The 55,819-nt window shown below is 71.0% G+C and carries 52 protein-coding genes (2 of these 52 cut by a window edge); 24 read left to right on the top strand and 28 right to left on the bottom strand.

Features of this window, described 5'->3' with window-relative positions:
• Both ACFSKW_RS42090 and ACFSKW_RS42085 read left to right on the top strand, forming a co-directional pair.
• Positions 1 to 279 carry the 3' end of an excalibur calcium-binding domain-containing protein gene (locus ACFSKW_RS42090; RefSeq protein ID WP_379579845.1) on the top strand. The gene continues 780 nt to the left of window position 1, outside the view, so only the last 279 of its 1,059 coding nucleotides appear in the window; its start codon lies off the left edge, out of view; its stop codon occupies positions 277 to 279.
• Positions 280 to 309: 30 nt separating this feature from the next.
• Positions 310 to 912 (top strand): cadmium resistance transporter, encoded by a 603-nt coding sequence (locus ACFSKW_RS42085; RefSeq protein WP_379579843.1) that lies wholly within the window; start codon positions 310 to 312, stop codon positions 910 to 912.
• A gap of 160 nt (positions 913 to 1,072) precedes the next feature.
• Here ACFSKW_RS42085 and ACFSKW_RS42080 read toward each other — a convergent pair whose 3' ends face one another.
• Genes ACFSKW_RS42080 through ACFSKW_RS42070 form a run of 3 tightly spaced genes read right to left on the bottom strand, consistent with a single transcriptional unit; the run spans position 1,073 to position 4,963 of the window.
• Positions 1,073 to 2,446 (bottom strand): NCS2 family permease, encoded by a 1,374-nt coding sequence (locus ACFSKW_RS42080; RefSeq protein ID WP_379579841.1) that lies wholly within the window; start codon positions 2,444 to 2,446, stop codon positions 1,073 to 1,075.
• 54 nt (positions 2,447 to 2,500) lie between these two features.
• Positions 2,501 to 2,779, bottom strand: a complete 279-nt coding sequence (locus tag ACFSKW_RS42075; RefSeq protein WP_379579839.1) for an EF-hand domain-containing protein — start codon at positions 2,777 to 2,779, stop codon at positions 2,501 to 2,503.
• 21 nt (positions 2,780 to 2,800) lie between these two features.
• Positions 2,801 to 4,963, bottom strand: coding sequence for a xanthine dehydrogenase family protein molybdopterin-binding subunit (locus ACFSKW_RS42070; RefSeq protein WP_379579837.1), 2,163 nt, complete (start codon positions 4,961 to 4,963; stop codon positions 2,801 to 2,803).
• Positions 4,964 to 5,056: 93 nt separating this feature from the next.
• On the opposite strand from ACFSKW_RS42070, the gene ACFSKW_RS42065 reads away from it, so the two are divergent.
• Positions 5,057 to 6,538, top strand: a complete 1,482-nt coding sequence (locus tag ACFSKW_RS42065; RefSeq protein WP_379579835.1) for a helix-turn-helix domain-containing protein — start codon at positions 5,057 to 5,059, stop codon at positions 6,536 to 6,538.
• Between the two features lie 55 nt (positions 6,539 to 6,593).
• On the opposite strand, the gene ACFSKW_RS42060 is transcribed toward ACFSKW_RS42065, so the two are convergent.
• Positions 6,594 to 9,407: an AfsR/SARP family transcriptional regulator gene (locus ACFSKW_RS42060; RefSeq protein ID WP_379579833.1), complete on the bottom strand. Its 2,814-nt coding sequence runs from the start codon at positions 9,405 to 9,407 to the stop codon at positions 6,594 to 6,596.
• A gap of 394 nt (positions 9,408 to 9,801) precedes the next feature.
• Between ACFSKW_RS42060 and ACFSKW_RS42055 the strand changes: the two genes are divergently transcribed.
• The 4 genes from ACFSKW_RS42055 to ACFSKW_RS42040 all read left to right on the top strand — a co-directional run bounded on the left by ACFSKW_RS42055 (position 9,802) and on the right by ACFSKW_RS42040 (position 14,295).
• A complete protein-coding gene (locus ACFSKW_RS42055) occupies positions 9,802 to 11,088 on the top strand; it encodes a helix-turn-helix domain-containing protein (RefSeq protein ID WP_379579831.1) in 1,287 nt (428 codons plus the stop codon).
• Between the two features lie 44 nt (positions 11,089 to 11,132).
• Positions 11,133 to 11,726, top strand: a complete 594-nt coding sequence (locus ACFSKW_RS42050) for a copper resistance CopC family protein (protein WP_379579829.1) — start codon at positions 11,133 to 11,135, stop codon at positions 11,724 to 11,726.
• Positions 11,723 to 13,714, top strand: a complete 1,992-nt coding sequence (locus ACFSKW_RS42045; protein WP_379579827.1) for a bifunctional copper resistance protein CopD/cytochrome c oxidase assembly protein — start codon at positions 11,723 to 11,725, stop codon at positions 13,712 to 13,714. Before ACFSKW_RS42050 ends, ACFSKW_RS42045 begins: the two co-directional genes overlap by 4 nt.
• Before the next feature lie 176 nt (positions 13,715 to 13,890).
• A complete protein-coding gene (locus ACFSKW_RS42040; RefSeq protein WP_379579825.1) occupies positions 13,891 to 14,295 on the top strand; it encodes a sensor histidine kinase in 405 nt (134 codons plus the stop codon).
• 46 nt (positions 14,296 to 14,341) lie between these two features.
• Here the strand turns inward: ACFSKW_RS42040 and map are convergent, their stop codons facing one another.
• Complete coding sequence (gene map / locus ACFSKW_RS42035) at positions 14,342 to 15,190, bottom strand: type I methionyl aminopeptidase (RefSeq protein ID WP_379579823.1); 849 nt, start codon at positions 15,188 to 15,190, stop codon at positions 14,342 to 14,344.
• On the opposite strand from map, the gene ACFSKW_RS42030 reads away from it, so the two are divergent.
• The gene (locus ACFSKW_RS42030; RefSeq protein ID WP_379579821.1) at positions 15,189 to 15,401 is read left to right on the top strand and encodes a hypothetical protein; all 213 of its coding nucleotides are present in this window, start codon (positions 15,189 to 15,191) and stop codon (positions 15,399 to 15,401) included. The two genes, map and ACFSKW_RS42030, sit on opposite strands and share 2 nt — an antisense overlap.
• On the opposite strand, the gene ACFSKW_RS42025 is transcribed toward ACFSKW_RS42030, so the two are convergent.
• Complete coding sequence (locus ACFSKW_RS42025; RefSeq protein WP_379579818.1) at positions 15,398 to 16,045, bottom strand: cyclase family protein; 648 nt, start codon at positions 16,043 to 16,045, stop codon at positions 15,398 to 15,400. The genes ACFSKW_RS42030 and ACFSKW_RS42025 overlap by 4 nt on opposite strands.
• 95 nt (positions 16,046 to 16,140) lie before the next feature.
• Between ACFSKW_RS42025 and ACFSKW_RS42020 the strand changes: the two genes are divergently transcribed.
• Positions 16,141 to 17,094: a LysR family transcriptional regulator gene (locus ACFSKW_RS42020; protein ID WP_379579816.1), complete on the top strand. Its 954-nt coding sequence runs from the start codon at positions 16,141 to 16,143 to the stop codon at positions 17,092 to 17,094.
• Here the strand turns inward: ACFSKW_RS42020 and ACFSKW_RS42015 are convergent.
• Complete coding sequence (locus ACFSKW_RS42015) at positions 17,035 to 17,613, bottom strand: hypothetical protein (protein ID WP_379579814.1); 579 nt, start codon at positions 17,611 to 17,613, stop codon at positions 17,035 to 17,037. The two genes, ACFSKW_RS42020 and ACFSKW_RS42015, sit on opposite strands and share 60 nt — an antisense overlap.
• Before the next feature lie 117 nt (positions 17,614 to 17,730).
• On the opposite strand from ACFSKW_RS42015, the gene npdG reads away from it, so the two are divergent.
• Positions 17,731 to 18,393: an NADPH-dependent F420 reductase gene (gene npdG / locus ACFSKW_RS42010; protein ID WP_379579812.1), complete on the top strand. Its 663-nt coding sequence runs from the start codon at positions 17,731 to 17,733 to the stop codon at positions 18,391 to 18,393.
• A gap of 45 nt (positions 18,394 to 18,438) precedes the next feature.
• On the opposite strand, the gene ACFSKW_RS42005 is transcribed toward npdG, so the two are convergent.
• The 5 genes from ACFSKW_RS42005 to ACFSKW_RS41985 all read right to left on the bottom strand — a co-directional run bounded on the left by ACFSKW_RS42005 (position 18,439) and on the right by ACFSKW_RS41985 (position 23,344).
• Positions 18,439 to 19,044 carry a response regulator transcription factor gene (locus ACFSKW_RS42005; RefSeq protein ID WP_379579810.1) on the bottom strand — a complete coding sequence of 202 codons (606 nt, stop codon included), beginning with the start codon at positions 19,042 to 19,044 and terminating at the stop codon, positions 18,439 to 18,441.
• Complete coding sequence (locus ACFSKW_RS42000; RefSeq protein WP_379579807.1) at positions 19,041 to 20,153, bottom strand: sensor histidine kinase; 1,113 nt, start codon at positions 20,151 to 20,153, stop codon at positions 19,041 to 19,043. The genes ACFSKW_RS42005 and ACFSKW_RS42000 overlap by 4 nt, the downstream gene beginning before the upstream one ends.
• 11 nt (positions 20,154 to 20,164) lie before the next feature.
• A complete protein-coding gene (locus tag ACFSKW_RS41995) occupies positions 20,165 to 20,794 on the bottom strand; it encodes an ABC transporter permease (RefSeq protein ID WP_379579805.1) in 630 nt (209 codons plus the stop codon).
• 105 nt (positions 20,795 to 20,899) lie between these two features.
• Positions 20,900 to 21,778 (bottom strand): ABC transporter ATP-binding protein, encoded by an 879-nt coding sequence (locus tag ACFSKW_RS41990; protein WP_379579803.1) that lies wholly within the window; start codon positions 21,776 to 21,778, stop codon positions 20,900 to 20,902.
• A 165-nt stretch (positions 21,779 to 21,943) separates the two neighbouring features.
• Positions 21,944 to 23,344 (bottom strand): aminotransferase-like domain-containing protein, encoded by a 1,401-nt coding sequence (locus tag ACFSKW_RS41985; protein WP_379579801.1) that lies wholly within the window; start codon positions 23,342 to 23,344, stop codon positions 21,944 to 21,946.
• A gap of 60 nt (positions 23,345 to 23,404) precedes the next feature.
• On the opposite strand from ACFSKW_RS41985, the gene ACFSKW_RS41980 reads away from it, so the two are divergent.
• Positions 23,405 to 24,586: a trans-sulfuration enzyme family protein gene (locus tag ACFSKW_RS41980; protein ID WP_379579799.1), complete on the top strand. Its 1,182-nt coding sequence runs from the start codon at positions 23,405 to 23,407 to the stop codon at positions 24,584 to 24,586.
• 651 nt (positions 24,587 to 25,237) lie between these two features.
• On the opposite strand, the gene ACFSKW_RS41975 is transcribed toward ACFSKW_RS41980, so the two are convergent.
• The gene (locus ACFSKW_RS41975; RefSeq protein WP_379579797.1) at positions 25,238 to 25,546 is read right to left on the bottom strand and encodes a hypothetical protein; all 309 of its coding nucleotides are present in this window, start codon (positions 25,544 to 25,546) and stop codon (positions 25,238 to 25,240) included.
• Positions 25,547 to 25,613: 67 nt separating this feature from the next.
• Between ACFSKW_RS41975 and ACFSKW_RS41970 the strand changes: the two genes are divergently transcribed.
• Positions 25,614 to 25,910, top strand: coding sequence for an ArsR/SmtB family transcription factor (locus ACFSKW_RS41970; protein ID WP_379579795.1), 297 nt, complete (start codon positions 25,614 to 25,616; stop codon positions 25,908 to 25,910).
• Complete coding sequence (locus tag ACFSKW_RS41965) at positions 25,910 to 27,190, top strand: pyridoxal-phosphate dependent enzyme (RefSeq protein WP_379579793.1); 1,281 nt, start codon at positions 25,910 to 25,912, stop codon at positions 27,188 to 27,190. Before ACFSKW_RS41970 ends, ACFSKW_RS41965 begins: the two co-directional genes overlap by 1 nt.
• Before the next feature lie 383 nt (positions 27,191 to 27,573).
• On the opposite strand, the gene panB is transcribed toward ACFSKW_RS41965, so the two are convergent.
• Positions 27,574 to 28,398, bottom strand: a complete 825-nt coding sequence (gene panB, locus ACFSKW_RS41960; RefSeq protein ID WP_379579791.1) for a 3-methyl-2-oxobutanoate hydroxymethyltransferase — start codon at positions 28,396 to 28,398, stop codon at positions 27,574 to 27,576.
• 124 nt (positions 28,399 to 28,522) lie between these two features.
• Here panB and ACFSKW_RS41955 point away from each other — a divergent pair, with 124 nt between their 5' ends.
• From ACFSKW_RS41955 to ACFSKW_RS41945, 3 genes are all read left to right on the top strand, one after another.
• Complete coding sequence (locus tag ACFSKW_RS41955; RefSeq protein ID WP_379579789.1) at positions 28,523 to 29,725, top strand: MFS transporter; 1,203 nt, start codon at positions 28,523 to 28,525, stop codon at positions 29,723 to 29,725.
• A 104-nt stretch (positions 29,726 to 29,829) separates the two neighbouring features.
• Positions 29,830 to 31,368, top strand: coding sequence for an MFS transporter (locus tag ACFSKW_RS41950; RefSeq protein WP_379579787.1), 1,539 nt, complete (start codon positions 29,830 to 29,832; stop codon positions 31,366 to 31,368).
• Positions 31,369 to 31,375: 7 nt separating this feature from the next.
• A complete protein-coding gene (locus ACFSKW_RS41945) occupies positions 31,376 to 31,981 on the top strand; it encodes a TetR/AcrR family transcriptional regulator (protein ID WP_379579785.1) in 606 nt (201 codons plus the stop codon).
• Positions 31,982 to 32,091: 110 nt separating this feature from the next.
• Here ACFSKW_RS41945 and ACFSKW_RS41940 read toward each other — a convergent pair whose 3' ends face one another.
• Positions 32,092 to 33,756, bottom strand: coding sequence for an AfsR/SARP family transcriptional regulator (locus tag ACFSKW_RS41940; protein ID WP_379579783.1), 1,665 nt, complete (start codon positions 33,754 to 33,756; stop codon positions 32,092 to 32,094).
• A gap of 275 nt (positions 33,757 to 34,031) precedes the next feature.
• Here ACFSKW_RS41940 and ACFSKW_RS41935 point away from each other — a divergent pair, with 275 nt between their 5' ends.
• From ACFSKW_RS41935 to ACFSKW_RS41920, 4 genes are read left to right on the top strand one after another with little or no spacing between them, the layout of a single operon-like run.
• Positions 34,032 to 36,014: a hypothetical protein gene (locus tag ACFSKW_RS41935; protein WP_379579781.1), complete on the top strand. Its 1,983-nt coding sequence runs from the start codon at positions 34,032 to 34,034 to the stop codon at positions 36,012 to 36,014.
• Entirely contained in the window at positions 36,011 to 36,406 is a 396-nt protein-coding gene (locus tag ACFSKW_RS41930; protein WP_379579779.1) for a cupredoxin domain-containing protein, read from the top strand. Before ACFSKW_RS41935 ends, ACFSKW_RS41930 begins: the two co-directional genes overlap by 4 nt.
• Entirely contained in the window at positions 36,403 to 37,623 is a 1,221-nt protein-coding gene (locus ACFSKW_RS41925) for a hypothetical protein (protein ID WP_379579777.1), read from the top strand. Before ACFSKW_RS41930 ends, ACFSKW_RS41925 begins: the two co-directional genes overlap by 4 nt.
• Entirely contained in the window at positions 37,620 to 38,150 is a 531-nt protein-coding gene (locus tag ACFSKW_RS41920; protein ID WP_379579775.1) for a TetR/AcrR family transcriptional regulator, read from the top strand. Before ACFSKW_RS41925 ends, ACFSKW_RS41920 begins: the two co-directional genes overlap by 4 nt.
• Here ACFSKW_RS41920 and ACFSKW_RS41915 read toward each other — a convergent pair.
• The 4 genes from ACFSKW_RS41915 to ACFSKW_RS41900 form a co-directional block, all read right to left on the bottom strand.
• Positions 38,112 to 39,884 (bottom strand): NAD+ synthase, encoded by a 1,773-nt coding sequence (locus ACFSKW_RS41915; protein WP_379579773.1) that lies wholly within the window; start codon positions 39,882 to 39,884, stop codon positions 38,112 to 38,114. The two genes, ACFSKW_RS41920 and ACFSKW_RS41915, sit on opposite strands and share 39 nt — an antisense overlap.
• Positions 39,885 to 39,939: 55 nt before the next feature.
• Positions 39,940 to 41,445: a BTAD domain-containing putative transcriptional regulator gene (locus ACFSKW_RS41910; protein ID WP_379579770.1), complete on the bottom strand. Its 1,506-nt coding sequence runs from the start codon at positions 41,443 to 41,445 to the stop codon at positions 39,940 to 39,942.
• A 64-nt stretch (positions 41,446 to 41,509) separates the two neighbouring features.
• Positions 41,510 to 43,477, bottom strand: coding sequence for a sensor histidine kinase (locus ACFSKW_RS41905; protein ID WP_379579768.1), 1,968 nt, complete (start codon positions 43,475 to 43,477; stop codon positions 41,510 to 41,512).
• Between the two features lie 34 nt (positions 43,478 to 43,511).
• Positions 43,512 to 44,723, bottom strand: coding sequence for an MDR family MFS transporter (locus tag ACFSKW_RS41900; RefSeq protein ID WP_379579766.1), 1,212 nt, complete (start codon positions 44,721 to 44,723; stop codon positions 43,512 to 43,514).
• Positions 44,724 to 44,782: 59 nt separating this feature from the next.
• Between ACFSKW_RS41900 and ACFSKW_RS41895 the strand changes: the two genes are divergently transcribed.
• Positions 44,783 to 45,751 carry a DUF5937 family protein gene (locus ACFSKW_RS41895; RefSeq protein ID WP_379579765.1) on the top strand — a complete coding sequence of 323 codons (969 nt, stop codon included), beginning with the start codon at positions 44,783 to 44,785 and terminating at the stop codon, positions 45,749 to 45,751.
• Here the strand turns inward: ACFSKW_RS41895 and ACFSKW_RS41890 are convergent.
• From ACFSKW_RS41890 to ACFSKW_RS41880, 3 genes are read right to left on the bottom strand one after another with little or no spacing between them, the layout of a single operon-like run.
• A complete protein-coding gene (locus tag ACFSKW_RS41890) occupies positions 45,748 to 46,542 on the bottom strand; it encodes an expansin EXLX1 family cellulose-binding protein (RefSeq protein WP_379579763.1) in 795 nt (264 codons plus the stop codon). The genes ACFSKW_RS41895 and ACFSKW_RS41890 overlap by 4 nt on opposite strands.
• 31 nt (positions 46,543 to 46,573) lie before the next feature.
• Positions 46,574 to 47,458: a terpene synthase family protein gene (locus tag ACFSKW_RS41885; protein ID WP_379579760.1), complete on the bottom strand. Its 885-nt coding sequence runs from the start codon at positions 47,456 to 47,458 to the stop codon at positions 46,574 to 46,576.
• 8 nt (positions 47,459 to 47,466) lie between these two features.
• Positions 47,467 to 48,012 (bottom strand): EF-hand domain-containing protein, encoded by a 546-nt coding sequence (locus ACFSKW_RS41880; RefSeq protein ID WP_379579758.1) that lies wholly within the window; start codon positions 48,010 to 48,012, stop codon positions 47,467 to 47,469.
• A gap of 250 nt (positions 48,013 to 48,262) precedes the next feature.
• Here ACFSKW_RS41880 and glnA point away from each other — a divergent pair, with 250 nt between their 5' ends.
• Positions 48,263 to 49,627, top strand: coding sequence for a type I glutamate--ammonia ligase (gene glnA, locus ACFSKW_RS41875; RefSeq protein ID WP_379579756.1), 1,365 nt, complete (start codon positions 48,263 to 48,265; stop codon positions 49,625 to 49,627).
• 443 nt (positions 49,628 to 50,070) lie between these two features.
• Here glnA and ACFSKW_RS41870 read toward each other — a convergent pair whose 3' ends face one another.
• The 4 genes from ACFSKW_RS41870 to ACFSKW_RS41855 form a co-directional block, all read right to left on the bottom strand.
• A complete protein-coding gene (locus ACFSKW_RS41870) occupies positions 50,071 to 50,889 on the bottom strand; it encodes a CPBP family intramembrane glutamic endopeptidase (RefSeq protein WP_379579754.1) in 819 nt (272 codons plus the stop codon).
• Positions 50,886 to 51,248, bottom strand: a complete 363-nt coding sequence (locus tag ACFSKW_RS41865; protein WP_379579752.1) for a serine hydrolase — start codon at positions 51,246 to 51,248, stop codon at positions 50,886 to 50,888. The genes ACFSKW_RS41870 and ACFSKW_RS41865 overlap by 4 nt, the downstream gene beginning before the upstream one ends.
• A 72-nt stretch (positions 51,249 to 51,320) precedes the next feature.
• Positions 51,321 to 51,464 (bottom strand): helix-turn-helix domain-containing protein, encoded by a 144-nt coding sequence (locus tag ACFSKW_RS41860; RefSeq protein ID WP_379579750.1) that lies wholly within the window; start codon positions 51,462 to 51,464, stop codon positions 51,321 to 51,323.
• A gap of 91 nt (positions 51,465 to 51,555) precedes the next feature.
• Complete coding sequence (locus tag ACFSKW_RS41855; protein ID WP_379579749.1) at positions 51,556 to 52,494, bottom strand: CPBP family intramembrane glutamic endopeptidase; 939 nt, start codon at positions 52,492 to 52,494, stop codon at positions 51,556 to 51,558.
• 70 nt (positions 52,495 to 52,564) lie between these two features.
• Here ACFSKW_RS41855 and ACFSKW_RS41850 point away from each other — a divergent pair, with 70 nt between their 5' ends.
• Entirely contained in the window at positions 52,565 to 53,197 is a 633-nt protein-coding gene (locus ACFSKW_RS41850; protein WP_379579747.1) for a LysE family translocator, read from the top strand.
• Between the two features lie 31 nt (positions 53,198 to 53,228).
• Here the strand turns inward: ACFSKW_RS41850 and ACFSKW_RS41845 are convergent, their stop codons facing one another.
• Positions 53,229 to 54,470 (bottom strand): serine hydrolase domain-containing protein, encoded by a 1,242-nt coding sequence (locus ACFSKW_RS41845; RefSeq protein ID WP_379579745.1) that lies wholly within the window; start codon positions 54,468 to 54,470, stop codon positions 53,229 to 53,231.
• Positions 54,471 to 54,686: 216 nt separating this feature from the next.
• On the opposite strand from ACFSKW_RS41845, the gene ACFSKW_RS41840 reads away from it, so the two are divergent.
• Positions 54,687 to 55,403, top strand: a complete 717-nt coding sequence (locus ACFSKW_RS41840; RefSeq protein ID WP_379579743.1) for a hypothetical protein — start codon at positions 54,687 to 54,689, stop codon at positions 55,401 to 55,403.
• A 47-nt stretch (positions 55,404 to 55,450) separates the two neighbouring features.
• Here the strand turns inward: ACFSKW_RS41840 and ACFSKW_RS41835 are convergent, their stop codons facing one another.
• On the bottom strand, positions 55,451 to 55,819 hold the 3' portion of the coding sequence (locus ACFSKW_RS41835) for an alpha/beta fold hydrolase (protein WP_379579742.1). The gene runs 480 nt beyond the window's last position; 369 of the gene's 849 nt are visible here — the last part of the coding sequence; its start codon lies off the right edge, out of view; it ends in the stop codon at positions 55,451 to 55,453.

Below are 55,819 nucleotides of genomic sequence, written 5' to 3'. Positions count from 1 at the left end.
GGCGTCCCTAGCCCGGGAGCCACCCAGCCCGGTGCCACCCAGCCGGGCGCCCGTACGACCGCCACCACGCCGCCAGGCTCGGGCACCGCCGCGACCACCGGCGGCACGCAGAGCACGGGTTCCACGCTCAGCGCCGGCAGCGAGAAGCGCTACCCCAGCTGCAAGGAGGCCAGGGCGGCCGGGTACGGCGGGCCGTACCAGAAGGGCAGGCACCCGCAGTACTACTGGTACACGGACAAGGACGCCGACGGGTTCGCCTGCGACCCCCAGGACGGCTGACGGCAGCTCTCACCCGATAGGTTCACGGCCGTGGAAGGGATCGCGGGGACCGTCGCCACGGCGGTGGGGATGTTCGCCGGCACGAACCTGGACGACATCATCGTGCTGACGGTGTTGTTCCTGTCGTCGAGAGCCGGCGGGGCGCCCAGGGCATGGCAGATCTGGGGCGGGCAGTACGCCGGGATCGCGGTCCTGGTCGCCGTGTCGGTGGTCGCCGCCCTCGGCCTGACGATCGTTCCCGACGACTGGGTCGGCCTCCTCGGCCTGATCCCCTTCGCGCTCGGCGTCCGCGGCCTCGTCTCCGCGATCCGTGCCCGCGGCGACGACGACACTCCGCCGCCCGGCGCCTCGAGCCTTGCCGCCGTCGCGGGAGTGACGATCGCCAACGGCGCCGACAACATCTCGGTCTACACCCCGGTGTTCCGTACCATCGGCGCGGGGCCCACCCTCGTCACGATCGCCGTGTTCGCCGCAGGCGTCGCCGTGTGGTGCCTGGCGGGCTTCTGGCTCGGCTCGCACAAGAAGGTCATCGAGATCGTCGAGCGGTACGGCCGATGGCTCGTCCCCGTCGTGTTCATGATCATCGGTGGTGTCATCGTCGTCGAGTCGGGCGTCCTGGCGCAGCTCTTCTGAGCGCGTCCGGCCAGAGCCACCACGCGTCATGGCCGGTAGGGGCCCGAGGTGACCGCGTAGATGTAGATGACCATGTTGGAGTACCCGGGTGTCTCGATGAGAAGCGCGAACCACGTGCGCGGTCGCGTCGGCACGTAGGGGCCGCTCCCCGGCGTCCGCGTCAGAAGAAGCCGCTGATCGCGAAGTACACCAGGAAGATGAGCGAGACCACCCACAGCAGCCAGGGGATCTCGGCGAACTTCCCCCTGGCCGCCTTGACGACCGTGTAGGCGATCACCCCGGCCCCCACCCCGTTGGTGATGCTGTACGTGAACGGCATCAGCGCGATCGTCAGGAACGCGGGGATCGCCAGCTCCAGATCCTCCCAGGGCACGTTGCGGCTCTGCGTCATCATCAGCGCGCCCACCAGCACGAGCGCGGGAGCGGCCGCCGCGGCGGGCACGACCTCGGCCAGCGGGGTGAACAGCATGGTCAGCCCCAGCAGCGCCCCGGTCGCGACGCTGGCCAGTCCGGTGCGCGCGCCCTCGCCCACGCCCGCCGCCGACTCCACGAACACGGTGTTGGACGAGGCGCTGCAGAAGCCGCCGACCACGCCGGCGACGCCGTCCACGGTCAGGATGGCGCCGAGCCGCGGCACCCTGCCTTGGGCGTCGACCAGTGAAGCCTCGTCGGCGACGCCGATGATGGTGCCCATCGCGTCGAAGAAGCCCGACAGGACCAGCGTGAACAGCACGATGGAGGCGGTGACCACGCCCGCGGTGGCGAATCCGCCGAACAGGTCGACGGCGCCGATCAGCGCGAAGTCGGGCGGTGAGATCACCGCTTCGGGCACGTCGGGTACGACGACGCCCCACTGTTTGGGGTCGATCGTGGCGACGGCGTTCACGATGATCGCGACGATCGCGGTGATCACGATGGAGAGCAGGATGGCGCCCGGCGTCTTGCGGACGAACAGCACGATCATCAGCAGCAGCCCGAAGCAGAACACCGTGACGGGCCAGCCCGCCAGATGACCGGTCGCGCCGAGCTGCAGGGGAGTGGCGCCCGCGCCCGAGACGAAGCCCGCGTCGACCAGGCCGATCAGCGTGATGAACATGCCGATGCCCACGCTGATGGCGTGCTTGAGCGCCAGCGGGATCGAGTCCATGATCAGCCGGCGGACGCCGGAGACCGCCAGCAGGATGATCACCAGGCCCTCGAGCACGACCAGGCCCATCGCCTGGGCCCAGGTCATGTGCGGGGCCGCCTGGTAGGCGACGACCGCGTTCAGCCCGAGCCCCGCGGCCACCCCGAAGGGGGCGTTGCCGATGAACGCCATCAGCAGCGTGCTGACGGCCGCCGCCAGCGCTGTCGCCGTGGTCAGCTGGCCGATGTCGAGCCGCGCCCCGGTGATGTCCGTCGCGCCGGCCAGGATGATCGGGTTGAGCAGGATGATGTAGGCCATCGCCATGAAGGTCGTGACCCCGCCACGCACCTCACGCCCGACCGTCGTGTCGCGTGCGGAAAGCTCGAACAGCCGGTCGAGCACGATCATCCCCCCTACGGTCGAAGGGGGATGATCGTTTTTCTACCCCGGTTTGCCCTGCGGCTACCGCTGCTCGTGCTTCCCGCCGCCGACCAGTGCGACGAACTCGTCCAGCGTGATGCTGCCGTCACCGTCACGGTCGGCCGACGCGACGAACGCCTCGATCTCCTCGTCGGTGACCCCGTGACCGCCCAGCGCCTGATTCACCTGCCGGATCTCGCCCGCCGTGAGCACGCCGTCGTGGTCGGTGTCGAACTTCTCGAACTCGGCCTTGGCCGCCTCGCGCGCTTCGGACATGAGGGCACTTTCCTCCGTGATTAGTCGAGCCTGTCGAGCACCCAACCTAGCGCGGCCACGCGATTCTCATGAAAGGACCCCGACGATGTGCTCGGGCCGTACCGGCACCCTGGTCAGCGCGACGCCGGTGGCGTCGCGGACGGCGGCAACGATGGCGGGCGTCGAGGAGAGCGTGGGCGGCTCGCCCGCGCCCCTCAGCCCGTACGGCGCGGCGGGGTCGGGGTTCTCCAGGATCGACAGCTGCATGGGAGGCATGTCGAGCGCGGTCGGGATGAGGTAGTCGGTGAAGGACGGGTTCAGCACCTGCCCGTCGCGCACCTGGATCTCCTCCATGAGCGCCAGGCCGAGCCCCTGCGCCGAGCCGCCGTGGATCTGCCCCTCCAGCGCGACCGGGTTGAGTATCCTGCCGACGTCCTGCACCGCGGCCAGCTCCACGACCTTGACCAGGCCGAGCTCCACGTCGACGTCCACGACCGCCCTGTGCACGCACAGCGCGAGCTGGGTGTGGGAGTCGGCCTGTCCCGTGACGGGGTCCATGGGGTAGGTGGGCCGGTGCCTGAACTCCCGCGTCTCCTCGATCGGCCCGTGCTTCTCCAGCGCCTCGGCGACCGGCAGCCCCTCGAACCGCTCCCGCACGGCCTCGCAGGCCGCCTTGACCGCGCCGCCCGTGACATAGGACTGGCGGGAGGCGGAGGACGAGCCCGCAGAGCCGACCCGGGTGTCGGCGGTGGCGACCGTGACCCTGTCGACGCCCAGCTCGGTGCGGGCGATCTGGGCCTGGATCGTCACCAGGCCCTGCCCGACCTCGGCGGCCGCGGTGTGCACGGTGGCGTGGGGCTCGCCGCCGATCATCTCCACCCGGACCCTGGCGGTGGAGTAGTCGTCGAAGCCCTCGGAGAAGCAGATGTTCTTGATGCCGACGCCGTAGCCGACGCCTCGCCGTACGCCCTCGCCGTGGGTGGTCTGGGAGACGCCGCCCGGCAGGTCGCGCAGGTCCTGGGTGGCGGGGCCTGGCATGGGCATGGCGGCCAGCTCGCGCAGCATCTCGGCCAGCGGCGCGGGCGAGTCGATGATCTGGCCCGTGGCCAGCGCGGAGCCCTGGGAGACGGCGTTGCGGACGCGGATCTCGACGGGGTCGAGGCCGCAGGCGGCGGCGAGCCTGTCCATCTGCGACTCGTAGGCGTAGCAGGCCTGCACCGCGCCGAACCCACGCATCGCGCCGCACGGCGGATTGTTGGTGTAGACGCCCGTGGCCACGATGTCGACGTTGGGCACCTCGTACGGCCCGACGCCGAGGGAGGCGGCGTTGCCGACGACGGCGGGGGAGGAGGAGCAGTACGCGCCCCCGTCGAGCAGGATCTCCGCCTTGACGTAGACGAGTTCGCCGTCGCGGGTGGCGCCGTGCTCGTAGCGCATCCACGCGGGATGGCGATGCACGTGCCCGTAGAACGACTCCTCCCGGCCGTAGACGATCTTGACGGGCCGGTCGAGCCGGAGCGCGAGCATGCAGGCGTGCACCTGCATCGAGAGATCCTCGCGGGCGCCGAACGCGCCGCCCACGCCCGCCAGCGACAGCCGTACCTTCTCCGGGGGCAGGCCCAGGCAGGGCGCGAGCTGGTCGCGGTCCACGTGCAGCCACTGCGTGGCGATGTAGAGATCGACCCCGCCGTCCTCGGCGGGTACGGCCAGACCGGACTCGGGGCCGAGGAAGGCCTGGTCCTGCATGCCGACCTCGTACTCGCCGGTGACGACGACCTCCGCCTCGAAGGTGTCGCCGACCCTGACGGGCTGCCTCCTGACGAACTCCGTGGCCAGCCGTGGGTCGGTGACCGCCTCCCTGACCTCGTAGTCGACGACGATGGCGGCCGCGGCCCTGCGAGCGGTCTCCGGGTGCTCGGCCGCCACGAGCGCCACCGGTTCGCCCTGGTAGCGGACCTGGTCGATGGCCAGCACGGGCTGGTCCTTGTGCTCCAGGCCGTAGAACTTCTCGCCGGGCACGTCCTCGTGCGTCAGCACGGCCAGCACGCCGGGCATGGCCAGCGCGGGACCGATGTCGATCGACCTGATCCACGCCGAGGCGTGCGGGCTGCGCAGCGTCACGCCCCACACCATGCCGTCGAGCCACAGGTCGGAGGAGTAGGCGAACTCGCCCGTCACCTTGAGGGTGGCGTCAGGTCGCCTGACGCTCTCGCCCACGCCCTGCCGCGTGGTGCTGGCCGTCTCCGTCATCTTCCGAGTACAGCACTCGGCATCGGGACGGCCTATGTCTGTGATGTGAAATCGCGGTAAGCCGTCCTTGGGTCCACTTGTATATTCCTCCAAGTGCGCATCAGGGACCTGCTCGCCGTCTCGGAGCTCGGCCTCATCCTGCTGACAGGGGACGAGGACACCGAGTTCACCGCCGTGCACGTCACCGACCTGCCCGACCCCGGCCGCTACCTCACCGGCGGAGAGCTGGTGCTCAGCGGGCTCATGTGGCGCCACGAGCCGGCCGACTCCGCCCGTTTCGTCGCCGCGCTGCGGGCCGCGGGCGTCGCGGCGCTCGGCGCGGGCCAGGCGTGGCTCGGTCACGTCCCCGACGACCTGGTGACCGCCTGCGCGCAGGCGGGCATGCCGCTGCTGGAGATCCCGACCGCCGTCTCCTTCCGCGCTGTCGGGGAGGTGGCGGCCCCGCGCCTGTCGGGTGAGGTCAGGGCCGCGCTCGGCCGCCAGCGCAGGATCGTCGACGCCGTCGCGGAGGGCGCGGACCTGGCCGAGCTGTTCTCCCTCACCGCCGCCGAGCTGGGTGTCGGAGGGGCTGTGCTTTCCTCCATAGGCGAGGTCGTCGTCGGCTCCTGCGCCGATCCCGAACGGCTCGCCATGGCCTATCTGGCGGCGCCCAGGCTTCCCTGCGTGTCCGAGGGCCACACGCTCTTCGGCGTCGGAAGGGGTCACAGGGCCGCGGGGTGGGTGCTGGCGTGCGAAGGGGACCTGCTCGGCCGTGCCGACCTCGGCTTCGAGCTGGCCGCCTGCGTCGCGCTCGAGCGCACCAGGATGGAGGAGGGCAGGCGGGTCGAGCGCCGCCTCGTCGAACAGCTCGTCGGTGCCGCGCTCGCCGACGAGTCCGATCCCGCCGAGCTCAACGCCCGGCTGCGGACGTGCGGGCTGGAGCCGGGCGAGCCGTACGCGGTGGTGACCGCGTCGGTCCGGCGGCCGGGGGCCGCCCGCGGCCCCGACCCGGCGACGCTGGGAGGGCAGGTGCTGGAGGAACTGCTCGGGCGCGGCGTGGTCGCCGCGGCGGGCACGGACGGAGCGGTGGCCCTGGTCCCGCTGACCGGTCCCGTCTCCTTCCTCGCCGACCGGCTGCGAGCGGGCCTCGGCGTGCTGTCGGCCCTGCGCGACACCAGCGTCTCGATCGGCGTGAGCGGTGCGCTGACCGGCGCCTCCTCGATCAGAGGAGGGATCGAGGAGGCGGGCCACGCCCTCCGCATGGCCGAGGCCCGCTCCGGCGGCGTCGTCACCAGCGACGAGATCTACACCCACGCCCTTCTGCTGGCCACGGTGCCGGGCGATGTGCGGCGCTCGTTCACCCAACGGCTGCTGGAGCCGCTGTTCGACTACGACGCCAAGCACCAGTCGGAGCTGGTGCGGACCCTCGGCGCCTTCCTCGACACCGCCGGGTCGTGGAACGCGTGCGCCGAGCGGATGCACGTGCACGTGAACACGGTGCGCTACCGGATCAGGCGCGTCGAGGAGCTGACGGGCAGGGACCTGTCGACGATGGCCGACCGCGTGGACTTCTTCCTGGCCCTGCGGGCCCGCTGACCCCGGATCCGCGGAGCCGGTGGCCGGGCCCCGCGGTGGCGCGGAGGCCCGCCCGTCAGACCAGTCCGGCCAGGGGTAGCGCGTCGCCCGCCCCCTGGGCCTGCCGCTCCTCGGCCACCTGGCGGCTGAACTCGGCCGACTGCATCGCCCTGGACAGCGACGCGGCCTCGCTCAGGAACGCGCGCGCCTGCCGCGGCCTGCCGAGCAGCCGATGCGCCCTGGCCAGGGTGATGAGGCAGTTCATCTCGGTGTTCAGCGACTTCACCGTGCGGGCGACGGCCAGCCCCGCCGTCAGTGCCTCCACACCGGCGTCGAGGTCACCCTCGTCGATCTTGACCAGGCCCAGCACGCCGAGGATGGCGCCCTCGTGGCCGAGGTCGCCGACCTTCCGCGCCATCGCCAGCGCGCTGGTCAGGCACTCCTCCGCCTCGGCGAACCTGCGCAGGCGGCCGTTGGCGTGCCCCGCCATGAGCAGCGCGTAGCGCTGACCTACCTGGGATCCGATCTCGGTCGCGATCTTCAGCTGCGCCATCGCATGGCGCAGTGTCAGGTCGTGGCGGCCCACGTCGACGTAGGAGTTGGCCAGGTTGCCGAGCGCGCGCTGCTCGGCGAACCTGTCGCCGAGCCGCCTGGCCAGCTTGAGCTCCTCGTTGAGATGGCGGACCGCCGTGTCGACCTGGCCCTGATGACCGAAGCCGCTGGCGATCCCGCCGTGGGCCTCCAGCGCCATGGCGTCGTCGCTGAGCCGTCTGGCCACCGCGAGCGCCCGCTGGCACAGCGAGATCATGTCCACCAGGCTGTAGGAGTGGCGCTGGAACCAGCGCAGGGCGATGCTGAGCGCGGCTCCCAGGCGCGCGATCCGCTCGTCGGGGTCGTCCATCGCCTGGGCGGCCGCGGCCACCAGGTTGGGCTCCTCGGCGTTGAGCCAGTCGTGGGCCTCGTCGCGGTCGGTCACCGGGTGCGGGCGCATCTGGACGGCGGGGCTGTCGGCCTGCACCCTGTGCGGGTCCATCAGGCGGGTGGCGTGCTCGACGGAGACGAGGTAGTAGCCGAGCACCCTGTCGAGGCACGCGACGCGGTCGGCCACGACGTGTTCGCTGGCGAACAGCCTGACCAGGTCGTGCATCTGGTAGTGCCACGCGCGTCCCCGCTCGACGAGGTTGGCGTCGACCAGCCGGTCGAGAGCGCGCTCGGCCTCGGCGGCGGGCGCGTTCAGCAGCGCCGCGGCGACCTCCGTGCTCACGTCGGGCACCCTGATGAGCGCGAGCAGCAGGAGCAGCCTGGCCGCCGTTCTGTCGGTGGGGTGGTCGCTGTCGTGCAGGGCCTGCCAGCTGGCCGTCAGACCCGACCTGACGGCCAGATCACCCGACTCCAGCTCGTGGAGCCTGCGCTGCTCGTCGGCCAGGCGGTCCACCAGCATGCCGACGGTCCAGTCCGGGCGGCTGGCCAGCCGCGCGCCCGCGATGCGCAGGGCGAGAGGCAGCCCGTCGCACAGCCTGACCAGCCTGGTCGTCGCCGCGGGGTCGGCGGAGGTACGGCTGGCCTCTGTCAGCCTGGCCAGCATGGTGACCGCCTCGGCGTCCTGCAGCGTCCCCAGGCGCACCTGCACGCAGTCGTCGGCGGGCGCCAGCGTCTCCCTGCTGGTCACCAGCACCGCGCAGCCGGCGGGAAGCGACAGCAGCGGCCGTACCTGGGCGAGGTTGGCCGCGTCGTCGAGCAGCACGAGGACCCGGCGGTCGCTGAGCAGGTCGCGCCACAGCGCGGCGGCCTCGTCGAGGTCGACGGGCACCCGCTCGGGCACGGTGCCGAGCGCTCGCAGCAGCCTGCCGAGCGCCTGGGCCTGGGTGAGCCGCTTGACGCCCGGGGTGCCGCCGCGCAGGTTCACGTAGAGCTGCCCGTCGGGGAAGCGGCGGGCGACGGCGTGGGCCACGTGGACGGCCAGCGCGGACTTGCCCGCGCCCGGTGGACCCGAGATCGCCACCACGGGCGTGGGCGGCGCCTCGTCCCATGGCGCGAGATGCGAGCGGATCCTGAGCTGCTCGGTGGTGCGCCCGACGAAGCCGAGCAGGTCGCGGGGAAGCTGGCGGGGGACGGTGATGATGGGGGGCGCCGGTGCGGGGGTCTCGCCGCGCAGGATCACGTCGCGGTAGGCGCGCAGCCGTTCGCCGGGGTCGACGCCGAGTTCCTCCGCCAGCAGGTGCTCGCCGTCCCTGAACACCTCGAGCGCCTCCGCCTGACGTCCGCTCAGGTGCAGGGCTCGCATCAGCGACTCGCGCAGCCCCTCGCGCAGCGGCTGCTCGTTCACCAGCTTCATCAGCGAGGGCAGGATCTCCTGGTACCTGCCGAGCTCGACCATGACCTCGGCCCTGCGCTCCATCGCGGTGACGCGCAACTCGTCCAGGTGGAGCCTGCGCGCCTCGGCGAACGGCCCCGGCACCCCTGGGAGCGCGGGTCCCCGCCACAATTCCAACGCCAGATCGAGTTGGTCAAGGCACCCTTCGAGATCGCCTTCCGCGCGCCGGCGCGCGGCGTCCTCGAGGCGGGCGGAGAAGGCGACGCAGTCGACGTGGAGAGGGTCCACGTGTAAGGAATAGCCACCGGGGACACCGACGAGTATCCTCGGCTCTCCACGCGATCCTCTGCCGGGTTCGAGGACGTTTCTCAATCCGGCCACATACGTGTAGACGCTCTGCTCGGCGCTCTTCGGGGGATCTTCGCCCCACAGGCCGTCGATGAGGTGTTCCTTCAGGACCACCTTGCCGGCCGAACAGGCGAGGATCGCCGCGATCGCCTGTTGGCGGGGTGCGCCGAGCGAGACCTCGCGTCCATGGAGCCGTCCGAGCACAGGGCCCAGAAGAGCGATGAACACACAAGCCTCCGGAATTCGCCGCAGAGGGATGGTGAGACGGCAAGCCTAATCATGAACGCAGACGATCGAAGATCAATATCGCCTGTAGTTGAAATATAGACGGGCTGGTTACGCTGTTAATCCCCCGTGGGAATGCCGAAGCCCCCGAATTGTGGCGATTCGAGGGCTTGACAGCGGCATCTTCCAGCAAGCACTGGCGCGCACTAGCAGCAGAGGTAGTCGAAGCTCGGCTGACTAGGAGACACTTCGGCACCGGCAGTCGTAACATGTCCTCCAATCGTGGCAATAGCCGCGATGAGGACAGTGAGTGCGGACATGACAAGTCGCTTGCGCATGGGGGGTTCTCCCTCGCTCAGGTGGTGCTTGAAGTACATCATCCCAGGGAGACGTTGCCGTGACCACATCTGATCTGGTCGGACTCCGTATCAAGACGGTCCGCCGCCAGCGTGGCCTGTCACAGGCCCAGCTCGCTCACCCTGAGTTGTCTGACAGTTATGTCTCGCTCATCGAGAGCGGTAAGCGCACGCCAACCCCTGCGGTGCTTGAGCTCCTGGCCCAGAAGCTCGACTGTTCACTCAGCTACCTCGTCAACGGCGTGACCGCCGAGCAGATGAACGATCTCGAGCTCGGGTTGGGCTACGCGCGGCTCGCGCTGGAGAACGGCGAGGTTCACGAGGCTCGGACCAGGTTCGCCGAGCTGGTTGCGGACAATAACCTGACGGGTCTGACCGCTCTTCGTCAAGAGGCGGAGTACGGCCTGGCGCTCGCGACGGAGGCCACGGGCGACATCGCCGAGGCCATCAGGATCCTCAGGCGGCTCGACGGCGAGGACCTCAGCGCGGAGCGCCACGTGGAGATCGCGCTGGCGCTGTGCAGGTGCTACCGCGACAAGGGCGAGCTGGTCGCCGCCGTGCAGGTCGGCGAGCGGATCCTGTCCGGGGCGGTGCGCCCCGCCTGGACCGACGGCCTGGTCGAGCTGGGCGCGACGCTGCTGTCGGTCTACTGGGTGCGCGGCGACCTGCTGCGCGCCCGCCAGTTCTCCGCCGAGCTGCTGGCCGCCGCCGAGCTGCTCGGCACCCCGCGCTCGGCCGTCGCCGCCAGCTGGAACGCCGCCAGGGTCGCCGAGTCCATCGGACGGGCGGAGGAGGCGCTCAGCCTGGTCGAGCGCGCCTACGCCATCCAGTCGGAGACCGCGACGGCGCCGCGCAACCTGGCCAGGCTCCGCGGCGCCGTGGCAGGGCACCGCGCCAGGCTCCAGCCGCACGACACCGACAAGCTCAGGGAGCTGTTCAGCCAGACGGCCAAGGACATCGCCGAGACCTCGGCCGGCGTGACCGACCAGGCCATCGCGGAGCTTCAGCTCGCCACGGTGGAGCTGACCGCGGGCAACCCCGAGCGCGCGGCCGAGCACGCGAGGTCGGCCGAGGACCTGCTGGCCGACCAGACGCCCGAGATGGACGCGCACATGCGGATGGTCCTCGCCAGGGCGCAGGGCGCCATGGGCGGCAGGGAGGAGGCGCTGGCCAACGCCCGCGACGCGGTGCGGTTCATGGAGCGGGCCTCCACCTCGCGCCAGGCGGCCACCAAGTGGTACGCGTTGGCCGAGACGCTGGAGGGCCTCGGCGACGAGGAGGCCACCGTCGAGGCCTACCACCGGGCGCTCGCCTGCGTGGGCCTGTAGCGACGTCACCACCGGGCGGGGCGGTAGGTAGCCTTGGGGATGCCATGAAGAGATCTCCGCTGGCGGCCTTCACCGCCCTGCTCGCTGTCCTGGTCGCCGCCGTCCTGCCGGCGTCGCCCGCGCTCGCCCACGACGCGCTGAAGGGCAGCACCCCGAAGAAGGACTCCACCGTCTCGACGCTGGAGAAGGTGGAGCTGGAGTTCAACGCCACTCCCAAGCTTCCGTTCGTGATCGTGCGCTCCGCCGACGGGGCGCAGGTGCAGGAGGGCAAGCCGGAGATCGACGGCAAGGTCGTGACGCAGAAGCTCAAGGGCGTCCTGCCCGACGGCGGCTACACGATCGCCTTCAGAGTGGTCTCCTCCGACGGGCATCCCATCGAGGGCGAGATCCCGTTCAAGGTCAAGGGCGCGCCGCAGCCGACGCCTGCCGAGGAGCCCGCCTCCACGGCCGCCGCGAGCGCGCCGCCCGCCGCGACCTCGTCAGCGGCCCCTGCGGCCCCTGCCACGCCCCAGCCGGCCGCGCAGCAGCAGGCGGCCCAGGCGTCCACCGGCTTCCCCGTCTGGTTGGTCATCGTGATCGGCGGGCTCGTCGGCGTCGGCATCGGCTTCCTGCTGAGCGCCAGGAAGAAGAAGCCGTGACCAGGACCGCGCGTCTCGCGCTCGCGCTGGCAGGGGCGGCGCTCGTCGCCCTCGTCATCGGCATGATCGCCGGAGGCGCCGCGTTCCCTCGGATCATCCCCGGACTGCCCGACGAGGGCACGCTGACCCGGTGGGGCCTGCCGATCGCGAAGATGGCGATGGACTTCGCGGGGGTGGCCACCGTCGGCCTCCTGCTGGCCGCCACCGTCTTCCTGCCCAGCGACAAGGGCATGCTCGGCAGGTCGGCGCTGCGCTACGTCACGGCGGCGTCATGGACGGCGCTGGTCTGGGCCGGCGCCGCCGCCCTCACCATGATCTTCTCGCTGTCGGAGCAGCTGGGCCTGCCCGTCGCCGAGGTGCTCGGCGGCAACGAGCTGACCAGTTTCGCCAGCCAGGTCGGCCAGGGCATCGCGCTCACCCTCGTGGTGCTGTTCGGCGTCGCCATCGCGCTGTTCTCCCGCGGAGTGATCACCGCGGGAGCCTCGGCGGGCCTGCTCGCGCTGGCGCTGGTGACGATGCTGCCGCCCGCGCTGACCAGCCATGTCTCCTCCTCGCCCAACCACGGTCTGGCCACCACAGGCGTCGGTGTCCACCTGGTGTCGCTGGCGCTGTGGGTGGGCGGGCTGATCGTGCTGATCATCCACGGGCTGCGCAAGCAGCCGCAGCTGGAGGTGGCGGCCAACCGCTTCTCCAGGATGGCCGTGTGGTGCTACATCGGCGTCGGCCTGTCGGGCTTGTTCAGCGTCCTGGCCAGGCTGACCGCGGTCAGCGACCTGTGGACCTCCGCGTACGGCGTGCTCCTCGTGGCCAAGACCGTCGCGTTCGTCGTGCTCGGCTACATCGGCTGGTGGCACCGCCAGCGCACGATCGGGCAGCTCGACAAGGGCAAGCCCGGCGCCTTCACCCGCCTCGCGGTCGGCGAGCTCGTGCTGATGTCGGCCACCATGGGCCTGGCCGTCGCGCTGTCGCGCACCAAGCCACCGGTCACGGCGCTGCCCGCCGACCGCGCCTTCGAACTGCTCGGCTTCACGATGCCGCCGGAGATCTCGCTCGGCAACGTGGTCTCGCTGTGGTGGCTCGACCTGTTCTTCGCGCTGCTCGCCGCCGGGCTCGCCGGCCTCTACGCCGCCGGTGTCGTGCGGCTGCGCCGCCGCGGCGACGCGTGGCCGTGGGGGCGCACGATCGCCTGGTTCGTCGGCGTCGCGATCCTCGTCATCGCCACGCAGAGCGGCCTGGCCCGCTACGCCAAGGTGCTGTTCAGCGTCCACATGATCGAGCACATGACGCTCGCGATGCTGGTGCCGATCTTCCTGGTCCTCGGCGCGCCCGTCACGCTGGCGCTGCGCGCGCTCAAGCCCGCCGCCCGCCGCGGCGACAGGGGTCCGCGCGAGTGGCTGAACGTCATCCTGCACAGCCGGTTCGTCCGCGTCCTGGCCCACCCGGCGATGGCCACGGCCATCTTCATCGCCTCGACCTACGCGCTCTACTTCACGCCGCTGTTCGCCGCGGCGATGGAGGAGCACCTCGGCCACATCGCGATGACGCTCCACTTCCTGCTGAGCGGGTCGCTGTTCTTCTGGGTGATCATCGGTGTCGACCCGGCGCCGCACAAGCTCCCGCACGTCGGCCGGCTGCTGACGCTGTTCGTCACCATGCCCTTCCACGCCTTCTTCGGCATCGCGCTGATGATGATGGGCACCGTCGTCGCAGCCGAGTGGTACGAACAGCTCGGCCGTACGTGGGGGGTGTCCTCGCTGGTGGACCAGCAGGACGGCGGGGCGATCGCCTGGGGCTTCGGCGAGATCCCGACCCTGATCGTGCTGCTCGCGCTGGCCTTCCAGTGGTACCGCGACGACGACAGGCAGGCCCGCAGGGCCGACAGGAGGGCCGACGCGGTGGCCGCCCGCACCGGCGGCACGGGCGACGCGGAGCTCGATTCCTACAACGACTACCTGGCCAGGCTGAACCGCCGCGACCAGGTCGAGTAGCCCTGCGGCTACGGCCTTCTATCTTCGGCCACGCGCTTCCGAACCGCCCGGTAACCTTGCGGGCGGGGGAGACGGGCATCACATTCATGAGCTGCCGGTCCTGGCCATCGTGGGGGCGCCAGGGAACGGCCTCGGTGATCGCCCGCCATGTGCTCAGGAAGGTGAGTGCAGAGTTGGTGGATGAGACGCGCATGCGCGGGGGGCAGGGCCTGGCCGAGGCCCTCGACGGATGTCTGACGGAGTGGTCGCAGCGCACGGGCATCGCCGTGGAGGTCTGGGCCCTTCCGCAGAGCGACGTCCCCGCGGCGATCGCCGGAGGCGTCCTCGCCGTGGTCGAGGAGGCGCTGCTCAACGTCGAGCTGCACAGCGGCGCCGCCACGGTCTCCGTGGCCGTCACCGTGGGCAGGCGGGGGCTGAGGCTGACGGTGAGCGACGACGGCGACGGGTTCTCGATGCCGCACGAGCGAAGGGGGATCGCTCGCATGCGCGCGCTGATGGCCGAGCTCGGCGGCACCCTGTCGGTCAGCAGCGTTCAGGGCGAGGGCACGACCGTGTCGGGCGCCGTACCGCGCAGGCGTTGATCCGGTACGGCAGGCCCGTGGCCGCGGACGACCTCGCCCGCGGCGCTCACGGGAGTGTGAGGATCTCACTGCCGCCGTCGGTCACCAGGATCGTGTGCTCGAACTGCGCGGTGCGCTTGCGGTCCTTGGTGACGGCGGTCCACTTGTCGGGCCAGATGTCGTAGTCGATCGTGCCGAGCGTCAGCATCGGCTCGATCGTGAACGTCATCCCCGGCACCAGCTCCACCTGGTGCGACGGGTCGTCGTAGTGCGGGACCATCAGCCCGGAGTGGAACGTCGTGCCGATGCCGTGCCCGGTGAAGTCGCGCACGACGCCGTAGCCGAACCGCTTGGCGTACGCCTCGATGACGCGGCCCACGACGTTGAGCTGCCGGCCGGGAGCGACCGCCTTGATCGCGCGCATCATCGCCTCGCGGGTGCGCTCGACCAGCAGGCGCGACTCCTCGTCCACGTCGCCGACCAGGTAGGTGGCGTCGGTGTCGCCGTGGACGCCGCCGATGAAGGCGGTGATGTCGATGTTGACGATGTCGCCGTCGCGCAGGACCGTGTCGTCCGGGATGCCGTGGCAGATCACCTCGTTGATCGAGGTGCACAGCGACTTCGGATAGCCGCGGTAGCCGAGGGTGCTCGGGTAGGCGCCGTGGTCGAGCAGGAACTCGTGGCCGATCCGGTCGAGCTCGTCGGTGGTGACGCCGGGGGCGATGTGCTTGCCGACCTCCTCGAGGGCCTGCGCGGCGATCCTGCCCGCGACGCGCATCCGCTCGATGATCTCCGGGGTCTTGACGTCGGCCTCGCCGGTCTTCGGTTGCTTCTTGCCGACGTACTCCGGCCGCTGGATGTGGGCGGGAACCTTGCGCATGGGCGAGATCCGCCCGGGCTGGAGCAGTGTGGTCATGAAACCGAGTTTACGGGGCACAATTCACCCCGTGAGCGAAGGTCAATGGTGGTTCTGCCTCAAGCACATGCGCGTCGAGCCCGACCAGGGCTGCCCGAACAAGGACCGCATGGGCCCTTACGCCTCCGAGGAGGAGGCGGCAGGCGCGTTGCAGCGCGCCGCCGACCGCAACAAGGCATGGGACGAGCAGGATCAGGATGACGACGACTAGAGCACCGCGTACGCCCTGACGGGGAAGGTGCCGAGACCGGCGACCATCGGCGGCGCGGCGTGGAAGCGGAACCCGCTGTCGGGCAGCCCGGCCAGCCCGGTCAGGTGCTCGACCAGCGGGATGCCCGCGGCGAGGAGCAGGGTGTGGGCGGGGCGCTCGCCTCGCGGCGGGGTCGCGTCGATGTTCAGCGAGTCGATGCCGACGAGCGCCGCGCCCTGTTCGGCCAGCCACGCCGCGGCCTCGGCCTCCAGGTAGGGGTGTGCGTGCCGGTACTCGTCCGTGCCGAAGTGCCTGTCCCACCCGGTGTGCAGGAGGACGGCCATGCCGCGCACGTCGAGGCCGTCCAGCAGGTCCATGCCGACGCTCGGGCGGCCCTCGGCGCGCACGACCATGCCCGGCAGGTCGGCCAGCCGCTCCACCGGCACCTGTGACAGGTCGGGGCCGTCGGCGTAGCGGTGGTGCGGCGTGTCCACGTACGTTCCCGTGTTGCAGGCCATGGAGATGGTCCCGAGGTGGAACTCGGTGCCGGGCGCGTAGACCTCGCGGGAGTCCTCTCTGGTCAGGTGGGATCCGAGGACGGGCCCCGGGACGCCGGGATAGGTCACCATGCCTTCGGTGATCCGGTGACTCAGTTCGACGATCAACGGGCGGCCTCCCTGTGGTTCATGCCGCTCATTGTCGTGAACGCCTTTGGTGCAGAGCAAATAACGAAATCTTCAGCTCCGGTTAAGCTGAGCTAATGGAGATCGATCCCAGGCGGCTGCGGGTCCTGCACGAGGTCGCCAGGCGCGGCGGGGTCATGCGGGCGGCCGAGGCCCTGCATCTCACCGCCTCGGCGGTCTCCCAGCAACTGGCCCAGCTCGAACGCGAGGTCGGGCTGGCGCTGATCGACCGTTCGCAGCGCAGGGTGTCCCTCACTCCCGCCGGGCGCGTGCTGGCCGGATACGCCGACCGGATCGAGGACGAGCTCGCCGAGGCCAGGCGGGAGCTGACGCTCTTCACCGAACGGCTCGCGGGGCCCGTGACCATCGCCGCCTTCCCCACGGTGATCACCCACCTGCTGGTGCCCGCGCTGCGGGCGCTGGCCGTACGGCATCCGCGGATCACGCCGGTGATCCGCGAGCTGGTCGGGCCGCCCGCGCTGGAGGAGTTGCGGTTGGGCGGGGCCGACCTGGTGATCACGGAGCGGGACGCGAGCCTCCCGGCGCCGGTCCAGCCCTCGCTGGTCTCGCGAACGCTCCACGTGGACGAGTTTCGCGTCGTGGTGCCGCCCGGCTGGCCCTCGGCGCCCACGACCGTCGCCGAGCTCGCCGCGGCGCCATGGGTGGCGGGGCCGCGCGACCAGGCCTGCGGGCAGGCGCTCGAACGGCTGGCGTCGCTGCACGGGTTCGCGCCCAGGAGGGTGCACGTCATCGAGGAGTTCCCGCCGACGCTCGCGCTGGTGGCGGCGGGACACGGGGTGGCCATCGTGCCCGAGCTCGCGCTCCTCGACGTGCCCGAGGGGTTCGTCAGGGTCAGCGAGATCGCCGACGTGGGCGCCCGCAGGCTCGACGCGGTCACCCGCCTGAGCCGCACCAGGTCGGGCGAGCCCGACCCCGTGCACGCCGTGGTGATCGCGGCGATCGAGGAGGCGCTAGTCGACCACCTGAGGGCCGCTGACGCGCTCCAGGAGCCTGGCGAGCCGGTCTCGTAGCCCCGGACGCTGCGGCAGTTCGCCCGCCGCGGCGCTCACCAGATGCTGCGCGCCGTCGAAGCTGACGGGCCCGCCGGCGGGGATCGCCAGCGCGTCGTGCGCCAGGCCCGCCAGGTCGGGATCGCCGCCTTCCAACGCCAGGATCGTCGCGCCGGTGCGCCTGGCGTCGTCGACCCGCTCCAGCAGCGGCGTCGGCGCCTGCCGTTCGGCGACCACGAACAGCGTCTCACCCTTGCCCGCCCGCTCGATGCGCTCAAGGCCCACCCGCAGGTGGGCGGGAGCCTGCCGCGGCGGACGCCATCGCACCAGGGTGGGCGCCAGCTGCGGCAACCCGGCCAGCCGCGCCTCGTCGCCGAGGTGCGCGGTGAGGTGCCACGGCTCGTCGTCGGGTGTGCCGACCAGGAGCAGGCCGCCGGGGGAACGGGTGGCTCTCAGCGCCATGCCCAGCTCGCGCGTGCGTTCCAGCCAGCCGGTCTCGGCCAGAACCTCGCGAAGGAAAGCCACCGAGCCTGCGTCCATCCGTCTATGGTGCCTGACCTGTGACACTGCCGCCGCCGCTTTCCGCCGTTACGGCGTTCGGGTCCATGGGGGACCTGGGTTCGGGACGCGAACTCCGGTGCTGGCATGATCTGCCCTATGACTGACCTTCCTGAAGTGAGCGGGTTGACGATCGGCATCCTGGGCGGCACCGGCGACCAGGGGAAGGGTCTCGCCCGCCGGTTCGCCCTGGCCGGACACCCCGTGCTCATCGGCTCGCGCAACGCGGGCCGCGCCCACGAGGCGGCCGAGTCCATCGGCGACGGCGCCAGGGGAGCGGAGAACGCCGAGGTGGCCGCCGAGGCCGACATCGTGATCGTCGCCGTCCCGTGGGACGGGCACAAGGCGACGCTGGAATCCCTCCGCACCCCCTTGTCCGGAAAGATCGTGATCGACTGCGTCAACCCGCTGGGCTTCGACAAGCAGGGCGCCTACGCGCTGCCGGTCGAGGAGGGCTCGGCCGCCCAGCAGGCCGCCGCCGTCCTGCCCGACAGCCGGGTCGTCGCCGCCTTCCACCACGTGTCGGCCGTGCTCCTGCTCGACCCGGCGGTGGACAAGATCGACCTCGACGTGCTGGTGCTCGGCGACGACCGCGAGGCCACCGACGTCGTGCGGGCCCTCGCGTTCCAGATCCCCGGGGCACGCGGCGTGTACGGCGGGCGGCTGCGCAACGCCCACCAGGTCGAGGCGCTCACGGCGAACCTGATCTCGATCAACCGCCGGTACAAGGCGCACGCCGGCATCCGCATCACCGACGTCTGACGTCGTGCTCTCCCGGGCGGCCGCCGGATGGCCGCGCCGCCCGGATCAGAGCCAGCCGGCGTCCTCCGCGATCCTGATGGCGTCGATCTTGTTCCTGGCGCCCGTCTTGGTGATCGCCCCCGTGAGGTAGTTGCGCACGGTGCCCGCCGACAGGTGCAGCCGGGAGGCGATCTCCTCCGCCGTCGCCCCCCGGGCCGACTCCGCCAGCACCGTGCGCTCGCGCTGCGTGAGCGGGCTCTCGCCGTACTCCATCGCCGAGGCCACCAGGTCGGTGTCGAGCACCCTGAGCCCCGCCGCCGTCCTGCGGATGGCGTCTGCGAGCCGATCCCCCGGGGCGTCCTTCACCAGGAACGCCTCGATGCCCGACTCCAGCGCCCGCCGTACCTGGCCGGGCTGGCCCATCGCGGTCAGCACCAGGATCCGGCAGGACGGCAGCAGCGTGCGCAGGCCGGCGGCGGCGGTGATGCCGTCGACCACCGGCAGGTCGATGTCGACGATCGCGACGTCGGGCCGCACGTCCAGCGCCGCAGGGACGATCTCGTCGCCCCTGGTCACCTCCGCGACGACCTCGATGTCGGGTTCGAGGCGGAGAAGCGCGGTCAGCGCCGCTCTGATCATGTGCATGTCCTCGGCGAGCAGCACTCTGATCACGTGGGGACCTCCATCGTGAGGCGGAACCCGTTCGCTCCGGAGGGCTCGGCGGTGACGGCGCCGCCCGCCTGGCTCGCGCGCTCTTCGAGGCCGGTCAGGCCGTTGCCCGCGGACACCGGCGAGACGGCGGAGGCGCCGTCGTTGACGATCTCCAGGCGCGCCCTGCCCGCTCTGACCGAGGTGCTGATGGAGCAGGTCGTCGCGCGGCTGTGGCGCAGGACGTTCGTGACGGCCTCGCGCACGCCCCACGCCATCGCCTCCTCGGACAGTCGCGGCAGCGTGGCCGCGGCCAGGTTGACCTGGCAGGCCACGCCTGAGGCCTCCAGCAGGGACACCGCCCTGTCGACCTCTCCGGCCAGCGACATCTGCCGGTAGCCGCGCGCGACCTGCCGTACGTCCTGGACGGCCTCGCGGGCGACCTGCACCAGCTCGCCGACCTCGGTCTTGGCGGAGACGGGGTCGCGCTCGACGAGCCTGGCGGCCAGATCGCCCTTCAGCGCGATGGCGGTGAGGCTGCGGCCCAGCCCGTCGTGCAGGTCGCGGGAGATCCTCAGGCGCTCCTTGAGCACCGCCGCCTCCGCCAGCTCCGCCTTCGCCTGGTCCAGTTCCTTGGCCATCAGGGCGCTCCTGACCAGCGCGTAGATCATCACGCCGGTGCTGAACACGGTGACGGCGTAGAAGAGCGTGAGCGCCATGTGCCCGCCGGTCGCCCCGTAGATCTGCCAGCCCTGGTACACCGTGGCCAGCCCCACCAGCGGCCACGCGAGACGTGCCGGCAGCAGGATCAGCAGCGACCCGGCGAAGAGGGGCGAGACGACGGCGGACCAGCCGTACGGGAGGACGAGGTTGGTCAGGTAGGTGGCCACCGCCTGCACGATGAGGGTCGTCGGGAACAGCGGAGGCCGCTCGCCCCGCAGGCCCGCCCGCACGTGCAGGTAGTGGGGGACGCCGGTGCAGACGCCGGCCGCGATCGCCCAGAGGCTCATCGAGAACGGGACGTAGACCAGGTAGGTGGAGATGAGATAGAGCACGACGGCCATCACCGTGTAGCAGGCGGAGATGGTCGCGATCACCGTGATCGCGAGGCGGCGGGCGGCATCGGAGGTCATAGTGCGACCAATTATGACTTTCGAGGTTCCCAGCGGAACCTGAGGCGGATCGCGGCGAGCGCGACGGCCGCCCAGACCGCCAGGTTCAGCAGCGGGACGAGCAGATCACCCTGCCCCGTGTAGGCCGCGCGCGCGCCCGCCACGAAGCCGCTGGTGGGCAGCAGGTTCAGCAGGGTCCCCACCCACGAAGGGAGCAACTGGACGACGGGTCCGAAACCACCCGCCCCCACACCCGCCAGGAGGAACCACGGCATGGTCATGACCGCGGCCACCTCGGCCCTGGAGATCGCCGCCGTCCACGCCGCGCCGAGCAGCGACAACACGCCCGCGGCCGCCACCACGAACAGCACCAGCACCACAGGGTCGCGCGGGATCCGCAGGCCCGCGGCGGCGTAGAGGACCACACACACGGTCAGGGCCAGCAGCACGGCCTGCGCGGCGACGTTGAGCAGCTCGCCGCCGATGATCTCGCGATCGTGCAGGCCGGTGGCCCGCATCCGCTTGAGGATCAGCTGGTCCCTGCGCGCCGTCAACGTCACCGCCGTCTGCATGAGCGCGGCGACCGTCAGGCCCATGGCGAGCACGCCGAGGTGGGTGTCCAGCAGCACCCCGGCCTCCGCCGGCCGTACCTTCGCCATCATGAACGGCAGGCCGAGCCGAGCCCGAGCGACAACGCCACCGAGGTCGACAGAGCGACCTTGTCCCGCCAGTACAGCCGCCCGCCGAACCTGGCCACGGCCACGAACTCACGCATGGTCGACCCCTTCCAGAAACAGGTCTTCGAGCGAGGCCGTCCGCACCTCGAGGCCGCGCAGCCGCAGGCCCTTCTCCGCCGCCCAGCTCAGCAACTCCTGCGCGGCCAGGTCGGGATCCTCCGTCCTGCACGTGGCCACGCGCCCCGCCACGGTCACCGCCAGAGGCACGTCCCCGGGCGAGAGGCCGGTGGGCAACTCGAACGACACCCTGCCTGCCTGCGCGGCGAGCGTGTCCGCCATGCCGCCACCGGCGACGATCTCCCCGTGGTCCATGATCGCCATACGGTCCGCGAGGCGCTGCGCCTCGTCCAGATAGTGCGTGGTCAGCAGGATGGTGGCGCCCGAGGCGGCGATCCCGCGGACGACGTCCCAGGTGTTGCGCCGCGCCTCCGGATCCATCCCGGTGGTCGGCTCGTCAAGGAACAGCACCTCGGGACGGCCGAGCAGGGCCAGCGCCAGGTCGAGCCTGCGCTTCTCGCCGCCCGACAGCTGCCGCACCTTCGTCGGCGCCCTGTCCAGCAGGCCCGCAAGCTCCAGCGCCTCACCCGTCGGCCTGGCCGCGGAGGTGAAGTCCCGCCACGAGTCGACGGTCTGGGCCACCGTGAGATCGGGGAAGAATCCCGCCTCCTGCAGCATGATGCCGGTGCGCCGCCGTACGCCTCTGCGGTCCCTGGCCGGGTCGAGGCCGAGCACGCGCACCTCGCCCGCGTCGGCGCGCTGGAACCCGGCCAGCACCTCGATCGTGGTCGTCTTCCCCGCGCCGTTCCTGCCGAGGAGCGCGAAGACCTCCCCTGGGGCGGCCTCGAACGAGATGCCCTTCACCGCCGGGAAATCCCCGTAGCTCTTGGTGAGTCCGTTCACCTGGATCATGTGTCTGATTCTTCGGGGTGCCACTCGCGGTGGGCAGTGAAGAATTCATGACTTGCCGCGCTTTCCCCGGATCGATGAGGTGATGGGGTCGCAGCGGGTAGCCACGTGAACGCCCGTCGGGCGTCGCATCGGGCAGGCCACGCGCGGGTGCGGGGTGCCGGCGCGTCAGACGATCAGGGTGTGCCGGGTGGCGGTGTGGTGGGCGCCGTCGTAGGCGTCCCACGCGGCCGCCAGCGCGTCGACCGCCGCCGTCAGCTCCGCCGGCGGGAAGAGGAAGTGCAACCGCATGTGGTCGGCGTGGCCTCCCGCAGGGTCGAACGAACGGCCCGGCGGAATCGCCACCCCGTGCCGCAGCGCCACCTGCGCGAAGGCGTCGGCCTCGCCGCGAGGCAGCCGGACCCAGATCGTCTGACCGCCGAGCGCCGGAGCGAACTCCCACGACGGCAGCTTGGCCCGCAGCTCGCCCAGCAAATGGTCGTGGCCGGCGCGAAGCACCTTGAGCCGTGCCCGCCGTACGTCGTCGAGTCTGGACAGCACCGAGACCGCCGCCAGCTGGGACAGCACATCGCCCCCGAGGTCGTGGATGGCGCGCAGCCTGGCCAGCCGGGCGGTCAGCGGGGCGGCGGCGCGGATCCAGCCCACGCGCAGGCCACCCCACACGAGCTTGCTCAGCGAGGCGATGGTGATGACCTGCTCGCCGGAGGTGAAGGAGGCCAGCGGCGGCGGGGTGTCGCCCGAGAAGCACAGCTCGGCGCAGACCTCGTCGTCGATGAGCGGCACGTCGTGCGCGACCGCCGAAGCGGCCAGCCGCCTGCGCTCGGCCGTATCCATGATCGCGCCTGTGGGGTTGCTCGCCGTGGGCGTGACGTAGATCAGGGCAGGCCGCTGGGCGGCGTCGACGCCGGACCGCACCACCGCCGCGGCGTGGCGGAAGACCTCCAGCGCGCCGGGGTAGGTGGGCGTCTCGGTCTGGACGGTGTCGCCAGGGCTGACCAGCAGGCCGGTGAGCAGGGTGAGCGCCTGTTGCGCGCCGGTGGTGACGATGATCTCGGCGGCGTGGGTCGCCAGCCCGCGCCGCGTGTAGTAGTCGGCGATCGCCGAGCGGAGCGCGGGATGACCGGCCGGGTGGTAGCCGAGATCGCGGCGGGGCAGCAGCGTGACCGCCTCGCTGAAGGCGTCGGCCAGCAGCGGCGGCGGCTCGTCGGGCGCGGCGCAGGTGAGGAGCGTGACCCCGTCGGGTGGGTGCAGGATGTGCGACAGCAGCGGGTTGCTGCTCACCTCGTTCGTCGTACGGGTGGCCGGCAGGTCGGCGGAGGAGACGCGGGTGCCGCTGCCCCTGCGCCTGACCACGCGCCCCTCCTGCTGGAGCAGGTCGTAGGCGGCCACGACGGTGCCCCTCGCCACCGCCAGCCGCCTGGCGAGAACCCGATCGGGCGGCAGGGAGGCGCCCGGCGACAGCAGCCCGTCGTCGATCAGGTCGCGCAGCCGGGCGGCGAGCAGCAGGTAGAGCGGGCCGCGTCCGGACGCCCACCGGCCGAGAAGATCCGCAAGATTGGCCTCATCCATGGACCAATTATCGGCGATTGGATCTGACATCCAACCGTCAAACGGGACATCCTTATCGGTATGACCGAACTGCGTCCCGAGACCCGCGCCGTCCACATCCCCAAGCCCGTGATCAGCGGAAGCGTGCCGATCTCTGTGCCGATCTACCAGACCTCCGGCTTCGTCTTCGACGACCCCGAGGTCTTCGCGGACGGCATGGGCAGGCCCGACGGGGCCTTCGTGTACGGCAGGCTCTCGAACCCCACGGTGCGCTCGCTCGAGGAGGCCGTGGCCGGCCTGGAGGGCGGCGTCGCGGCCGTCGCGACCGCCTCCGGAATGGGTGCGATCAACTCGGTCCTGCTCGGCCTGCTCAAGCCAGGCGACCACCTGATCGCCCAGAAGGCGCTGTACGGCGGGACCGCCGCGATGATCAACGACCTCGTGTCGCGCTTCGGCATCACCGTCAGCCACGTCCCGGAGGACGATCCCGCCGCCCTGCGCGCGGCTGTCCGCCCCGAGACGAAGCTCGTCTACCTCGAGACCATCGCCAACCCCGTGTGCCAGGTCGCCGACCTGCCCGCGATGTGCGCGGCCGCCAAGGACCTCGGCCTGCTGTCGGTCGTCGACAACACCTTCGCCTCGCCCCTGCTCTGCCGCCCGCTCGAACACGGCGCGGACATCGTCGTCCACTCGACCACGAAGTATCTGTCGGGGCACACCGACGTGCTCGGCGGCATCGCGGTCTTCGCCGACGAGGAGCTCTATCGCAAGGTGTGGCACTTCGCGATCGAGCTCGGCTCGACCCCCGACCCCTTCGCCGCGTGGCTGACCCTGCGAGGGATGCAGACGCTGCCGCTCAGGATGGAGCGCCACTGCGCGAACACCCGCGTGCTGGCCACCAGGCTCGCCGAGCACCCCGCGGTCAGCGCCGTGCACTGGCCCGGACTGCCTTCGCATCCCTCGCACGACGTGGCGGTCAAGCTGCTGCCGGAGTTCGGTGGCGTGTTCTCCTTCGACCTCATCGGTGGCCGCGCGGCAGGCGAGAAGTTCATGGCCTCGTTGAAGCTCGCGCTCCTCGCCCCCTCGCTGGGCGGGGTGGAGACGCTGGTGTTGCACCCCGCCACGACCTCGCACAGGTCGCTGAGCGCCGAGGAGCTGGGACGGCATGGCATCTCCGAGGGGACGGTGCGGGTGGCGGTCGGCATCGAGCACGCGGAGGACCTGTGGGCCGACTTCACCCAGGCCCTGGAAGGAACCCTCTAGAACCCTGGCCCTGAACGGCGCCGCCCAAGCTCCTTGGCCCTGGGCATGACCCACCACAGAACGCGGCCGGCCAACCACCCGGGTCCTGGGCGGGGGCAGGCCGGCCAGGTCCTGGGCACTGCCTGACAAGGTCTCCAGATCCCGGGCGAACCGGCTCTTGTGCGGTTGGCAGGCCGAACCCTGCCGGCTGCCAGGCACAGCTCCGGATCCCGGACGGGCCCGCTCGTACACGGCGCGCAGGCCAAGCCCTGGCCGCAACCGGGGACAGCTCCGGACCCTGGGCCCGCAGGACAGACCCACCGCACCCCGGCAAGGTCGCGGATCCTGGACGGACCCGCTCGCGTACGGTCGCACCGGCCCGGCCTTGGTCGCAGCCGGGTGCAGTTCCGAACTTTGGGTGGGCCTGTAGAGCGGCGCCACCCCCGCCGGGTGCAGCTCCGCGCTTTGGGCGGGGTGGGGCGGCGGCCTCACCTCAGCCGGGCGCGGCTGCGACTCCGGGCGGACCCGCAGGGCAGGGTTGCGGGCGAGGTAGGGCACGACTCCGGCTCTTGCGCGGGCCGGACCTCGAGGCTCTGGGCGCAGCCGGGCACGGCTCCGGACCTTGGGCGGACCCGGAGGCCGGGCTCTGGCGGATCGGGGTATGGCCAGGCCTTAGGAGGAGCCCACTAAGTAGGCCTCGCGGACCCATCCCGCGAACTCCTCGTCGAGTTCCTCGCACCCCCGCAGGTGGAAGCGGTGCACGAACAGCCGGTCGGTGTAGCGTGTGGCCCCGCCGAAGCGGTGGTCGTGGACGACGCGGCGCAGGCCGAGGTAGCCGGTCAGCCCGAGAGGGGTACGGCGGGCTCCGGCGAAGTCGCGGCGGGGCCCGCGGAAGGTCATCGAGGTGGCGGACCTGACACAGGTCACGGGACCACAGGACTCCACCAGTTCGACGAAGCGTTCGCACAGGTTCGATTCCATGTTCGGAAAGCTACTCGACGGCACCGACGGTTTGACGTGACGCTTAGTTATTTAGGAAACTTCCTAAGTGCTAGCGATTCTCCGCGCGCTCGCGAGCGAGCCGAGGCTGCTGATCCTCGACTGGCTCAAGGATCCCGTGGCCCACTTCCCTCCGCAGGTCGACGGCGACCTGGTGGAGGACGGAGTCTGTTCGATCTTCATCGCGACCAAGCTCGGCATGACCCAGCCGAGCGCCACGGCGCACCTGAAAATCCTGGAAAGAGCCGGGCTGATCCACGGTACGAAGATCAAGCAGTGGGTCTTCTACCGGCGGGACGAGGCGCGGATAGCCGACCTGAAGCAGACGATCGAGCGGGAGCTGTGATGACGGTTTCGTATGACGACGTGCTGGCGGCGGCGCGCAGGATCGAGGGCCGCGTGCTGCGGACACCGGTCATCGAGATCGCCGAAGGGCTGTTCCTCAAGCTGGAGGGTCTGCAGCATTCAGGCTCGTTCAAGGTGCGCGGGGCGTTCAACAGGATGCTGTCGGCCGCCGTGCCCGCCGCGGGCGTGATCGCCGCCAGCGGGGGCAACCACGGGCTCGCTGTCGCCTACGCGGCGCGGGCGCTCGGGCTGCGGGCCGAGATCTTCGTGCCCGTGGTCTCCAGCCCCGTGAAGGTGGCGGGGCTGCGGGCGCTCGGCGCCGAGGTCACCCAGACCGGGGCGATCTACTCCGAGGCCGCGGAGGCGGCGGCCAAGCGCGCGGCCGAGACGGGTGCGCTGGAGGTGCACGCCTACAACCATCCCGACGTGGTGGCGGGGCAGGGCACGCTCGGGCTCGAGCTGGTGGACCAGACGGGCGGCGTCGACACGATCCTGATCGCGGTCGGTGGCGGCGGCTTCGTGGCCGGCGTCACCGTGGGCGCCGGCGCCGGTGCCGGTGCTGGAGTTGGAGCTGGGGTGAGATCTGATGCCGGTGTCGGAGCTGGAGCCGGGATGGGATCTGATACCGGCGCCGGAGCTGGAGCCGGGATGGGATCTGAAGCCAGTGCTGGGGTGGGATCTGATACCGGTGCCGGAGTTGGAGCCGGGATGGGATCTGAAGCCGGTGCTGGAGCGGGAGCCGGAGCTGCGGTGGGATCTGAAGCCGGTGCCGGAACTGGCGGCGCGCGTGAAGGCGGCCGCCGTGGAGTGCGTGAAGCGGAGCGGGATGGCGGGCGCGATGGCGCGTATGAAGGTGAGCGGGACGGCGGGCCTAACGGTGGGCAACGAGGCTGGCGCGATGGCGTGCGTGAGGACGGGCGGAGGCCGACGATCGTCGCGGTCGAGCCCGAGCTGATCCCCACGCTCCACGAGGCGCTGAAGGCGGGCGGGCCGGTCCCGGTGGCCGTGAGCGGGGTCGCCGCCGACGCGCTCGGGGCCACCCGGCTCGGAGACGTGGCCTACGACATCGTCTCCAAGGCGGGTGTCAGGAGCCTGCTGGTGTCCGATGACGCGATCGAGGCGGCACGCCGTACCCTCTGGGCCGAGTACAGGATCGCCGCCGAGCACGCCGGTGCGACCGCCTACGCGGCGCTGCTGTCGGGCGGCTACGTCCCGGCCCGCGGCGAGCGGGTCGCGGTGGTGGTGTGCGGCTCCAACACCGACCCCGCCACGCTGCTCTGAGCCGCGCCCCCCGTCGTCGACGGTCGCCCCGCTCTGAGCCGCCGGTGCACCGATCCGCCGCCTCTCATGTGAGCTGCTGCGTGGGTGCGAACCTTCCCGCTGTGGTGCGGATCGCGGGTGGGGCTGGTCGGCTGCTCCGGTGTGAGCCGGGGGGTGACGCCGGCGTGATGACCCCTGGCTCGCCGCCCGCCGCGAGGGGTGTGCCTGCCGCTCGGGTGTGGCCGACCCCACCACCTTCGTGGAGTCGCGGGTTCGGCGGGTCTGGGATGAGGTGCCAGGGCCGCCGAACACTCAGGTGCCGCGGGACTCGGGGTGCCGCGGGGCCGGAGCCGGCCCCGCGGCGGGTGTCAGCCGGCAGTGGGGTGTCAGCCGACGGCGGCGTGTCAGCTGTAGGCGTGCTCCGGCGCGGGGAAGGCGCCGGAGGTGACCTCGGCGGCGAAGGAGCGGACCGCCCTGCCCATCTCCGCCCCCAGGTCCGAGTACGCCTTGACGAACTTGGCGGGCTTCGGCGTGAGGCCCATCAGGTCCTGCCAGACGAGTACCTGGGCATCGGTGCCCGCGCCCGCCCCGATGCCGATCGTCGGGATGGCCAGCGACGTGGTGACCCGCTCGGCCAGGTCGGCGGGCACGCACTCCAGCACGACCGCGAAGGCCCCGGCCTGCTGCAGGTCCTTGGCGTCGGCCATGAGCTCGTCGCCGGCCTGGCCACGCCCCTGTACCCGATACCCGCCGAAGGCGTTGACCGACTGCGGTGTGAGGCCGAGGTGCGCCATGACCGGCACACCCGCCGAGACCAGTGCTTCGACCTGGGGCAGGACCCTGCGGCCTCCTTCCAGCTTGACCGCGTGCGCTCCCGCCTCCTTCATGAACCTCGCGGCCGACTCCAGCGCCTGCGCGGGGGAGGCCTGGTAGGAGCCGAACGGCAGGTCGGCCACCACCAGTGCCCGTGAGGAGCCGCGCACCACGGCCGCGGTCAGCGGCAGCAGGTCGTCGACGGAGACGGGGAGCGTGGAGTCGTAGCCGTAGACGACCATCGCCGCCGAGTCACCGACGAGCAGGACGGGGATGCCCGCCTCGTCGAACACGCGGGCCGTCATCGCGTCGTAGGCGGTCAGCATCGGCCACTTCTCGCCGCGCTCCTTGGCCGCCGCGAGGTCGCGGACGGTGACCCTGCGCCCGGAGGCGCCGCCGTACAGGGAAGAGGACATGGGTGTAACCCTCCAGAGGCGTCTCGAGTCGCCCCAGTGGCGTACCCGGACCCCTCCGATGATGACATGCGGCGAAAAGTGTCGGTGCCTAACGAGACAATGGTGGCGGAGGTAAGCAATAAAAATGGGTATCGAACCTTACCGTCGTCTGCTCAAACTCCCCGGTGTCCGCACGTTGCTGCTGGTCGGGCTACTCGCCAGGATTCCCGCCACGGCAACGGCCATGGCCTTGACGCTGCATGTCGTGAACGGCCTGAAACTGGGCTTCGCCGAAGCGGGCGTGGTCGCCATGGCCAGCACCATCGGCATGGCCGTCGGCTCGCCGCTGTCGGGAAGGTTCGTTGACAAGCACGGCCTTCGCCCCGTGCTGGCCGTCACGACGGTCGCGCAGGCGGTGTTCTGGGCGACGGCGTGGCTGCTGCCGTTCGCCGTACTGGTGCCGGCGGCGGGCGTGGCGGGGCTGCTGGCGCTGCCGATCTTCAGCGTGATCCGCCAGTGTCTGGCCGCGATGGTGCCGGTCGAGCAGCGCAGGATGGGCTTCTCGCTCGACTCGATGATGGTCGAGCTGTCCTACATGGCGGGTCCCGCGCTGGCCGTCGCGGGGATCACCACGCTGGGAAGCGCCTGGACGATGACCGTGATCGCGATCGGGCTCGCGGGGTCGGGGTCGGCGCTTCTGATCCTCAACCCGCCGATCAGGTCCGAGGCGGAGATGGAGGAGAAGGCGGAGAAGGTCTCACGCCGCCAGTGGCTCACCCCCTCGCTCATCGCGCTGTTCGGCACGGTGACGGCGGCCACGTTCGTCCTGACCGCCACCGAGCTGTCGCTGGTGGCCACGCTCGAGCACGCCGGTCAGACCGAGTGGATCGGCCTGGCCGTCGGCATCTGGTGCGTCTACTCGCTCGTCGGCGGATTCGTGTACGGCGGGCTGCCGCGCGGCTTCCCCACCCTCCTGCTGACCGGACTGATGGGCGCGCTCACGATCCCCGTGGGCCTGGTCGGCGGCGACTGGCGGTGGCTGGTGGTGGCGCTGGTGCCCGCCGGGGTGCTGTGCGCGCCCGCCCTGTCGTCCTCCATCGACACCCTCAGCAGGTGGACGCCGGCGGCCGCGCGCGGCGAGGCCATGGGCCTGCACGGCACCGCCCTGCTGATCGGCGGAGCCATGTCGGCGCCGATCGCGGGAGCGGTGATCGACGCGCACGGGCCCAGCTGGGCTTTCGCCGTCGCGGGGCTGGTGGCCGTCGTGATGGTGCTGCTCGCGCTGCCGTTCTGGAAGCGGACGCCGCGGCAGGAGGTCGCGCCAGAGCCGGAGACCGTGAACGCCTGAGTTCGCAGGGGATTCCATTTATGAAACGACACCGTTGCGTATCGTATTAAGTTGCGCTACGGTGTCGTTGCGAAACTAAGTCGTATCGAAATTTGGAGTCCCTGATGGAACCACAGACGGGCCATCCCCGCCGCTGGGCGATCCTCGGCGTCCTCGTCTTCAGCCTTCTGGCAGTCGTGCTGGACAACACCATCCTGAACGTCGCGATGAAGACCATCGCCGACCCGGTCCACGGTCTGGGGGCGACGCAGAGCGAGCTGGAGTGGGCGATCAACTCCTACACGCTCGTCTTCGCGGGACTGCTCTTCACCTTCGGCGTGATCGGTGACCGTACCGGCCGCAAGAGGATGTTGTTCATCGGCATGTTGCTGTTCGGCCTGGCCTCGCTGGCCAGTGCCTACTCACAGGATCCGATGCAGCTCATCATGGCGCGCGCCGCGATGGGCATCGGCGGCGCGGCGATCATGCCCGCCACCCTGGCGATCATCTCCAACGTCTTCCCGCCGCAGGAGCGTGGCAAGGCCATCGGCATCTGGGCCGGCGGCGTCGGCCTGGCGGTGGCGATCGGCCCCATCACCGGCGGCTTCCTGATCGAGCACTTCTGGTGGGGTTCGGTCTTCCTGATCAACGTGCCGATCGTGCTGATCAGCATGGTCCTCATCGGCACCGTCGTCCCCGAGTCGCGCGACCCCAGGCCGTCCAGGCTCGACCCCGTCGGCGTGGTGCTGTCGATCATCGGGCTGGTCGCCGTCGTCTACGGCATCATCCGCATGGGCGAACTGGCCACCGTCGCCAGCGCGGAGGTGCTCATCCCGACCGTCTTCGGCGTGCTGGTGCTGGCCGCGTTCGTCTGGTGGGAGCGGCGCATCGACCACCCCGCCTTCGACGTGCGCAACTTCTCCAACGTCCGCTTCAGCTCGGCCATCGGCATGATGGGCATCACGTTCTTCGCGATGATGGGCGGGATGTTCTTCCTGACGTTCTACATCCAGATCGTCAAGGGCTACAGCCCGATCGTGGCGGGCGCGCTGATGATCCCCTTCGCGGCCGCCCAGCTGATCTTCGCCCCGCTCAGCCAGCGGGTGAACCAGCGCTTCGGCGCGAAGGCCGCCTCCACGGCCAGCATGCTCGTGGTCACCGCCGCCCTCGCCGGCTACGCCCTGTTCGACAGGAACACCCCGATCTGGCTGATGGAGGCCGTCTTCTTCATCCAGGGCGCCGCGATGGCCAACATCATGCCGCCCGCGACAACCGCGATCATGGAGGCGCTGCCCAGGGAGAAGGCGGGCGTCGGCTCGGCCATGAGCAACACCGTCCGTCAGGTGGCGGGCGCGCTGGGCGTGGCCGTCCTCGGCTCGGTGCTGTCGTCGTCCTACCGGGGGGAGATCGCCCCCGCGCTGACCGCCCTGCCCGAGGGCATACGGCACGCGGCCGGCGAGTCCATCATGGCGACGGTCGGCGTGGCGCAGGGCAACCCCGCCATCCTCAACCCCGCCTTCGACGCCTTCATCGACGGCATGCACACCACGGCCCTGGTCTCCGCGGTCATCGCCCTGGTCGGCGTGGTCGTCGTGGCGATCTGGATGCCGGGTAAGGCACGGGCCGTCGTCAATGTCGAAGAGAAGGAACCAGCGGTAGTCTGAGGCGGCGATGACGACGACAGAGACCGGCACGGCCCGCCCCGCGGGCCGTCCGCGCAGCGAGAAGGCCGAGAAGGCGATCATCGAGGCGACGCTCGATCTGATCGGCGAGGGGATGGGGATCTCCGAGCTGTCCATCGAGGCGATCGCCTCACGGGCCGGGGTCGGCAAGACGACCATCTACCGGCGCTGGTCGAACAAAGAGGACCTGGTCGCCGACGCGCTCGCCTCGCTGAAGGCGCCGGTGCCCCCGCTCGCGGGGGTCTCGGCGCGCGACGACTTGGTCGCCCTGCTCGACACGATGATGCGCGAGTCGGGTCACGCCCGCACGCGCTGCGTCATGAACATCGCGATGAGCGAGTCCGACCGCTACCCGGAGCTGTTCGCGAAGTTCATGAAGGTGGCCGTCGAGCCGCGCACGGCTGCGATGACGGCGGTCATCGAACGGGGCGTGCGGACCGGCGAACTGCGGGCCGACCTGGACACCCGGCTGGCGCTCGGCACGCTGTCCGGCGCCATGATGTGGCACATCAAGCGGGCCAGGGGCGACGACGACCTGCCCGACGACCTGCCCGCCCGCATCGTCGACAGCGTCCTGCGCGGCCTGGCGGGCTGAGCCCGCCTGTTCAGGTGGGGCTGCCGGCCTGGGAGTCTGAGCCGGTCGGACTGCTGCCCGGCGGTCTGCGCCTATTCAGGCCGGACTGCGGCCTGGCGGTTTGAGCCTGTCTAGGCCGGGCGCAGGCCGCTCGATCGCGGCATGCGGTCGAGCAGTCTGGACAGCGGCCAGCGGGGATGGGCCGCCGCTCTCGCCGCCACCAGCCGTACGGCGAGCGGCAGCCCGCCGCAGCGCCGGACGATCTCTCGCGCGACGGCGGGCTCGGCGGCCGCGCGGGAGTCGCCGATGGCGCTCTCCAGCAGGCTGATCGCCTCGTCCTCGGCCATGGGCTCCAAACGCACGTGCGCCGCGCCGTCGAGCAGGGTGAGCGGCCGCCGCGAGGTCACGACGACCATGCACCCGGCCCCCGAAGGCAGCAGCGGTGTCACCTGTGCCGCGTTCGCCGCGTCGTCGAGCAGGACGAGGATCCGCCTGCGCGCGGTCACCGACCTGAACCTGCCCGTCGCCTCGTCCGCCCCGGCGGGCACGTCGGGTCTGCCGAGCGAGCGCAGGAACCTGCCGAGGACCTCCGCTGGTTCCAACGGGTGGGGGGTGGAGCCCCGCAGGTCGGCGTAGAGCTGGCCGTCGTCGAACCGGCCCACCAGCCGGCGCGCCGCCTCCACCGCCAGCACCGACTTGCCCACGCCCGCGCGGCCGCTGATCGCGGCGATCGGCAGATCCTCCCCGGCCAGCTTGTGCACGTGCCTGAGCTCCGCCGCGCGGCCGACGAACGCCGACGCGGCTCCACGCGGCAGCTCGGCGGGCCGTTCCGCGGGACCTGTCTCCCCGGGCGCCGGTCCGGGCCGTCCGGCGGGTGCCGCCTCTGGCGTCGAGCCAGGTCGTTCGGTGGGTGCCGTCACTTCTGGTGCCGGGCCGGGCCGTTCGCTGGGCGCCGCCGTCCCGGGCGTCGCGGGTCGTTGGGCGGGGGCCGCCTCGGGTATCGCGACAGGCCGCGCGAGCGTTGCCGGGGCGGGCTCCAAGAACAGCGAGGGATCGTCGGCCAGGACGGCGCGCTCCATCCGCCGCAGCTCGGGCCCCGGTGTGAGGCCGAGCTCGACATCGAGCAGTTCGCGGCCCTCCCTGTACGTCTCCAGCGCCTCGGCTCTGCGCCCCATCCGATAGAGCGCGAGCATGAGCTGCGCGCGGGAGCGCTCGCGCAACGGATGCTCGGCCACGAAGGCCGCCACGCTCGCCACCAGCTCCCCGTGCCTGCCCAGGGCCAGCTCCAGCTCCACGCACTCCTCGGTGACGGCCAGGCGCAGTTCGTCCCAAAGACCGACGCCCTGGACCTGCCTTCCCATCCCGACCAGCGTGGGGCCGCGCCACAGTGCCAGCGCCCTCCGCATGCCGGCGGCCGCTTCCGTGGATCGCCCGGCCGCCGCTGCCGCCCGGGCTGCGGCGATCCCGTTCTTCGCCTCCGCCGCGTCCAGCGGTACGGCGGGCCGTACCCGGTAGCCCGCGCCGACCGTCTCGATCACGTGGGGATCGCCTCCCGCCTCGCGCAGGACCCGGCGCAGCCTGGAGATCGCGATGGCCACCTGGGACCGTGCCGAGCCGGGCGGGTTCTCGCCCCACACCAGGTCGACCAGCCGGTCGACGGCCACGACACGGCCCAGCCCGAGCAGCAGGGCGGCCAGCGCGGCCTGCGGTTTCGGGCCGCCCACGTGGACGGGCACGCCGCCCACGAGGACCTCGAGGGGGCCCAGGATCCTGAACTGAACCTCGGCGAACGACATGGCAGGCCACCGTACGCGCGGGGCGTTGGGCCCGCGTTGGGTCGCTCCGGTCGGTCGGGTGTGACCCCGCGCGAGCCGGCGAACGTTCCGGTCGGGTGTGACTCCGCGCGAGCCGGCGAACGTTTCGGTCGGGTGTGACTCCGCGCGAGCCGGCGAACGTTTCGGTCGGGTGTGACCCCGCGCGAGCCGGCGAACACGGTGCGACCGCCTGCCGCCACGAAAGGGCGGAGAGAAGGCCCTAGGCAGAACGTGAGCAATGTTCTAGTCTCGCCGCCATGCCCCTCATCGCCCGAAGGACACTGACGCTCTTAGGCGTGGTCCTCGCCCTGCTCCTGCCCGCCGGCGCCGCACTGGCCCACGAGGAGCGGGAGGTGAAGCTGCCGGACGGCTCGGGAAGCGTCCCCGTCTACCGGCAGGGGGAGCCCGACCTCCTGGTCTGCAAGACGGATAAATCCGATTTCGAGCGGCGAATCTCGAAATTTCCGGAGGATCTCAAGCGGCGGAACCTCGCCCTCTTCGCCCGCTGCCAGAAGGAGGGCGTGCGCCACCTCCAGGACGCGGTCGACCGTGTCGACAAGCCTGGCATGAACATCGCCATCCTGCCGGGCCTCTACCACGAGGAACCCGGCCAGCCGCAGCCCGAGGGCGCGTGTTCCAAGCTCGAGGCCCGCTGGTCGAGCTGGGGCTACCAGATCCTCTCGTACGAGCAGCAGGTCCAGTGCCCGCACAACCAGAACCTGGTGGCCATCCTCGGCAAGAAGGACCTCCAGATCGAGGGCACCGGCGCCGGCCCCCTCGACGTCGTCATCGACGCGCAGTACCGCAAGCTCAACGCCATCCGCGCCGACATGACCGACGGCGTCTACTTCAGGAACTTCACCGCCCAGCGCACCACCTTCAACTCCCTCTACATCCTCGCCACCGACGGCTTCGTCATCGACAACATGCTGACCAGGTGGAACGACGAGTACGGCTTCCTGACCTTCGCCAGCGACCACGGCCTGTACACCGACTGCGAGTCCTACGGGAACGGCGACTCAGGCCTCTACCCCGGCAGTGCCTCCAACATCAACGACGGCCGCGGCCACGAGGTCCCGCGCTACTCCATCGAGATCAGGCGCTGCAAGAGCCACCACAACATGGTCGGCTACTCGGGTACGGCGGGCGACTCCGTGTACGTGCACGACAGCGAGTTCTGGGGCAACCTCGCGGGCGCCACGATGGACAGCGCCTTCCCCGGGCACCCCGGGCTCCCGCAGAACCACGCCAGGTTCGAGAACAACAAGATCTACGACAACAACGCCACCTACTACGAGTACGTCAGGGACGGCACCTGCGCCAAGCCGCCCGCCGAACGCGGCTACGAGAAGGGCGTGGTCTGCCCGCAGATCGGCCTGCCACCCGGCAGCGGCATCATCACCGGCGGCGGCAACTGGAACGTCTTCAAGGACAACTGGATCTGGGGCCACGACAACGCCGCCTTCAACCTGCTGGCGGTGCCGGCCTTCATCCGGGGCGAGGAGTCGTGGGACAAGCAGTTCGACACCTCGCACAACAACCTCTACACCGGCAACCACCTGGGCGTCTCCCCTTCGGGTGAGAACAGGCCCAACGGCGCCGACGTCTACTGGGACGGCCAGGGCGGCGGCAACTGCTGGGAGGGTGTGCGCGTCAGCAGCCCAGGAGCGCTTCCCTCCTGCGGAGGGAGCGGTCCCGCGAGAGTGGTGGCCGAGCCGGTGAAGCTCGTGCAGATGTACCTCTGCAACGACTACAGCATCGGCGACCGCCGCCTGCCCGGCGGGTGCTGGTGGTTCGGCTCCAGCGGCCTTTCCAGGGTGGAGGTGCAGCTCGCGCTGGGCGGCTCGCTCGTGCTGGCGCTGATGGCCGTCCTGCTGTGGCGGCGCCGCCTGCGCTCGCGCTGGGCGCTGCCGCTGACGCTCGTCGGCCTGGCAGGGCTGGCGCTGGACGTGTTCGGGGCGCTCGACTCCTACACGGTGCTGCCCGCCGTCGCGCTGGCGCTGACGGGAGTGTGGCTGATCGGGTCAGGGCTGATCATGCGAGGGGCCTTCGGCTGGTTCGGTGTCGTGCTCGGCGCGCTCTACCTGGTCGACGCCTTCGACAAGGCGGTGTGGATGCTGCCCGTCCTGCCGATCGGGCCCGGCTGGATCCGGGGGCTGCTCACAGGGGTGTGGGTGCTGTGCGCGGTGGTCGCGGTCGCGCCACGCCGTACGGCGAGGGCCGCGGAGGTGCCGGCGTGAGGCGGGTGGCGGCGCTGGCCGCGTTCGTGCTGGTCGCGGTCGTCCCGGTCACGGGGTGCGCTTCGCTGCCGGAGACGCACCACAGGCCGGGAACGGGACACGAGGTCGCGACGGGGGCGCCCGCGGCGGGCGCCCCGCACGCGGAGATCACGATCGCGGGAGGGAAGGTGACGCCGCCCTCCGGCTGGCTGGAGGTGAAGCGCGGCCAGACCGTGACCCTCACCGTGACCAGCGACGTCGCCGACGAGCTGCATGTGCACGGATACGACCTCGCCAAGGAGCTCCTTCCTGGCAAGCCCGCCGGCGTCAGCTTCGTGGCGGACATGACAGGCGTGTTCGAGGTGGAGACGCACGAGAGCAAGCTGGTGCTCATCCAGCTGGCGGTCACGTGACGGGCGTGCTCGCGCACGGGATCGGCAGCCGCAGCGACCTGCCGATCCCGCTCTTCTACGCCTACGCCGGGGCGTTCGCGGCGCTTGTCGTGTCCTTCCTCGCGCTGGGGCTGCTGTGGGCGGACTCCCGCTTCAGCGGTGACAGGGCGGGCAGAGTGCTGCCGTGGCGGCCGGCCGGCAGGACGCCACGCGTCATCACCGCGCTCATGGCGCTGTACACGCTGGGATGGCTGGTCCTGGGCCCGGCCGAGGACAACGCCGCGCCGTACCTGATCTATGTGGTCTTCTGGGTGGGGCTGGTGCCCGCCTCGCTGCTGTTCGGGCCGGTGTGGCGGCTGGTCAACCCGTTCAGGCTGCTGCCCGACAGGCCGCGCCGCCCGCTTCCAGGGCGGCTCGGCTACTGGCCCGCCGCCGCGGGCCTGACCGCCTTCACCTGGATGGAGCTGGTCTCGCCCGAGCCCGCGGCGACGGCGACCCTGCTGGTCTTCCTCCTTCTGTACGGCACGGCGACGGTCGCGGGCACCCTCACGTACGGCCACGCGTGGCTCGACAGGGGCGACCCGTTCGAGGTCTACTCCACGCTCGTCGGCCACCTGTCACCGCTGGGCAGGAGGGCCGACGGGACGCTGGTCGTGCGCAGCCCCTTCAACGGCCTGGACGCGATCGTCCCCGCGCCCGGCCTCGTCGCGACCGTGTGCGTGCTGCTCGGCAGCACCGGTTACGACGGGTTCGCCGGCGCGCCCTTCTGGGTCGACGCGTTGCAGACCGGCCCGCTCGGCAGGGTGGGGCTCGGCACGGTCGGCCTGCTGACGGCCATCGGGGGAGTGGCGCTGCTCTACGTCGCCTGCCTGGGCGCGGCGGGACTGATCGGCGGGACCCGCGGGCTGGCGCCCCGCTTCGCGCACTCGCTGGTGCCGATCGCGATCGGCTACCTGGTGGCGCACTACTTCTCGCTCTTCGTGATCGAGGGGCAGCGCGCGGTCGTCCTCGCCCTCGGCCTGGACGCCGAGGTGAACGCGGACGTGGTCGGCGCGGGCACCATCGCCACGGTCCAGGTGCTGGCCATCGTGCTCGGCCACGTGCTCGGCGTGGTCGCCGCCCACGACAGGTCGGTACGGCTGCTCGAACCCGCCAGGGCCGTCGCGGGGCAGATCCCGCTGTTCGTGCTCATGGTCTGCTACACCATCGGCGGGCTGACCCTACTCTTTGCGGCATGAGACGCATCCCGGTCCAGAGGCGCAGCGCGGAGAAGGTCGACCGGATGCTCGACGCGGCGGCCGCCCTGCTGGACGAGGGCGGCTACGACGCGCTGAGCACCAGGACGGTGGCCGCCCGCACCGGGATGCCGATCGGCTCCATCTACCGTTTCTTCAGTGACAAGCGATCGCTGGCGGCCGCGCTCACCAGGCGCAACCTGGAGCAGTTCGTCGCCCGCATCGAGCCGAAGCTGGTCGGGGCCCGCGCGTGGGACCCCGTCATCGACATCGTCGTGGACGAGTACCTCGACATGAAGTCGTCGGTCCCCGGCTTCGCCGTCCTCGACTTCGGCGACAACTCCGAGGTCGCGCGGGCCCTCGCCGACCTGCTCGGCATCGAGGGGCTCAACCCGATGCTGGTGGCCGTCGAGGCGGCCGACACCCTGCTCAGGGCCCACCACGGCGACCCCGAGCTGGTCGAGGAAACCAAGCGGCTGCTGCGCGCCTACCTAGGCCGTCGGCTCCCTCCACCTGTTGGTGATCGGTAGCCTGCGGTCCCTGCCGAAGTTCTTCGGCGTGATCTTCGGGCCAGGCGGGTACTGCCTGCGCTTGTACTCCGCCAGGTCGACCAGCCTGATGATCCTGGCCACCAGCTCCGGATCGTGTCCAGCAGCGATCAGCTCGGCCGAGCCCATGTCCTTCTCGACGTAGTCGTCCAGCAGCCGGTCGAGCACCTCGTACGGCGGCAGCGAGTCGGTGTCGCGCTGGTCGGGCCGCAGTTCCGCGCTGGGCTCCTTGGTGATGGAGTTCTCGGGGATCGGCCGCTCGGCGGACAGCAGGAACGAGGAGTCGGTGTGCTCGTTGCGCCACCTGGACAGCGCCCACACCATCGTCTTCGGCACGTCCTTGATCGGCGCGAATCCGCCGGCGGAGTCGCCGTACAGGGTGGAGTAGCCCGTCGCGAGCTCGCTCTTGTTGCCGGTGGTCAGCACCAGGTGGCCGTGCTGGTTCGACAGCCCCATGAGGATCATGCCGCGCACCCTGGCCTGCAGGTTCTCCGCGGCCAGCCCGGAGAGGTCGATCTCCTTCTCGAAGGCGGTGACGATGTCGGCGATCGGCACGACCTGGCTGTTGACGCCCTGCCTGCGCACCAGCTCGTCGGCGTCGCCGAGGGAGTGGTCGGAGGAGTAGCGCGAGGGCATCATCACGACGTGCACGCGCTCGGGACCGATCGCGTCGGAGGCGATGGTGGCCGTCAGCGCCGAGTCGATGCCGCCGGACAGGCCGAGGATCACCGAGCGGAAGCCGTTCTTGGCGACGTAGTCGCGCACCGCGAGCACCAGCGCCTCGTAGACCTCGCCGGTGTCGTCGAGCCTGGGTGCCACCTCGGGCTCCTGCTTGGCGTACGGCGCGACCGGCTCGTCCGACAGCACCAGCCGTTCCACCGTGATCGTCGTGCCGTCGCCCGCGTCGAAGGGGAAGACGCCAGGCTCGGCGTCGGACACCGGCAGGTCGAGGTCGACGACGAGCAGTTCCTCCTTGAACTGCTCCGCCCGTGCCACGAGCTCGCCGGACGCGTCGACGACGATCGAGTCGCCGTCGAAGACCAGCTCGTCCTGGCCGCCGACCTGGTTGGCGTAGGCGAGCGCGCACCCGGCCTCGCGCGCCCTGCGCGCGACCAGCTCCAGGCGGACGTCGTCCTTCTCCTTCTCGTACGGCGAGGCGTTCGGCACCACGAGCAGGCCCGCCCCCGCCCGGCCGACGACGGCGACAGGGCCGCCGTCCTGCCACAGGTCCTCGCAGACGGCGATGGCCACGTCGACCCCGTGCAGGCGGAAGATCGGCAACCGGTCACCGCGGACGAAGTAGCGGTACTCGTCGAACACGCCGTAGTTGGGCAGGTGGTGCTTGGCCGTACGGGTGACGACCCTGCCCTGGTGGAGCAGCGCGGCCGCGTCGAGGGGCGCGCCCTTGGGCTGGCCGACGCGCGGAGCGAGCCCCGCCCTGTCGACGTAGCCGACCACGACGGGCAGGTCGCCGAGGCCTTCGTCGGCCAGTCGGACGGCGACGTCCTCGAGCGCCTCGATGCTGGCGTTGAGGAAGGAGGTCCGCAGGACGAGATCTTCGACCGGGTAGCCGGTCAGGAACATCTCCGTGAAAAGGACGAGGTGAGAGCCGCGGTCGGCGGCCTCACGCGTCCATCGGACCAGCGCGTCGGCGTTGCCGGTGATGTCGCCGACGACCGGGTTTGTCTGAGCGAGGGCGATGCGCAATTGAGCCACGGGCCCAGCCTAGTACCCCCGATTTTTTATCGTCAAAGCGACGATAAGTGACGTCTCATCGTCCCGGGGTGACCAGGCCCGACTCGTAGGCCGCGACCACGAGCTGGGCCCTGTCGAACAGGCCCAGATGATCGAGCAGGCCGGCCACGGCGGTCGCCACCTGGCGATCGGGGACGGCGAGCGTGTGCGCGATCTGCCGGTTCGTCAGGCCACGGGCGATCAGCTTGAGCACGTCGAGCTGCGTGTCGGGGAGCCCGGCCAGGGCAGGGGGCGCGGCGGGATCGGTCCTGCCGGCGAAGGCGGAGATGATCCTCGTCGTCAGGGCGGGGTCGATCAGGGCGTCACCCGCCGCGGCCGCGCGGATGGCGGCCACGAGCTGCTCGGGCGGCGAGGTCTTCAGCACGAAGCCGCTGACTCCCGCGCGCAGAGCGGCGTAGAGGTTCTCGTCGGTGCCGAAGGTGGTCATCATGATCACCTTCGGCGGGTTGCGGTCGGCGAGGATCCTGCGCGCGGCGGTCAGGCCGTCGAGCCTCGGCATCTGGATGTCCAGCAGGACCAGATCCGGGCGGGTGTCCCTGACGACCGCGATGGCCTGCTCGCCGTCGGAGGCCTCCCCGGCCAGCTCCAGGCCGGGTTCGGTGTCGATCACGACCCGCAGCCCCGTCCTGACGAGCGCCTGGTCGTCGGCGACCACCACCCGCAGTTCCTTCGCCGGATCCCCGTCTTCGGCAGGGGCGGGGCCAGCCGTCCTTCCGGCGGCCGGCTGGCCGGAACCCGGCTGGACGGAGACGGGCGCAGCTGCGACGGGGTCGGCGTCCAGGTGGGGCGACTGGGCGAGCATGTCCGCCTCCAGCCGCTGCAACACGGCGGAGGGGTCCAGGCCCAGCTCGTCGCGCCAGATCGCCCGCGCCCTCCTGAGGGTCGCCAGCGCGTCGCCCTGGCGACCGCTCCGGTAGAGGGCCGTGGCCAGCAGCCGCCACGCCTCCTCCCGCAGCGGACACGCGCTCGCGTGCGCCTCCAGGTCGGGGACGAGCGAGGTCGACCGGCCCAGGCGCAGCCCCGCGTCGGCCCGCCGTTCGAGAGCGACGAGCCGCAGCTCCTCGAGACGCCCGCCCTCGGTCGACGCCCAGGTCAGGTCGGCGAACTCGGCCAGCGCCGGCCCACGCCACAGCCCCAGCGCCTCCTCCATGGAGGCCCATACCTCGGGGGCGGGTCCCTCCATCCGCACGAGCCGCTCGAAGTGCCAGCAGTCCACCTGCTCGGGCGTCGCGCGTAGCGCGTATCCGGGAGGCGCCGACACCAGCACCTCGGCCTCGGAGCGCGGGGCCCTGTTCGGCTCGAGGGCGCGGCGCAGCCTGGAGACGTATCCCTGGATGGTGGACAGGGCCTGCGCGGGCGGCCGGCCAGGCCACAACTCGTCGATGAGCGTGGTCACGGGCACCGCGCGGCCCCTCGCGACCAGCAGCCTGGCCAGCACCGCCATCTGGCGCTGGCCGCCGAGGTCGAGGGGAAGCCCGTCGAGGAGGACCTGGAACGGTCCCAATGCACTGAAGGTCACCATTGCAGGCGTAAGCGTAGAGCCCTCCGCGAGTGCGCGAAATGGCGACATATTCCAAAATCTCCAATCACTGGGATAGCTCGACACGATCGGGCTCGGCTCGGGCCGCTCCGGCCCCCGGCTGCCGGGCTTTCCGGAACCCGGCCTCCTGCTGTCCGGCCTGCTGGCCGGTCTCCTGTCCGGGGCAGGGCAGGTCGGCGACGACCTCGGTGCCGCCGCCCCGTGCGGGCCGTACCGTGCAGGTGCCGCCGAGTTCGGCCGCTCGCTCGCGCATCGAGGCCAGCCCGACGCCCGCAGGCGCGCCCGGACGGATCCCGAGGCCGTCGTCGACCACGGTGACCCGTAGCGAGGCCGCCCTGTCGATGCGGACGCTCACCTTGGAGGCGCACGCGTGCCTGCGCGCGTTGGTCAGCGCCTCCTGCACGATCCGGTACGCGGCGACCTCCACGGCGGCCGGCAGCCCCGACAGATCGCCCGACACGGTCACGGGCTCGCCCGCCAGCCCGGCCACCGCGCCGGCGAGGCCCAGCTCGTCGAGGGCGGGAGGGCGCAGGCCGTACACGAGCTCCCTGATGTCGGCGCCGACCGCGTCCATCCCTGCGCGTACCTCGGCCAGCAGCAGCTCGGCCCGGTCGGGCGCGGCGCGCATGGTGAGCATCGCGGCGTTGACGGCCATAGCCATGCCGCCGAGCGACTGCCCGAGCCCGTCGTGCAGGTCGCGGCGGAGCCTGCGCCGCTCCTCCTCCCGCGCACCGAGGATGCGCTCGCGCGAGGCCTGCAGCGCGGCCGTGAGGTGGACGGCGTGCGCGGCCTCCGCGACGTACGGCGTGAGCGTCGCGATCACCCGCTCGTCGTGCGCGGCGGGGAAGCCGCGCCGCTCCGGTGGCCCGATGAGCAGGGTGCCGACCGTCGCGCCGTGCCAGACCAGCGCCATCTCGCGGCCGACCGAACCCGGCAGCCCGGAGGAGACGACCGTGTCGCCTGCCGTCACCGACACGCCCGTCACCGCGAGGCCCTCGCGCAGCACGTCCAGCGCGGCCTGCAGCCCGTGTCCTGGATCCGCCTCGCGCAGCCGGCGCCTCAGCCTGGCCGCCAGCGTGGCGGGGTCGCCCGTGCTGCCGTACAGCAACCGGTCCACGCCGCGCTGCACCCACCGCCTGGCCGGGAAGAAGAACAGCCCGGCCAGCAGCGCCGTGAGCAGGCCCGCGAACCTGTCGACCGCCGACAGGAAGACGCTGGACGCCGCCGTCACGGCGACGTAGACCCCCCCGACCGCGATGGCGAGCCCGATGCCGACCAGTGCCCTGCTGATCAGGGTCTCGATGCCGAACAGCCGGTGGCGCAGCACCGACACCGCGATCGCGGCCGGGATCAACGGGATCGTGAACGAGGCCAGCCACCAGACGGGGTCGCCTACCACCCACGGCACGATCAGCCCAGGGAGCGTGACCAGCAGCCACCGCAGCTGCCGCCGCTCGACCGGCCCCGACCGGGCGAAGCGCACGGCGAGCGAGACGAGAGCCGCCGTCATCGCGGCCGAACCCGCCGCCTGCGCCCACTCGCGGATCGCCTGGTCGCCCATGAGCCTGCCCGTCCAGTCGGCCGCGACGGAGGCCGGCGCGAGCACGACGACCCAGGCCCACCGCCGCGAGGGCAGCGTGCCTGTCGGGTACAGCAAGGGCAGAAGGACCCCGAGGGCGAGCGTGCAGGCGTTCCATGACGCGCCGACGACGGGCCAGGCGCCCGGATGGTCGCCGAGCAGCCGAGCGGTGTTGGCCGACAGGATGTTGACCGCCGCGGCCAGCCCTCCCGCGCACAGCAGCCACCCGATGACCAGCCGCGGCCTGCTGAACACGAGGATCGCGCCGAACACGGGGAACGCGGTCCCCGCGACGTCCTCTGGCGCGAAGGGCAGCGGCGTGTAAGGCGAAGGCGGCAGCCTGGCCGTCACCCAGATGTCGGCCAGCTCCAGCACGACCGCGACGGTGGCCGTACCGATGGCGAGGGACACCAGTCCGCGCGAGGTCGAGGGCACGCGGGGACACTATCCACGCCGTGCCAACGTCGGATCAACGCTCGTTCAACGCCGCCCTGCGCTTGATGGCGGGGGAGAGCGCCGCGCCGGCGGCCGCGGTGACCAGGCCGATGACGCCGACCGTGAACCACAGCGCGGACGCGCTGATCTTCAGCAGCGGGGTCATCAGCGGAGCGGCCATGCCCGCCGCCGCCCACGCGAGGCCGAACAGGCCCGCGTACCTGCCGCGCAGGTGCGCGGGGGCCAGCGACGCCACGATCGCGCCCGCGATGCCGGCGGTGACGATCTCGCCGAGCGTCCACACCACGATGGTCACCACGAGGGCCGTTGTGGAGGTGACGAAGGCGGTCATCGCGAAGCCGACACCCATGACGGCGATGCCGAGCGCGAAGGTCCTGGCGGGGTCCCAGCGGCCGAGCCAGTCGGACACGAGCGGCTGCAGCACCACGATGAGCACGCCGTTGGCGGCCATCGCCAGGCCGAACTCGGCGGTGCTCAGCCCGACGAGCTTCATGGCGACGGGCAAGGTGGTGAAGGTCTGGCTGTAGACGAGGGCGTTGCCGAGCACGACGGCGGTGAAGGCGAGCATCAGCCGGTCGCGCAGCACCTCCCGCATCTCACCTCCGCGCGCGCCGTCCCCCGGCTCCGGCCTGGTCTCGGGGATGGCCCGCCACACCAGCACCGCGAAGATCACGCTGCTGACGGCGTCGAACCAGAACAGCCACATGAACCCCGACTGGGCCAGCCAGCCGCCTGCCGTCATGCCGACCGCGTAGCCGAGGTTGATGGCCCAGAACAGCAGGCCGTACGCCCTGGGCCGCTCGGCCGGCGCGATCAGGTCGGCCACCAGGGCGCTGGAGGCGGGCCGGTAGGCGTCGATCACCAGGCCGAGCACGAACATCGAGACCAGGATCGCCGGCAGCGTGGTGCTGTAGCCGAGCGCCAGCATCGCCACCGCCGTGGCCAGCATGCCGCCCGCCAACGTCGCCCTGCGCCCGATCCGGTCGGCGAGCGATCCCGCGATCAGCTGCGAGACCAGCTGGCCCGCGCCGAAGATCGCCATCACCATGCCCGCGGCGGCCAAGGACAGCCCGCGGGACTGGGTCAGGTACACGCCGGTGAACGGCATCACCATGGTGCCCAGCCTGTTGACCAGGGTGCCGCTCCACAGCGCCCAGAACGGGCGTGGAAGCCCGCCGATCTTCGACTTCAGGAATGACGGCTTTTCAACGGTTGCGGTAGTCACGCGGACAGATTGTCCGGGTTTGCCCCGCGTCGCGAACCATTTAGGGCAGACTAAAAGGTATGTCCGTCGTGTGGACCCTCAAGCCCGAGGACGTGGCCCGCATCAGGTTCGCCTTCTCTCCCGTCTGGGAGCTGGTGGCCAGCCTGCGGACGCTGCGCGACCCCGCTCGCCAGTCCGTCCACCTGCCGTGGATCAAGGCGGTGCGCCCGCGCCTCGCCGCGCTCGACATGGGCGAGCTGCTCGCGCTGGTGCCGCCCAGCGGATACATCGCCGACTTCATCACCCCTCCGCCCGACACGCCGCTGCCCGAGTTCGCCACCGAGATCAGGCGGATCAGGATGACGCCGCCCGAGCGCGCGGCCGAGGAGGCGGGCATCGTGACCGGCTCCGACCCCGCGATCATCGAACGGTTCAGGTCCGACCCCGCCGCGGGGATCGCCCGCGTGGCCGACGCGCTGGAGGCCTACTGGGACACGTGCTTCGCCGAGTACTGGCCGCGCGTGTACGGCCTGCTCGAAAGGGACGTCATGCGCCGCTCCCGCGAGCTGGCCTCGGGCGGGGCGCGCCAGCTGTTCGCCGGGCTCGACCCGTCCATCGTGTGGACGGGCGAGCGGCTGCTCATCGACCGGCCGTGGTGCACGGACGGAGGGTTGCACGGCGACGGGCTCGTGCTGTTGCCTTCGGCCTTCTACTGGCCGAGCGTGGCCGTGATGACCGACCCCTACCAGTCGATGCTCATCTATCCCGTGCAGGGGGTGGGCACGCTGTGGGAGCAGGGGCCGCCGCCCGCGCCAGGGGCGCTGGCCGCCCTCATCGGCCGCAGCAGGGCGCAGATCCTCACCGCGCTGGCCGAACCCGCCACCACGTCGGCGCTGGCCAGGCGGATGTCGCTGAGCGCGGGCGCGGTCAGCCAGCACCTCGGCGTGCTGTCGGCGGGCGGGCTCACGGTGGGCAACAGGCTGGGCAAGGAGGTCGTCTACCGCCGCACGCCCACGGGAGACGTCCTGGCCGCCGGCGCCGCCTGCTAGCAACGTCCTCTGACATGCTCGGCGGCCGGCGGGGCGGGGGAGCCGCTCGGTGCAGGCGCTACGCCCGCGGGCGCCGCGCCGTACAGCCTGGCGGTGGTCCGCTGGATCTCCTCAGGGGCGAGATCGACGCCCCTGACGGTCGCGTGCTGCCCGTGCACGTCGGTCACCTGCAGGTCGAACGGGCCCGCGCCCGCGCCGCCCTCGGCCACCCAGTAGCTGTCGGAGCCGCGTTCCAGGGCGCGCCACCGGTCCTTCTCCCTGACCTCGACCTTGCGCAGCGGATTGCCGTGGTCGAGCACCTGGAGCGCCAGCCAGGCGGTCGTCGATCCCTTCCGCACCCTGACAGCCAGCCCGTGGCCGAGCTCGGGGTCGCGCACGGAGTGGTAGGCCACCCGGGCCACGCCGGAGCGAGGGTCGGCGATCCTGGAGAAGGCCGCCATGCTCAGGTCCAGCTCGCCCGGCCTGCAGGTGGCGCAGCTGTCGACGACCTGCACGCGGACCGTGCCGCGCGGCCCCTTCACGTCGAGGTAGCCGCCGCACGCCTCGGATCCCGCGTACTCCTCGGCCGACACCGAGGCGTACATCTCGCCACCCGTGATCGAGCAGTTGCCGGCCGAGCCCTGGTAGTGCAGCGCCGTGCCCGTCCTGGCCGGCTCCACGTCGGCGGCCGCGCAGCCGTCCGCGCGCAGCAGGTCCATCGCCCACAGCGCGACGGCGAGGACGACGAGCACGATCGCGCCCGCCGTTCCTCGCCGCCGCCATGTCCGCTGTCTCGCGTGTCTGCCCACCATGATGAATACATAGGGGAAGCGCGTGGTGACGTTACGTGTAGCGCTCGCTCTCCGTGGCCCAGTCCAGGTGCGCCCTCGGCGCGGTCAGGTAGGCGCACGCCACCTTGCTGACGTCCCTGGCGATCTTGGGAGGCAGCGTGTCGAGCGGCAGCCGCCTGGCCGCCGCGCGCATGTCGGCGCAGCGGGCCGCGATCCTGTCGAGCACCCACTCGGCCGCCTCGGGCTCGCTCACTCCCAGCTCGTGGGTCACGACCACCACGAAGTTGTGCGCGTCGCCCCGCTCCTTCGACAGAGAGACCAGGTCGTTGCACCAGGCCGCCACGTCGGCGCAGGCCTCGACCAGTGCCAGCCACGGCTCGTCGGCGGCCAGCTCCGGCGGGACCTCCACCCCCAGGCACGGCTCCACCAGGTCGTAGAGGAAGGGACCCGCCGTGCCCCTGCGCAGCACCGGGTACTCCTCGATGGTCGGCACCTTGCCGCCGGCCCTGTTGTCCGCCTCCACCCCGCACGCGTCTGCCTGCCGCTGCAGGTTCGTCGCGAACCGCAGCCGCCAGTCGTCGCTCATGGTCGCGCTCGTGGCCCGCCACAGGTCGGTGAACGCCGCCTCCAGCGGATGCGCGCCGTTCCCTTCGAAGAGCCTCGGGTACGGCTGGCCGGCCTCGTCCACCAGGTCGTCCAGGTGGAACAGCCACGTCAGCCACTGTGCGAACAGCGCCGCCGCCCTCGCGTCGAACTCGGCGAAGGCGCGCGCGGCCAGGCGGTGACAGGCCGAGCTGCGGTCGACGCACAAGCCCGTGCGCCTGGTCCAGTCGATGACCGCCGCCTCGATCGCGTACACCGAGCGGTGCATCCTGCACGGCGCGGCCAGCGCGGGAACCCGGGAGACGAGCGGCGTGAGCAGGCTCGCGGGCGTCATGGTCAGCACTACAGCGGTCCGAACAGCCAGTTGCCCACCGCGTGGGGGTCGTCGCCGGTGTAGTACTGCCGGACGGCCTCGACCAGCTCCTTCACGCCCAGCACGCCGTCACGGTCGCGGTCGAGGCGGTCGAAGGCCTCGTCCACGTCGTCGTAGGCGGTGCCGAACGCGGTCAGCAGCACGCGGAACTCCGGCACCGCGATCCTGCCGTCGCCGTCCCCGTCGCACAGCTCGGCCGCCGCCGTCGCCGCGGGCTCGAAGACCGGGTCGTACAGGTCGCCGTCGATGAAGGCGGAGGTCATCCCCGCGTGGAACTCGGGATTGGAGATCCACGCGTCGTTGTCCCTGCCGAGTCCGGCCGACAGCGTGGACCAGATGCCGTCGAAGCTCCGCACGAGACGATCGCCGACGACCGAGGTGGGGGACTCTCCGAATCCCACCAGCAGCCGCGCGCCGAGCCCCAGCAGGTCGTCGCGCTCGATCTGGCCCCTGTTGTTGACGTCGATGTGCGTGAAAGCTCGATCGAGCTTGTGTTTGCGCAGCTCCGCGCCCATACGTGCCTCCCCCGAGACGGCAGTGCGTGATCACCCTAGGAGGGCGGGGCGGCATTTGTCAGCGAGGCACGCGCTTGGTTCGCTCCCAGGCGTTCTGCCTGACCCTTGGCCGTTTCTTGGGCGACGGCGCCGCCGGCCCGCGGAGCGGCCGCCCTGGTGACGCCGCCGCGCGACGTTCCGTAACGTGCTCGAAACACGAAACAGGCAGACTGTAGGGGACCAGACATGTCTTTTCAGTCAAGGGGACGCTTTGGACCGTCAGCAGGAGTTCGTTCTCCGCACACTCGAGGAGCGCGACATCCGGTTCATCCGGCTCTGGTTCACTGACGTGCTCGGTTTCCTCAAGTCCGTCGCCATCGCGCCGGCCGAGCTGGAAGGCGCCTTCGCCGAGGGCATCGGGTTCGACGGCTCGGCGATCGAGGGCTTCGCGCGCGTCTACGAGAGTGACATGCTCGCCAAGCCCGACCCCGGCACCTTCCAGATCCTGCCGTGGCGCAGCGAGGTGCCGGGCGCGGCCCGCATCTTCTGCGACATCCTCATGCCGGACGGCTCGCCCTCCCACGCCGACCCCCGGTGGGTGCTCAAGCGCGCCCTCGCCAAGTGCGCGGACATGGGCTTCACCTTCTACACCCACCCGGAGATCGAGTTCTTCCTGCTGAAGAACCGGCCCGAGGCGGACGGCCCCAGGCCCGAACCGATCGACTCGGGCGGCTACTTCGACCACACCCCGCACAGCGCCGGGCACGACTTCCGCCGCCAGGCGATCATGATGCTGGAGTCGATGGGCATCTCGGTGGAGTTCAGCCACCACGAGGGCGCCCCCGGCCAGCAGGAGATCGACCTGCGTTACGCCGACGCCCTCACCACCGCCGACAACATCATGACCTTCCGCCTGGTCATGAAGGAGGTCGCGCTGGAGCAGGGCATCTGGGCCTCGTTCATGCCCAAGCCGTTCACCGAGCACCCCGGTTCCGGCATGCACACCCACATGTCGCTGTTCGAGGGCGACCGCAACGCCTTCTACGAGGCCGGTGCCGACTACCAGCTCTCCAAGATCGGCCGGTCGTTCATCGCGGGGCTGCTCAAGCACGCCGCCGAGATCACCGCGGTCACCAACCAGTGGGTCAACTCCTACAAGCGCCTCTGGGGCGGGGCCGAGGCCATCGCCGGTCAGGGCGGCGAGGCGCCCTCCTACATCTGCTGGGGCCACAACAACCGGTCGGCGCTGGTGCGCGTGCCGATGTACAAGCCGCACAAGGGCGGCTCCACCCGCATCGAATTCCGCTCGCTCGACTCGGCCTGCAACCCGTACCTCGCCTTCGCGCTCATCCTGGCGGCAGGGCTGAAGGGCATCGAGGAGGGATACGAGCTCCCCGCGCCGGCCGAGGACAACGTCTGGGCGCTGACCAGCGCCGAACGGCGCGCGCTCGGCATCCAGCCGCTACCGCAGTCGCTCGACGAGGCCATCTCGGTGATGGAGCGGAGCGAGCTGGTCGCCGAGACGCTGGGCGAGCACGTCTTCGACTACTTCCTGCGCAACAAGCGCTCCGAGTGGCGCGACTTCCGCCGCCAGGTCACCGAGTTCGAGCTGGGCCGCTACCTGCCCGTCCTCTGACCAGCCAAGATGCCCTGCTGCTGAGAGCCCCATGGTGATCGGGAGTCGCTCAGTGGCAGGGCATCTTGCGGTTCTGATCATGATCAGGGCACATCCAGGGCACTCACGCCCCCGTGCTGTACGAGCTGCCGCCCGCACCTGCCGATGGCATCAAGCGGCGGGGCAGGCCCCGGACCAAAGGGGACCGGCTGGGGCAGGTCGCCGAACTGGCCGCCATCCGCTCGCCGCCGACGTCGTCGCCGAGCACCGCCGACGCGCTCCCTGGTATCGCACCAAGAGCCGGCCCAGCTTCGACGACATGCTGCCCTGCTCCGCCGCCAGGTCATCGCCTCACGATTTTCCGCGACCCGGCACGCGCAGCCCGACCTCGCGAAAATCGAGGACGAGGCTCTGGCTTGTGCTTACGCAACGGGATAACGGCCGAACTCGAGCAAGGAATCAACCTAACCTTCAATAGACCCGCGGACGAGCTGCGCCCGGCTCGGGCGCATCAGCCACACGGCAGCGGCGAGCGTGAGCACCCAGCCGATCACTTCGATGAGCAGGTGATCCGTTGCGTTGGGGACGGATTGCAGCAGGTACACCCGGACGCTGTTGATCGCTCCGTGCGTCAGAACCGCGGGCCAGACACTCCCCGACTGCCAGCGAAGTGCGAGCAACAGCGGCGCCCATGGCAGCATGCCCGCGTAGTAGACAACGATGTCCCAGGATGGTCGATCACCGATGACGGCGAGGACCGGTAGGTGCCAGACGATCCAGACCAGACCGCTGACAAGGGCCAGCGGCCAGAATCCCCATGACGCGGCGCGCGTCGCCAGCCAGCCGCGCCAGCCGAACTCTTCGCCGATGGCGAAGACCGACTGCATGAGGAAGACCGGAACGATCCACATGGTCGCCGTGAAGATCTGGTCAAGCGGGTTGAGCTGCCAGATCCCCAATGCCAGTGCGATGGCGGTTTGGATCGCGGCGATCGCGGCGATGAGGCCGATGCCGATGCCGGCCCACTTGGGTGTGCCGCGCCATCTGGTGGCGAACGTCTCTCGGAACGTTCCGGGTCGTCGGGCGAGCCACATGATGATCGCTGCGAGCAGCGGGGTCAGTTGCAGGATCGGAGTGATCAGGTTGTAGAAGTCCGTCGGGACGAGCCGGAAGACCATCGGAACGGACAGCGCGAAACACAGCAGGACGGCGATCGCGAAAAACCACGTGACATCGCTGATAGTTGATCTGGCAGAACTGGAGCGCGTGGGGGACGCAGTCATGATGACCTCGTTTCGTGCGGGCGCGAGGATCTAGCTCGATGAGCGGACGGTGATCTTGGTGTACGCGGATCGGCCATCTTGAACTCGGGGAGAACCTTGACGACCGGGTCGTCCACGGAGAATCGGTCCGTCAGCAGCATGATCGCCGTCGCCGTCATCGACTTGCTCAAGGACGCGATACGGAACGGCGTCCGGGGCGTCACCGCGTTGTCGTCCCCATCCCGGCCGTGGACGATCGTCTCGACGGACGACCCGTCGATCACGGCAGCTGCGACGCCCGGCGTGCCGTAGACGGAGCGGTAGTCGTCGATCAGCTCCTGGTCACCGGCATAGGCCGGGGCTGTCCAGCCGACGAGCATGACGACGCTGAGAAGTATGAGACGTAGGAAACGCACAATCTCGAACCTAGGCCGGGCGGAATCGGTCCGGCCTCACCCGAAGGGGTGAACCCGGTACCGCCCGTCAGGATGGAATTCGTGGCGAGCGACGAGCCCGTTCTCGTAGGCGTAGATCACCACGTGCACGCGGTCACGCAGGTCCCGCTTCTGCAGGCTGGCCCGGACGTGCGACCTCACCGTGTTCTCGCCCAGCACCAGTTCCGCTTAGATCTCGCTGTTGGACCTGCCGCGGGCGAGCAAGCCGCCACCCTCTCCACGAGCATCGTGCTCATCTCCGCACTGCTGGGCGGGTGGCCGCCATGCCGGCTGTGGACCGGCCGGGCGAGCTTCTGGCGAGCAGCAGGGCGATGGCGCCGAACACCAGCCAGCCGACGACGCCGAACACTCCGCCGAGGACCGGGTCGGCGGGATGGCGGGCGTCGGAGGCCACGAGGTAGAGCGCGGGCATCGTGCCGTTGATCGCGGCGTGCCCGATCACGGCGGGCCAGACGCTGGCCGTACGGAGGCGGAGCAGGCCCAGCACGGACCCGGTGGCCACGCAGGCGGCGGTGAACAGCGGCACGCCCCACCAGCCGAGGCCTGGGTAGTGGTAGCCGGCCAGGGTGAGCGGGGCGTGCCACACGCCCCAGATCACGCCGGACAGCAGCAGCGCCTTGGTCCGGCCGAGCGGCATCAGGCGGGGCAGGAGCCAGCCGCGCCATCCCCATTCCTCGCCGAACGCGCCGATGGCGTACAGGACGGGGTAGACGACGATCGCGATGGCCAGCCCGGTGGCGGCGAAGGCGTGCGTGGCCCCGGGGAAGACCTGGCGGTAGCCCGACAGGCCCGCCAGGTCGACGGGGAAGAGGCCGGCCGCCGCGCTGATCGCGATCGTGACCGCCACGGCCACGGGGACGGCGAGCCAGGTGAGCGCGGTGACGCCGAGCGCGCGCCCCGGCCTGCCACCGAACGTCAGGCCGGTGTCGCGGGCCCACGCCCTGGCGTTGTCCCTGCGCAGCAGCCAGACGGCGAGGACCCCGAGGGCGGGCGAGAGTTGCATGCCCGCCAGCGTGGTCTGGAGGGCGGAGCCAGGGGCGTTCGGGAGCGCGCTCCAGAGGGGGATCGCGGCCAGCCAGGCGCCGCCGAAGGCGATCGCGAGGAACACGAGGAGGTCGGCGGGGCGGGCGGGGATGACCTGGCGTGGCGGCGGGCTTTCGAGGTTCGTCATGTCCTCGATCGTCGGAGGGGGAAGGGGGCGCGGCCAGTGAAGAATTCACGACCTGTGGCACTATCGCGTCATGCCCATCGACCATCAGTTGCTCGTGGTGTTCACCCTGACCACGATCGTCGCCATGATCACCCCAGGGCCTGACATGCTGTTCGTGCTGGGTTGCGGGATGCGGGGCGGGCCGCGCGCCGGCCTGCTCGCCACGGCGGGCGTCGCGACCAGCGAGGCGGTCCACGTCGCCGTGGCGGCCGCGGGTCTGGCCGCGCTGTTCGCCGCCGTGCCGGTCGCCTTCACCGTCGTGCGGATCGTGGGCGCCGCCTACCTGATCTACCTCGGCGTGCAGGCCATCAGGCAGAGCAGGAAGAACCAGGACGAGTCACCGCTCATCGGCGTGGGCATGTCGGGGCGCAGGGCCTTCCTCAACGGCCTGGTGACCAACCTGCTGAACCCGAAGATGGTCACCTTCACGATCGCCTTCCTGCCGCAGTTCATCAACCCGCAGCTGGGTCAGGTGTGGCTGCAGTTCGCGATCCTCGGTGCCATCATGATCGCGCTGGAGTTCCTCGTCGACGGCACGGTCGGCGTGATGGCCGGGCGGATCGGCGCGTGGCTGCGCCGCAGGCAGGCCGTACGGCGGCGCCTCGACCTCGCCACCGGAGGCGTCTTCATCGGGCTGGGTGTGAAACTGGCCGCCGAGCGTTGAGCCCAGGGCGTGAGCCCGGCGGCCAGGCGGGTCAGAGGTACTTCGGGTAGAGGTCGGTGGTCGGCCACGAGGTGACCGCGTCGTGCGCCTGCCACATCAGCCGGTCGATCACGTCGAAGTCGGGGGAGCCCTCCTCCTCCCGCCTGTTGAACTGCACGCACCACGTCACCCCTGCCGAGGTGCGCACGAGCAGCGTGAACGTGCCCGGCATCGAACCCGTGTGCCAGGTGTTGAGGCCGCTGCCCGCGGTCCTGACGTACCAGCCGCAGCCGTACCACCAGCCGTCGCCGCTCACGCCGATCTCCGGCTTGGCGAACGCGCGGGAGATGGAGGTGGCGTTCAGGACGGTGCCCGCCTTGTCGAAGGCGCCGGCCCACCGGACGGTGTCGACGGCCGAGGCCAGCCAGCCCCCGTTGGCGTCCTGGTTGGGCATGTTGAACCCGCCGTACGGGTACGGCACGACCTCACCCGAGGTGTCGACCACGCTCTTGTTGGTGTACTTGGAGCTGTACTCGACCTCGCTGGGCGACATGTCCGCGCGCAGGCTCTCGCCGAGCCCCATCCTGTCGATGCCGAGCGGCGCCAGCAGCTTCGACTTCACGTAGGACTCGTAGCTCTGCCCCGAGACCTTCTCGACGACCCGGCCCAGCAGCATGTAGCCGTAGTTGCTGTAGGACATCTTGCTGCCCGGTTCGAAGTCGAGCGGCTTGGCCGTGACGTATTTCACGATGTCGGCGTGGCTGACCGGCAGCGGCGCGTCGAGCGAGGCGGAGATCGTGGCGTCGAGCCACAGCGGGTCCTTGCTGACGTTCCTGTCCCAGCCGCCCGTGTGCTGCATGAGCCGCCACAGGGTGACCTTCTCGAGGCGGGGGTCGGCGGTGGCCGAAAGGCCGAGAAGCGTGGTGATGGGGGAGGTCAGGCTGAGCTTGCCGTCCTGGGCCAGGCGCAGGATCGCCGCCGAGGTGATGCTCTTGCTCAGGCTCGCGATGCGGAACAGCGAGGTCGGCTGCACGCGGGCGAGCGTGGTGGTGGTGGTGTTCGGGCGGTAGACGCCGTAGCCGCGGGCGACCAGCAGCTTGCCGTTCCTGGCGACGGCGAGCTGGCCGCAGCTGATGTTCCGCTCGGTCATGTACTTCTGCACGGTCTTGTCGAAGCTGGCCAGCTGAGTCGGGACGACCCCGCTGGCCAGCAGGGCCGCCTCGGCTCTCGCGGGCTGCAGCCCCAACGCTACGGTGGCGGCGCCCGCCTTGAGCAGGTTCCGACGGCTCAGCACAGTCACTTCTGACCCCCAAGTCACATCCGTGTCAAGGGGCAGCATCTTACGGACAAGTCAGTGCTTTTGCCGATTCCATGGGAAGCTTGACGGACATTGGCGCGTTACACGTGCTTAGCGACCCCGACATCACCCCCTGGTTCTCTTGGTTATGGGACATTCGGGTAAAATCGGTCCGTTCTAAATCGCGTTTCCAGACATATTGGAGGGTGTGGCATGACGACGGCTGCCCTGCAGACCGTGCTGACCGTCCCCGAGCGCTTCCGCGGCCCGGCGGAGATCGCCAACGGCGGCTGGATCTCCGGCACCGTGGCCGAGGCGCTCAACGGTCTCGAATCGGCCGTGGAGGTCACCCTTCATGCACCCACCCCGCTCGAGACCGAGCTCCGGCTGGAGCACGTGGCCAACTCCGCGTCCCTCTCCCAGGACGGCAAGCTGCTCGTCGAGGCCATCCCGGTCGCCGAGCACCTCACCGGGCCCGGCTTCGTGCCGTTCAACGAGGCCGCCCGCGCCGAGGCCGGATTCCCCGGCTGGAAGGGCCACGCCTTCCCCGAGTGCTTCGCCTGCGGCCTGCGCGAGCCGGGCGACGGCCTGCGGGTCTTCCCCGGTCCTGTCGACGGCGCCGACGTCGTCGCGGCGGGGTGGCGCGTGCCGTTCACGGTGACCGACGAGGACGGCGCCGTGCCCGTCGCCGTCGTCGGCGCGGTGCTCGACTGCGTGACCGGCTGGGCCCACTTCGCGCCCGGCGAGTCCGCCCTGCTCGGCCGGCTGACCCTGCAGGTCGACCGCCGCGTCTACCCGGGCGGCACGTACTCGGTCGTGGCCAAGGCCACCGGCCGCGAGGGCCGCAAGCTCTTCGGCGAGAGCGCCATCTACGAGGTGGACGGGACGCTGGTGGCCGCGGCCAGGGCGACCTGGATCGCTCCACGCTAGGAACGCATGACGTCAGGGGTGGCCCGGCCGGGCCACCCCTGACGCGTCTACCGGGTCAGACGGTCGGCGACCAGGGACGCGCACCGGTCGTCGAACAGGATCGTGTAGTGGTTGCAGTCGGGCACCAGCTCGTCGCGCAGCCCCGGCACCCGCGCCGTCCATGTCGCGGCCAGCTCGTCGGGCAGCATCCCCACGTCCTGGTTGAGCAGGCCGCGCGGCGCCCGCAGCACGGTCGTCGGCGCCTCGATGGCGGCCAGCGACGCCCCGACGCTCTCGCCGTTGACCCACAACCACCTGCCGTCCTCGCGCACCGCCTCGCCCACCGCCCGCGAGCGAAGCGCGCCCGAGGGCCCCATGAGGTCGTACCTGACGTACTCCTCCACCTCGGCCGTCCACTGCCCCACGAAGGCGGGGTG

It is taken from the genome of Nonomuraea mangrovi (assembly GCF_042681425.1).
Lineage (GTDB): Bacteria > Actinomycetota > Actinomycetes > Streptosporangiales > Streptosporangiaceae > Nonomuraea > Nonomuraea mangrovi.
Note: the sequence above shows the minus strand (reverse complement) of the source record. Positions and strands in the feature narration are given on the sequence as shown.

Coding starts and splice junctions, on each gene's coding strand:
- ACFSKW_RS42080 (WP_379579841.1), bottom strand. CDS start 2,446: ATGATCGTGCTCGACCGGCTGTTCGAGCTTTCCGCACGCGACACGACG.
- ACFSKW_RS42070 (WP_379579837.1), bottom strand. CDS start 4,963: ATGACGGAGACGGCCAGCACCACGCGGCAGGGCGTGGGCGAGAGCGTC.
- ACFSKW_RS42050 (WP_379579829.1), top strand. CDS start 11,133: ATGAAGAGATCTCCGCTGGCGGCCTTCACCGCCCTGCTCGCTGTCCTG.
- ACFSKW_RS42030 (WP_379579821.1), top strand. CDS start 15,189: ATGAAACCGAGTTTACGGGGCACAATTCACCCCGTGAGCGAAGGTCAA.
- map (WP_379579823.1), bottom strand. CDS start 15,190: ATGACCACACTGCTCCAGCCCGGGCGGATCTCGCCCATGCGCAAGGTT.
- ACFSKW_RS42020 (WP_379579816.1), top strand. CDS start 16,141: ATGGAGATCGATCCCAGGCGGCTGCGGGTCCTGCACGAGGTCGCCAGG.
- ACFSKW_RS42015 (WP_379579814.1), bottom strand. CDS start 17,613: ATGGACGCAGGCTCGGTGGCTTTCCTTCGCGAGGTTCTGGCCGAGACC.
- npdG (WP_379579812.1), top strand. CDS start 17,731: ATGACTGACCTTCCTGAAGTGAGCGGGTTGACGATCGGCATCCTGGGC.
- ACFSKW_RS42000 (WP_379579807.1), bottom strand. CDS start 20,153: ATGACCTCCGATGCCGCCCGCCGCCTCGCGATCACGGTGATCGCGACC.
- ACFSKW_RS41995 (WP_379579805.1), bottom strand. CDS start 20,794: ATGATGGCGAAGGTACGGCCGGCGGAGGCCGGGGTGCTGCTGGACACC.
- ACFSKW_RS41990 (WP_379579803.1), bottom strand. CDS start 21,778: ATGATCCAGGTGAACGGACTCACCAAGAGCTACGGGGATTTCCCGGCG.
- ACFSKW_RS41985 (WP_379579801.1), bottom strand. CDS start 23,344: ATGGATGAGGCCAATCTTGCGGATCTTCTCGGCCGGTGGGCGTCCGGA.
- ACFSKW_RS41980 (WP_379579799.1), top strand. CDS start 23,405: ATGACCGAACTGCGTCCCGAGACCCGCGCCGTCCACATCCCCAAGCCC.
- ACFSKW_RS41975 (WP_379579797.1), bottom strand. CDS start 25,546: ATGGAATCGAACCTGTGCGAACGCTTCGTCGAACTGGTGGAGTCCTGT.
- ACFSKW_RS41965 (WP_379579793.1), top strand. CDS start 25,910: ATGACGGTTTCGTATGACGACGTGCTGGCGGCGGCGCGCAGGATCGAG.
- panB (WP_379579791.1), bottom strand. CDS start 28,398: ATGTCCTCTTCCCTGTACGGCGGCGCCTCCGGGCGCAGGGTCACCGTC.
- ACFSKW_RS41955 (WP_379579789.1), top strand. CDS start 28,523: ATGGGTATCGAACCTTACCGTCGTCTGCTCAAACTCCCCGGTGTCCGC.
- ACFSKW_RS41950 (WP_379579787.1), top strand. CDS start 29,830: ATGGAACCACAGACGGGCCATCCCCGCCGCTGGGCGATCCTCGGCGTC.
- ACFSKW_RS41945 (WP_379579785.1), top strand. CDS start 31,376: ATGACGACGACAGAGACCGGCACGGCCCGCCCCGCGGGCCGTCCGCGC.
- ACFSKW_RS41940 (WP_379579783.1), bottom strand. CDS start 33,756: ATGTCGTTCGCCGAGGTTCAGTTCAGGATCCTGGGCCCCCTCGAGGTC.
- ACFSKW_RS41935 (WP_379579781.1), top strand. CDS start 34,032: ATGCCCCTCATCGCCCGAAGGACACTGACGCTCTTAGGCGTGGTCCTC.
- ACFSKW_RS41920 (WP_379579775.1), top strand. CDS start 37,620: ATGAGACGCATCCCGGTCCAGAGGCGCAGCGCGGAGAAGGTCGACCGG.
- ACFSKW_RS41910 (WP_379579770.1), bottom strand. CDS start 41,445: ATGGTGACCTTCAGTGCATTGGGACCGTTCCAGGTCCTCCTCGACGGG.
- ACFSKW_RS41895 (WP_379579765.1), top strand. CDS start 44,783: ATGTCCGTCGTGTGGACCCTCAAGCCCGAGGACGTGGCCCGCATCAGG.
- ACFSKW_RS41890 (WP_379579763.1), bottom strand. CDS start 46,542: ATGGTGGGCAGACACGCGAGACAGCGGACATGGCGGCGGCGAGGAACG.
- ACFSKW_RS41885 (WP_379579760.1), bottom strand. CDS start 47,458: ATGACGCCCGCGAGCCTGCTCACGCCGCTCGTCTCCCGGGTTCCCGCG.
- ACFSKW_RS41880 (WP_379579758.1), bottom strand. CDS start 48,012: ATGGGCGCGGAGCTGCGCAAACACAAGCTCGATCGAGCTTTCACGCAC.
- ACFSKW_RS41870 (WP_379579754.1), bottom strand. CDS start 50,889: ATGACTGCGTCCCCCACGCGCTCCAGTTCTGCCAGATCAACTATCAGC.
- ACFSKW_RS41865 (WP_379579752.1), bottom strand. CDS start 51,248: ATGCTCGTCGGCTGGACAGCCCCGGCCTATGCCGGTGACCAGGAGCTG.
- ACFSKW_RS41855 (WP_379579749.1), bottom strand. CDS start 52,494: ATGACGAACCTCGAAAGCCCGCCGCCACGCCAGGTCATCCCCGCCCGC.
- ACFSKW_RS41850 (WP_379579747.1), top strand. CDS start 52,565: ATGCCCATCGACCATCAGTTGCTCGTGGTGTTCACCCTGACCACGATC.
- ACFSKW_RS41840 (WP_379579743.1), top strand. CDS start 54,687: ATGACGACGGCTGCCCTGCAGACCGTGCTGACCGTCCCCGAGCGCTTC.